Genomic DNA, 41,289 nt, shown 5'->3' with positions numbered 1-41,289 from the left:
ATCTACTGAATATGCTTTCATTGGTATATTTTTTTAATCTATTCTTATTGTACCTCATAACACCCGGAAGTGCTGTAGACCAGTTCTAGCAAACTATCGGTATACTGGCGAACGTAAGTAACATTGCCGTAAATAAAGTTAATCGGATTGTTGATTTCATGAGCAACACCAGCGACCAGTTGCCCCAAAGACGACATTTTTTCGCTCTGAATTAGCTGGGATTGAGCCTGCTTCAAGTCAGACAAGGCTTGTTCGAGCTGTTGAGTTTGAGACTTTAACTCTGCGGTGCGTTCTTCAACTCGAATTTCTAATTCTTCTTTAGCTTGTTTTAGGGCAGCTTCTGCTAATTGGCGCTCGACAATTTCAGATCCTAGCAGTCTGTTGGCAAATTCTAAATGTTGAGTTTGAGACTTTAACTCTGCGGTGCGTTCCTCAACTCGAATTTCTAATTCTTCTTTAGCTTTTTGTAGTGCAGCTTCTGCTAATTGGCGCTCGACAACTTCAGCTTCTAGGAGTTGGTTGGCGGATTCTAACTGTGCGGGACTGGGAAGTGCTAGGGCTTGAGGTATTAAGTCTAGCAAAAGTATGGCTGTAGCAAATGAAAAAAGGGCAGTAATTGCTTTCATTGTTCCTGAAAGCCAATAGGTAGGATGCCAAAGCGTCCAGAGTTCAAATATGTGAGTGATCCCACAGGCGACGATAAAGGCTCCAAACAGGGCAAAGATCCAATTAAAGGGCAAATCTTCGCGTTTGGAAATAAAATAAACCAATGTAATCGGGATGGAAAAATACGCCAGTGCAATTATAGAATCTGAGGCAACGTGAAGCCAGACTAACGGGGTATGCCAGAGATAGCAGTGACCGTGAGGAATAAATGACCCGGAACTAAAAAAAGTTTTCCACATTTCCTGCATAATTTTTCCTTTGAGTTGTGAGAAAATGGACGGGGACTGGTGTCAATTAATTTCAACCAGGGGTTTCTTTCACCTGCGGCTTAATCACCTATGCGTTCATATTCTCTGTTAGCTTCAGCCAAAATCAATCTGTATTTGGAAATCATAGGCGATCGCCCCGACGGATATCACGAACTGGCGATGGTACTTCAAAGCATAGATTTAGCCGATCGAATTGACTTGCGCGCGATCGGTACGGACACGATTCGCGTGCGCTGCGATCACCCGCAAGTCCCTCCTGATAAGAATAACCTCGCCTACCGGGCAGCAGATTTGTTGGCGAAGCAATTCCCCGATGCTTTGGCGAAATACGGCGGAGTCGAGATTGCCATTCACAAGCAGATTCCAGTGGCGGCGGGGCTTGCCGGCGGTTCGGCAAATGCGGCTGCGGTTTTAGTCGGGATGGATTTGCTGTGGCAATTGGGACTTACTCAATCGGAGTTGCAAGAGTTGGGGGGAACTTTGGGTTCGGATGTGCCTTTTTGCATTGCGGGAGGTACGGCTTTGGCAACTGGTCGCGGGGATAAACTGTCGCCTCTGCCTGATTTGGCAGGCTTTTCTGTGGTTTTGGCGAAGTACCGCAATCTAAGTATTTCTACGGCATGGGCGTATCAAACTTATCGCCAGCAGTTCAGTAGTTCCTATTGTGCAGCGGAAGATTTGGGGTGCCGCCGGGAACGGCTGCATTCGGGCCCGATGGTGGGGGCGATCGCCCAAAAAGATCGATCGAAAATTGGTCAATTGCTGCACAACGATTTAGAAAAAGTTGCTTTGCCCGTGTACCCGCAGGTGTTGCACTTGCGGCAGGCTTTTGAGTCGGCGGGCGCTTTGGGAACGATGATGTCGGGTTCCGGGCCGACGGTGTTTGCGCTGGCCGAGTCTTCAGAGCAGGCTCAGCAAGTTATGGAACGGGTTAAAAGTGCGATCGCTTCTCCAGATTTGGATTTTTGGGTAGCACAGTTTAGCAATACTGGAATTCAGATTTTTTCGGAGGGAAACGAGACGAAACCGCCGATTTCTAGGGTGTAACTCGAAGAGGGTGCGATCGCCATCGCCCGTTAAACCTGTCTAACAGGCGAGGGTCAAGATGAATCTAACTTTTCGCAGAGTCTATTGAGATCGAAGAACTGATAATATGTCATGCAAGACCGATTTTAGTTTTGGTGAATTAACCAGAAATCTAAAATCTAAAATCTAAAATCTAAAATCGCCATGACTGATTTAACTAATCCAAATTCTACTTCTAAACCTCTGAGTTCGGCTGGAGATGCAACCTCTGCATCTTCCACGCCGCCGACGATTTTGCGGTGCGTGATGGGTTCGCTGATCGCGGGTGGCTTTGCGGCTGCTTTGTACGCGCTAACTTTGTCGATCGTCCAAACTTTTGCAAATTCGCCCATTCATTCTGACAATGTGACTGCGATTAATATTGGCGCGGCTGTGCGAACTTTAGTCATGGGGATTGTGGCTTTGGGTGCGGGTGTTTTTGCTTTTGCATCTTTGGGTTTGATGCTGCTGGCTGTGCAACTTTTAATTCAAAAGTTGCTAAAGAAACCTACAGCTTGAAGTCTACCAATTGCAAGAACTAGGCGACACAAACTTTCATCTGCAAGGCAAAGACTGCATAGTAAGATCGAAGCAATGGAATTATTTACGATCGGACACTCCAATCTAAGTATTGAAGCGTTTGTTTTGCTGCTGCAACAACACGGAATTACGGCGGTGGCGGACGTGCGATCGCATCCTTTTAGCCGCTATTTACCTCATTTTAATAAATCCGAAATTAAAGCTTCTCTGTCAAGTGTCGGCATTCAATATGTTTTTTTAGGCAAAGAGTTGGGCGCCAGACCGGAGGATTTAAGCTGTTACGATACTAGCGGTAAAGCGTTATACGATCGCATAGCAGCAACTCCTCTATTTTCCCAAGGAATTCAGCGCTTGCTCAAAAACGCAGCCAATTATAAAATCAGTTTAATGTGTGCGGAAAAAGACCCGATTACTTGTCATCGGACTATTTTAGTCTGCCACAAAGTTAAAAAATTTAATTTACAAATTAATCACATTCTGTCAGATGGCAATTTAGAATCGCACCCGCATTTAGAAGAAAGACTTTTGAGCAAGTTTAACAAAGGCAAAAAAGATAATGAGCCAATTCAGCTAAGCTTGTTTGAAGTAGAGCCTCAACTTAAACAGGAAATAGTTGATTTAGAAACAGCTTATTATCGTCACGGATTGGAAATCGCTTATGTCACAAAAGAAAGCAATTAATTTATTTACAATTGGTTTTACTCAAAAAAGCGCCGAGCAGTTTTTTGATACTTTGATGAAAGCGGGAGTCCGCAGGGTGATAGATACGCGGCTGAATAATGTGTCGCAGTTGGCGGGTTTTGCTAAGCGGAAAGATTTAGAGTATTTTTTGCGAACAATTGGCAATATTGAGTACGTTCACATTCTGGATTTAGCGCCGACTCCAGATATTTTGGATGATTATAAAAAGAAAAAGGGAGATTGGGATGTTTATGAACAGAAGTTTTTGGAGTTGATGGGCGAGCGACAAATTGAACACCAGGTTTCATCGGATATTTTAGACTGGGGGTGTCTGCTTTGTAGCGAACCAAAACCTCATAATTGTCACCGCCGCTTAGTTGCTGAATATCTCAGCGAGAAGTGGAAGAATGTCACAATTAATCATCTTTGATTTATTGAAAATACTATATCATTGTGGGACGAATCTAAAATCTAAAATCTAAAATCGAATGGCTCAAATAATTTGTCTCGCTAATTCCTGGAAAAACCACGACAGGTGCATCGCCGGAATTAATGAACTTCAAGGTAAGTGGGTGCGTCCTGTTTCCGACTTACCAGATGGTCGAATTCCTAAAGCAATGTGCCTGATAAATAGACTTGGACCCGCGTTGTTAGATGTTCTAGAAATCCCTCTGGCCAAGACGGGACCGGACTTTGGCTTTGCGTGTGAAAATCTTTCTGTTTTACCGGGAGAATGGCGGCAAGTAGGGAAAGTTGCGCCAGCATATTTGCTGAAATATTGCAATAGTCAAGAATATATTTTGCACAACGATTTGCGATATGTTACGGTGGAATATATGCAGTCTTTGCCAATGTGCGAGCGCCTAACTTTGCAATTAGTCAAAGCAGTAAGATTTACGGTAAACGAGCCAATTAAAAGAAAGCAAGGTGGTAATAAATGGAAAGGATCTATTGTCACGCAGCATGGTCAAAGATTGACTGCAACAATTACCGATCCGGTGTTTATTCTAAAGTTAGAATTGGGGTATCGACCGCAAAAAGCTTGTTTGGTAACAGTGAGTTTGAGTATGCCTTGGCGGCCCGATGATTGGAAGGGAGATGACCCTTGTTGGAAGTTGATTGCGGGTGTGGTAGAGTTGCCGGAAGATGTTGTTGATGATGAAATTTAGTTTTGACCAAAATGGGCTATCGATTATTTATTTCTTTTTATTTCCCGCAAAAACTCTGTTCATGCTATAATTCTGCGGGACTGTAGCAGAAAGGGGTGCTTTTTGATGAAAGCAGAATTTTATTTTGACTGTCACAAATATATTTGCAGTTTAGTTCAAGTAGATTTTGTCAAAGAATTAAAAATAAAAAATCATCAAGGTTTTGTTTTGGCTGTTAAGCAGGGAGAAAAGATTGGACTTTTGGGGAAAAGCCGCCATAATGCTAAACAAGTTGATGTATCTAAGCCGCATTTTTATAATGTAATTAAAGCGGCTATGAGCGCTTTGGAATTAGAAACTAAAAATGAGGTGATATTAGAGAGAAATCGAACTATTGCTGATGCCGAAGAAATGATTCAGCAGCAAAACCGAGAAATTCGCATTCTCAACGAACAGATTAGAATCCTTGTGACTAAGGTTGAGGAATTGTCAAGGGAAAAGCAGCAGTTGTCAATGCAGCTAGTAGACAAGGAAATCAGAGAAACTGAAATTAGTCAAGAACTTGATTATTTTTACTCTCAAGATAAATATATAGTAACCCCGGAAATTGAGCATCGGAGTGGAGAAGTTGAAATTAATGAAAAAATCGAAGAATTGTCTGTTCAAGCTTCTGGGTTAGCGGGGCAGTTAATCGCAAATCAACAGAATTCGGAGGAGATTGAGGAAGAGGAAGAAATCAGCGGTGGCGATGTTGAAATTGTTGATTTTGAAATTATAGAACAAGTAGAAGAAAATATTAAAAAAGTAGAAGTTCAAGGAGGCGGAAGTGAAATTAAGCGGCTGCCTAAAAGAGCTTCCAACAAAAGCATGAGAAAGAAATCTTAATGCTTGAGTTATATAGCAATCCTCGCATCATTTGTGAATTTCTTACTGGCGAACGAGCGGGTGCGGGGAGGGTTGGAGTAGGGTAAAAATTTACGACTCCTGCAAGGATTGCTATATGACTCGTTTAATTGTGGCGATCGCATTTTCGCCAAATTCCTCAACATTTAAGCGAAAAAATCCCTCACAACTCGCCCGTTTTTCCCCCCGCAGCCTCACCCACAACAGAATTTTGACAATTATCCAGGGCGATCGGTAAAATTACAGGTACGATCGAACTATTGTCAGCAGCATTAAATCCTTCAGTCATTAGTCGTTTGCCAACAGTCACATAATTGTTGACAATATTGCACAATAGATAAAATTGTAAATATATAGCACCTGCGTTTTTTTTGATCGCTTATGAATAGCAGATTCCTCGATCGACTCCACCACCCCTCGCGCCCCGTCATCGTCTTCGACGGCGCAATGGGAACCAACCTGCAAGTCCAAAACCTCACCGCAGAAGACTTTGGCGGCAAAGAATACGAAGGTTGCAACGAATATCTCGTCCACACGAAACCGGAAGCCGTCGCCAACGTGCACCGGGGATTCCTCGAAGCAGGGGCCGATGTCATCGAAACAGACACCTTTGGCGGCGCTTCCATCGTACTCGCCGAATACGATTTGGCAGACAAAGCATATTATCTCAACAAAACTGCGGCCGAACTTGCCAAGGGTATCGCCGCCGAATTTTCCACACCCGAAAAACCTCGATTTGTCGCAGGATCGATCGGGCCAGGTACCAAATTGCCAACATTAGGACACATTGATTTTGACACTCTCACCGCCGCTTTTGCCGAACAAGCAGAAGGACTTTATGACGGTGGCGTTGACTTATTTATTGTCGAAACTTGTCAAGATGTGCTGCAAATTAAATCAGCATTAAATGCCATTGAAGAAGTATTTAAGAAAAAAGGCGCGCGAATTCCGTTAATGGTATCAGTCACAATGGAAGCCACCGGCACAATGTTAGTCGGTTCCGACATCAGCGCCGCCCTAGCCATTTTGCAGCCGTACCCGATCGACATTTTAGGCCTCAACTGCGCCACCGGGCCCGATCGCATGGCCGAACACGTCAAATACCTTTCCGAACATTCGCCCTTCGTCGTTTCCTGCGTTCCCAACGCCGGTTTACCCGAAAACATCGGCGGCCACGCGCACTACAAACTCACGCCAATAGAATTAAAAATGGCCTTGATGCGCTTTGTCGAAGACTTAGGCGTGCAAGTCATCGGCGGCTGCTGCGGAACCCGCTACGATCACATCCGCGAACTAGCAGAAATTGGCAAAACTCTTAAACCCAAAATCCGCGAAATTACTTGGGAACCTTCCGCCGCTTCAATTTATAGCGCCCAACCCTACGAACAAGAGAATTCCTTCTTAATTGTCGGCGAAAGACTCAACGCCAGCGGTTCCAAAAAATGCCGCGATTTGCTAAACGCCGAAGACTGGGACGGTTTAGTAGCAATGGCCAGGGAACAAGTGCGAGAAGGCGCGCACATTCTCGATGTCAACGTGGATTATGTCGGCCGCGACGGCGTGCGAGACATGAAAGAATTAGTTTCCCGCGTTGTGACTAATGCAACTCTCCCTTTAATGCTGGATTCCACCGAATGGGAAAAGATGGAAGCAGGCTTAAAAGTTGCGGGCGGCAAATGCTTGCTGAATTCCACTAACTATGAAGACGGAGAACCGCGTTTTTATCAAGTTTTAGAGTTGGCGAAAAAATACGGCGCGGGCATAGTTATCGGGACAATTGACGAAGACGGAATGGCCAGAACTGCTGACCAAAAATTTGCGATCGCCCAGCGCGCCTATAACGCCGCAGTCGCCTACGGAATTCCCGCCGAGGAAATCTTTTTTGACACCCTAGCTTTGCCCATTTCCACCGGGATTGAAGAAGACAGAAAAAATGGCAAAGCTACCATCGAATCGATCCGCCGCATTCGCCAAGAATTGCCCGGTTGTCACGTAATCTTAGGAGTTTCTAACATTTCCTTCGGCTTGAATCCGGCGGCGCGGCAAGTCTTGAATTCGATGTTTTTGCACGAAGCAATGCAAGCCGGGATGGACTCGGCAATTGTCAGCGCCAATAAGATTTTGCCCCTCGCCAAAATCGACCCCAAACACCAAGAAATCTGCCGTAAACTGATTTACGACGAACGGGAGTTTGACGGCGATATTTGCGTTTATGACCCCTTGGGCGACCTGACAACGGTGTTTGCGGGCAAAACCACAAAGCGCGATCGTACAGAAGACGCAAGCCGTCCGGTAGAAGAACGCCTGAAGCAGCACATCATCGACGGCGAACGCATTGGACTAGATATCCAACTCGCCAAAGCATTAGAAACCTATCCGCCTCTCCACATTATCAATACCTTCTTGCTAGACGGCATGAAAGTAGTCGGAGAATTGTTCGGTTCGGGACAAATGCAACTGCCATTTGTATTGCAGTCAGCAGAAACCATGAAAGCGGCAGTTGCCTATTTAGAACCGCACATGGAAAAGTCCGAATCTGGGGACAATGCCAAAGGCACATTCATCATCGCTACTGTCAAAGGCGACGTTCACGATATCGGCAAAAACTTAGTTGATATTATCCTATCAAACAACGGCTACCGAGTGATCAACTTGGGGATTAAACAGTCGGTTGACAATATCATCGAAGCTTACGAAAAGCACAAAGCCGACTGTATTGCCATGAGTGGCTTGCTGGTAAAATCCACCGCGTTCATGAAAGAAAATCTGGAAGTATTCAACCAGAAAGGAATCACCGTTCCGGTAATTTTGGGTGGCGCGGCTTTGACTCCCAAATTTGTGCATGAAGACTGCCAAAATACCTACAAAGGTAAAGTAGTTTACGGCAAAGATGCGTTTTCTGATTTGCACTTTATGGACAAACTCATGCCAGCAAAATCTGCTGGTAAATGGGAAGATTTGCAAGGATTTTTAGATGAAATAGAGGATGATAATGGCGCGGTTAAAGAAGCTAAAGCGGCGCCAGAAACTTCTGTAGAAGATGCCAAGAAAGCAGACACTCCTGTGGTGATAGATACCAGGCGATCCGAAGCAGTTGCAGCAGATATCGATCGCCCGACTCCTCCTTTCTGGGGAACGAAACTGTTGCAGGGAGAAGACATCCCCTTTGAGGAGATTTTCTGGCACTTAGATTTGCAAGCCTTAGTTGCCGGTCAGTGGCAGTTCCGCAAGCCAAAAGACCAATCGCGGGAAGAATACGACGCTTTCTTAGCTGAGACAGTTTATCCGAAATTGGAGGAATGGAAACACAAAATTATCACCGAAAATTTACTGCAGCCGCAAGCAATTTACGGGTATTTTCCCTGTCAAGCTGAAGGCAATTCTTTGCATTTGTACGATCCAGAAATCATGGCTGGCGGGCAAGATTTATCGACACCCGCTGCAACATTCACATTTCCCCGGCAAAAATCGGCGCGCCGGCTGTGCATTGCCGACTTTTTCGCGCCCAAAGAATCCGGTAAAATCGATGTATTTCCGATGCAAGTAGCGACAGTGGGAGAAATTGCTACAGAGTACGCGCAAAAGCTATTTGCTAACCATCAATATACCGACTATCTCTACTTTCACGGATTAGCGGTGCAGACAGCGGAAGCAATAGCAGAATGGACTCACGCGCGAATTCGCCGGGAATTGGGCTTTGCTAGCGAGGAACCGGACAACATTCGCGATATGCTAGCACAAAGATATCGCGGTTCGCGGTACAGTTTCGGCTATCCTGCTTGTCCGAACATGGCGGATCAGTACAAGCAACTGGAATTGTTAAAGTGCGATCGCATCAACCTCTACATGGATGAAAGCGAACAACTTTATCCCGAACAATCAACAACCGCAATTATCACCTATCACCCAGCAGCCAAATACTTTACCGCTTAATTTCTAGGGTGCGCCGCGCGCACATTCCTCGGTGAATTATACTCGTTACCAGGCTCTTCCTGGTAACGCAGCTCCGGAGGCTTGGCTCCACTTACAGCAGTAAAGCTTGTAGTATCGTTCCCAAAACTGTCCGGAGTATTGGCCCAGAAGGTAATGTCATTGCTGACAATGCGTAACGCCTAAATCTGACACTTGCGTTTAACCAAAGCGTCCACTAATGTACTCTTCGGCTTCTTTGGTTTGGGGAGAACCGAAAATTTGTTCAGTGGGACCAAACTCCACCAATTTGCCGCGTCGTTTGCCTTGATCGTCCGTTTCTGTATTGAAAAATGCCGTCGCATCCGCGATTCTTGACGCTTGTTGCATATTGTGAGTCACTGTAATAATTGTGTATCGTTCCTTCAGTTCTAAGCACAGTTCTTCGACCTGTCGCGTAGAAATGGGGTCGAGAGCAGAGCAAGGTTCATCCATCAATAAAACATCGGGCTTCATAGCGATCGCGCGGGCAATACAAAGCCGTTGTTGTTGTCCCCCGGATAATGCTGTTCCTTTATCTTTCAGCTTATCCTTGACCTCATTCCAGATAGCTGCTTGTCTGAGGGAAGATTCTACTAATTCATCCAGATTTCCTTGATAACCGTTGGTTCTGGGGGCATAGGCAATATTTTCATAAATGCTCTTGGGAAAAGGATTCGGTCTTTGAAACACCATTCCCACCTGTCGCCGCAATTTAACAGAATTCACTTGCGGATCGTAAATATCGCGGTTGCGGTAAATGAGTTTCCCTTCCACCTTGGCACCGGGGATTAAATCATTCATGCGATTGAAGCAACGCAATAAGGTACTTTTGCCACAGCCTGAAGGGCCGATAAAAGCCACAATTTTTTGACGGGGAATTTTGATATAGACATCGACCAGGGCTAAAAAGCCATTGTAATAAACCTTTACGCCTTCTGCATTAAACACGCTATCGTCCGTTTTGAGTTTGGTATTACTGTCAGTCATCTGAAATAGTCTCCTTAATCTTGACAACTCAAGTTAATTAATGGCTGGAATAGCGTTGGCGCAGATAGATAGCGACGCCATTAAGCCCCAAAATCAAGATAATCAGCACAATAATCGTCGCTGCGGCTGCACTGGCAAACCCCGGTTCAGGACGAGTGATATAGCTGAAAATTTGAATGGGTAACGCCATAAATCGTTGGAATAAACCCGGATTAAACGTGAGGAAACTGACAGCACCCACGACCACCAAAGAAGCAGCATCCCCCATGGCGCGGGAGACAGAAATAATCACCCCCGTAAGAATTCCCGGAATGGCATAGGGTAAGACATGGTGTTGAATGGTTTGCCATTTGGTAGTTCCCAGTCCATAGGAAGCATTTCTCAGGGAATCGGGAACGGCGCGGATGGCCTCCCTCGCCGTGACGATAATGACAGGTAAAGACAATAGGGCAAGGGTTAATGCCCCCGAAATCAAGGTAGGTCCAAACCCTAGTAAATAGTTAAAGACCCCTAAACCCAGTAAGCCATAGACAATAGAAGGAATCCCCGCTAAATTCCCGATATTTATCTCAATCACGGCAGTCCACCACTTTTTAGGGGCATATTCCTCTAGGTACAAAGCAGCCCCTACCCCAATGGGAACCGCAACCAGAAGGACGATTAGTCCCAGAAAGAAACTCCCAATAATGGCTGGACGGATACCTCCGCGTTCGGCAAAACGGGAAGGCGTTTCCGTGAGAAACCCCGGTGTTAGCAATCTGCCAAGTCCATCATGAAGGATATTAAGAACCAGTAAGGCGAGGACAAATAAACCGATGAGTAGCCCAATTAAGAATAGATACTCAAAGACTTTACCGATCGCTTCTCGGCGTTCTAGGTTATCGGTAAATTCGGCAGTGTTGACGGAATTGTTTGTTGAAGTTGATTTAACCATAGCAATCAGTCGTATTTTTCCTTAAAGCGACTAGAAATCCAGAAGCTGGCCATATTGAGAGACAATGTAATCAGGAACAGAACTGCTCCCACCGCATACAAAGTCTTAAAACTGAGGCTACCCCTGGGACTATCTCCCCCCGAAATCTCCGCCATAAAAGCGGTCAGGGTGGCGACGGATTCCATGAAATTGAAAGTGAGGCGAGGCTGCGATCCAGCCGCAATCAGAACGGTCATGGTTTCTCCCACTGCGCGGGAAACGCCTAAAATAATCGAAGCCATAATCCCAGACAAGGCTGCCGGAAGAACCACATTAAAAATGGTTTCTAGTTTGGTAATGCCCAAGGCAGAGGAACCTTCCCGCAGAGAACGGGGAACCGATTGAATAGCATCTAAGCTGATGGAACCGACGGTGGGGGTGATCATAATGCCCATCATTAACCCAGCGCTGAGGGCATTAAAAATCTCTAAGGGGAAAAGATGCCGCAGAACCGGAGTGACAAAGAGCAAAGCAAAGTAACCATAAACTACTGTGGGAATTCCCCCCAATAACTCCACAGCAGGGCGCAACACGGCTGCCACTTTCGGTTGGGCATATTCACTCAGGTAAATGGCTGAAGACAAACCCAAAGGAACCGCCACAGCCATAGCGATCGCAGAGGTTAAAAACGTTCCGTTCAGCAGCGGCCAGATGCCAAAATGGGCATCGGCAAACAGCGGAGTCCATCGGGTATCCAGAAAAAACTGGGCTAAAGAAACTTCTTGGAAAAAACCCAAAGTCTCTTGGAAAATGATCCAGACAATACCAAAGGTTGTGGCAACGGACACGAAGGCACAGGCAAATAAAACCGCACTAATAATCTTTTCTGGGACATCTTCCGAAGACTTCTTAAGCAAGGAGTCATCCGCAGCGAAAAGGGAGTGATCAAAGGAACTAGGAGTTAGGGTCATGGGCTTGAGATTTCCTCCTTAAATAAAGTTAGTAATGGGTTCACCGGGTTTGGCTTTTTTGAATTTCGTTCCGGTTTCACGCCGCTCAAATTTTTGCTTAGTTTTCACATAAGCTTCATCGGGTAACGCCACATAGCCCACACCATCTACCCATTTCCAAGAATTTTCTAAATAGAATTTCACGAATCTTTCAAGGGAAGGATTGGTGTCAAGGGCTTTTTTATTGACGTAGATAAAGAGGGGGCGAGAGAGGGGGCTATAGATATTTCTCAGAACGTTATCAAGGGGAACTGGTTTAACACATTTTCCATCCGCATTTTCAATCGCCACCCCGTTCAATTTGTCTTGGTTTTGGAGCAAGAAGGCAATTCCCAGATAGGCCACTCCCGATTTATTGCCAATCACCCCTTGAACGAGGGTATTTTGGTTGCGACTGGGGGTAAAGTCGGTACGGCTATTTTTCCTTTTACCCGTTACGGCTTGGGTGAAATAATCAAAGGTTCCTGTATCGGAAGGAGGGGCAAACAGCAACAGTTTTTCGTCGGGAAAGTCGGGATTGATTTGCTTCCAACTGGTAATCTTGCCTTCGGATTTGGCATTCCACATTATGTCTAATTCTTTAATCGTTAGACATTTGGCAAAGTTATTTTCCTTATTAACCACTACCGCAAGACCATCAAGAGCCATCGGCAGTTCAATAAATTCGATTCCTTTGTCGGCACATTTTTTGATTTCTTCCTCTCTGATGGTGCGAGAAGCCCCCGCAATCTCAAGGTTTCCAGCACAAAACTTGCTAAACCCTCCCCCTGTGCCACTGGCCGCGACGCTGACTTGGGCATTGGGATAAAGTTTTTGGTATTCTTCGGCGACGGCGAGGGAAACGCTAAAGCCCACAGCACCACCATCAATACTGATTTGCTGTTCCTTATCTCCTGAATTGCCACAACTCGTCATCAGGTTGCCGATGACGATGAGAGGGATTAGGTAAAACCAACGAGAAAATTTCATAGAATTTGAGTGTAAGTTTGGAAAAATGAAAGTGAATTAGGCGTTTAGGTTCAGAACTTTCCCTTAATTTGGTCAAAGATGGCACCGTTTGCAAAAAACTTCTCTTTTATCGAAGGCCACCCTCCTAAATCTTGAGCATTGAACAAAGTTTTAATTGGGGGAAATTGCACCTGTCCGCCTTGAGCGATAAAGGGATTGACCGAACGGTAGCCTAATTTGGCGAATTCTTGCTGAGCTTCGTCTGAATAGAGAAAATCGACAAAGGCTGCTGCCACTTCTCTCGTTCCATGCTTATCAACGTTTTTATCAACTATTGCCACGGGATTATCGATAGAGATATTGAGGGGAGGAACAAAGTAACTGGTTTTTGGTCCGTTCGTTCCAGCTAAAATCACTTCATTTTCATAGGTGATTAAGGCATCTCCCTGACCTTGTTGGAAGAATAGGTCGCTGGCTTCGCGGGCATCTTTGGTTAGGGTGGGAATCTTTTTATAGACTTTGCCCACAAAATCAAGGGCTTGTTCAGGTTCGCCTCCTTCTTGGGTTACTGACCCCCACAGACCTAAAAATTCCCAAACGCCAATACCCGATGTTTGAGGATTTGCTGCAATCACGTTTACATCTTCGTTGGCTAAATCTGCCCAAGTTTGAATATTTTTGGGGTTGCCTTCTCGGGTGACAATTGCCGCCACAGAATGACTAACTACTGCCCGTCTAGGAACTCTGTCCTCCCAGCCAAAATTAATCAAACCAGCTTCTTCGATGCGAATCACATCCAATGGGAGGGCAAGATGCACCACATCGGCTTCTTGTTTGCCGGCAATGATCTCGTCGGTTTGCGCTAAAGACCCGCCATAACTGCGTTCAAAAATGACGTTTTGGTTGTGCTCTTTCTTCCACTTTTCAATAAATTTAGGGACGATTTGGTCATGGGCCGCTTTCGTCACTGAGAAGGAAACTAGGTTGAGCTTGACCTCGCTTTGATTGGCCCCACTCGCTGCAGAGCAAGCAGCAATTGACGCAGTTAGAATTACACCTAGTAAAAACAAGACGATGTACGCTTGGACTGAGCGTCCTAGATGCTGGGCTTTTTTGAGAAATTGCCCTGAGAATCGCACCAATTGGGAACTGGCTGCGATCGCAAATTTTAGAGACTGAACGATCGAAGTCACTGAATTTTGCCAAACTTGTTGTTGATTCACCGATACTTTTTCTGCAACTACGGTATTTCTATCAAGTTTGCGTAGTTACTCTTAGGAGTATAAAGTCATCAAATTAGAGTTTTCAGTTTTCTTAATATTTTTTTAATAAATCGTTTTAACCTAGCGCTACCATGACAAAGAGTCCAAACTCACACCCGCCCGCCGTGATCGCTAAACAGTTAGAACAGACTAACTTTAAAAACTTGGAGGCAGAGCCTCAAGAAAGGGGTTCCCCGGTAGAACTGGGGAACGAGAAACCAACAAAAAAGCACCTTAAAAAAAGTGCTTTCATGAATATAGAACTTTCCGTGTCTGACGAAACTTTTACGAGTAATTCCGAGGAGTGCGCGCACCGGCAGATGCTCCTACCATCGAAGCAACTAAACCCAATAGCGAGCCGAACAAGAACGACCAACCAGCTTTTGCAGCATTACCAGCAAGATTGCGAGCATCCTGAGCAGATACGTTAGGTGCTCGGTTCGGCAAATCGACCCCGCCCTGCTGCGCTTGATTAATTGCTTCTCCCGCATTCGCAGCTATTACGCCAAAAGTACCGGCCACGCCATTTGCTAACAGCCAAGAGCCAATTGTTAAGGTAGTTGCCCACAAAATTGCTCCGTTTAAAAGTGCTGTGTTGCGGTTCATCGGGCCGCAAGCGCGAGCAGTTACCCAACCGCCAACCGCCAAGCTAATTAACAAACTGATAATTGACCAAATTCCGACGCCGGTACCCACGTCGCCTGAAATACTGCGCGGAGCTCCTGAACTAGCAATGTTGCTCAACCCGATCGCAGCGCCCAATGCACTTAACACCAGTTGTGTGCCGATCGCAATTACCAAACCAGAAAAAATCGGGCCCCAACGTACTCGATCGTGGTATTCCATCATTGAATTCACAACTACGGGTTCGGTACCAACGTTATCTACAGGTCTATTTACGTATGACATAGGTTTTTCTTTCCTCTGAGAGTTGCTTTAATTTTTAACCATCTTTCAACTAAGCATGAATTATGGCTGAGATTGATAGAAAGTATATCTGCCTGGGGAAAGAACCAGTCTCTATGTCTGAAGAAATAAACGAAAAAGTCATCACCCACCAGCCCGCCGCTATTAGCGAATCCTTGATGATTTATGACTGATAAGTGATGAATATTTTATCCCGTTAGAAAAGTTTCCGGACGTATACAGGAAATGCGGACGTATACAGGAAAGACAGCTTAACGCAATTTTACAGCCGTTCCAACGGCAGTAATCAGCAGCAAAGCCCCGTTCGAGTCTACATTAATCGTGCCTGTGTCCACTTCCACCCCGATTACGGCATTGGCGCCCAGGCGCTGGGCCCGTTTTTCCAGTTCCGCGAGGGCATCTCGCTGTCCTTTGAGAAAAACTTCCTCGTAACTGCCGGTGCGCCCGCCGATGATGTCGCGAATGCCCGCGAAGAAATCTCGCAGGGCGTTGGTGCCGTAAACCACCTCAGCAGTTACAATTCCCAGGTAAGATTGAATTTCTGCTCCTTGGATGATATCAGTTGTTGTTACAATCATCAGTTGGCCTCAGTCGCGAAAATTTTGAGTTGGTCTTGTTCTGTAGATTTACTACATCTCGCCGCTCAAACATTCCTGGTAAACCATAAGTTGTCAGCTTGCTAAGCTGACAGCAACTCGCTCTTTCATTCCACACACTCTTTGAAACAAATGGCCGTGCACAAACAAAGTCTCTTGATATTCAGTACGCTGTTAGTAGCAGGATTCGCTGTCGCTGCGCCGCAGATAGCGCTCTCAGCAGAAACGTCAGTTGAAGTCAACCCTGAAAATAATTCAAATTTAGATGCTCTGCTGCGACAAGGGCGCGAGTTGGTAGATTTAGGAGACTACAGTAAGGCGATCGCCATTTATCAGGAAGCGGCACGTTTAGATACGGAAAACCCCCGCATTTTTTCTGGTATTGGCTATTTAGAAGCGCGTCAAGGCAACTATCAAGCCTCAGTGGAATTTTACCAACAAGCGATCGGTCTGGAACCGAACAATGCTGACTTCCAATACGCCTTAGGATATGCTATGGCGAATTTGCAAAACTATCCCGCAGCAGCCACAGCTTACCGCCGCGCCGCTGCGCTCGATCGCAAAAATGTCAATGCCCGGATCGGTCTCGGAGTGGTACTCTTTCAGCAAAAAGATTACAGCGGTTCTTTTAAAGCATACCAAGAGGCGATCGCCCTCGATCCGAAAAATTGGCAAGCTTATTCTTCAATGGGTTTAGTATTGATCCAGCAGGGAAATTTTGCCAGTGCTGTTACCGTGCTCCAACAAGCAGCCGAACTCGCTCCCAAACAAGCAGGTGTCCAGTTAAAATTAGGCACTGCTTTGCTGCGTGCCGGCTATACTTCCGAAGGGCTAGCAGCTTTTGAAGAAGCTGCCAAATTGGAGCCCCGCAATCCAGAAGTGCAGCTAGAAATTGGCGAAATTCTCCAGGCTCAAAACGACTTCGACGGAGCGCTGGTAGCTTATCAGCGGGCTATTGAGGTGCGACCGAATTTAGTGGAAGCACACGCAGGAATCGGGAAAATTCAACTGGAAAAACAAGATTTTTTAGCAGCGATTGCCACTTTTGGGCGAGTGATTAAGCTCGATCCAAACAGAGCCGAAGCTTATTACAATATGGGTACGGCACTCAAAGCGCGCGATCGCAAATCCGAAGCAATTGAAGCTTTTCAACAAGCCCTCGACACTTACCGCCAGCAAGGCAACAATGATGGTGTACAAAAAGCTGAGGCGGCGCTCCAGCAACTAAAGTAATATTTCTCAATGGACTAATTGGTAATGGGCTAGCAGTTTTGAGTGTGGAGCAAGTAATTTTCCTAGGGCTTAACTCCTTCCACTCGCCGCGTCGCGAGGAAAAAAGCCATCTCAAAACTGTTTCTATTCCCTATTCCCTATTCCCCCTTTCCTCTTCCTTCTTCCTTCTTCCTTCGTTTGCTTAAGTTTTTAATTGAATGCAGATAAATGTGGCTAAATAGTGTAGAATATTGGCGCGATTTGAGAAGGGCGGTCACTCTGTAAGTTTAAGAATAAATAAGGCCGATCGCACAGTAGCATTTGGTAAAAACTCCATCTTTTGTAAGATGTTAAAACGGGTTCCTGAAAATGAATCTATTTCTATTGGTAGAGACAGCAAACTTGTTAACATTTGTAAAATAAGCAAAATCTCCCATCCCCAGAGCTTTATCTATGCAAACGTATGATGTGATTATCATCGGAGCAGGTCACAACGGACTGGTCTGTGCCTCTTATCTCCTCAAAGCGGGATATACCGTCCTGTTGTTAGAAAAACGTTCGGTTCCCGGCGGCGCGGCAACTACCGAAGCTGCGATTCCCGAATTGCCGGATTTTAAATTCAATATGTGCGCGATCGACCACGAATTTATCCATTTAGGGCCAGTTGTAGAAGAATTAGAACTGGAAAAACATGGTTTAGAATATCTTTTCTGCGATCCAGTTGCCTTTTGTCCGCATCCCGACGGCAAATATTTCTTAGCGCACAAATCTGTAGAAAAAACTTGTGCTGAAATTGCCCGCTACAACGAGCGCGATGCTAAAAAGTATGCCGAATATACAGACTTTTGGCAGCGGGCTTTAGGTGCAATGGTTCCGATGTTTAATGCGCCACCAAAATCCATCATAGATATTCTGGGCAACTACGATATTTCAAAGATCCAAGATTTATTGTCAGTCATCGGTTCCCCCAACAAAACGCTGGACTTTATTCGCACAATGCTGACCAGCGCTGAAGACATTGTAAACGAGTGGTTTGACGAGGAATTTATCAAAGCACCCCTCGCAAGATTCGCCTCAGAACTCGGCGCCCCTCCTTCGCAAAAAACCCTGGCTGTAGGCGCAATTATGCTGGCAATGAGGCACAATCCCGGCATGGCAAGACCGCGCGGAGGGACAGGTGCATTAGTGCAAGCGCTGCTTAATGTAGTGAAAAAATACTCGGGTGTCGTACTTACCGACCAGCACGTAGAGAAAATATTAGTTGATGATGGTCGCGCTGTGGGAGTTCGAGTTGCCGGCGGCACAGAATACCGCGCTACAAAAGGTGTCATTTCTAATATTGATGCTAAGCGCTTGTTTCTGCACTTAATGGACTCGGGCGATGTTGACAGTGCCGACCCGGATTTGCGGGAAAGATTGGAGCGCAAAATTGTTAACAACAACGAGACTATTCTCAAAATAGACTTAGCTCTCAATGAAGCGCCTAGATTCGAGCGCTGGAATCATCGGGACGAATATTTAATCGGGTCGGTTTTAATTGCAGACTCGGTGAGACACGTTGAACTTTCTCACAGCGACCCTTCCATCGGCAGAATCCCCGACTCTGACCCATCGATGTATGTGGTGTTTCCGACGGTACTAGACCCCTCAATGGCTCCCCCCGGACATCATACGGCTTGGATTGAATTTTTTGCTCCTTACATGATCGAAAATGCTGAAGGAACCGGCCAGCACGGTACGGGTTGGACGGATGAGCTGAAAAACAAAGTTGCCGATCGCTGCATTGATAAATTAGCAGAATATGCACCCAATATCAAAAATGCAATTATCGGCCGCCACGTGGAAAGTCCGGCGGAATTGGGAGAGCGTTTGGGGGCTTTGAAGGGAAATTATTATCACGTTGATATGACGCTAGATCAGATGATATTTTTCCGTCCTTTACCGGAGTTGGCGAATTACAAAACGCCGATCGACGGTTTGTTCCTCACGGGGGCGGGAACGCATCCGGGCGGCTCGATTTCGGGGATGCCGGGACGCAATACGGCTCGCGTTTTCCTACACTCGCAGCAGCCTTTCGCGCAGACTTTGGCAGATGCGGCTAATACTCTGAAAGCGAAGGGTAAGTCTGTCTTTCGGAGTAATGAAAAGTAAGATTTTTAGCAACCGCAGATGAACGCAGATAAACGCAGATGAATCACATCTGCGTTTGTTTCTATTGATTTATCAGCGTGCGAGTGCGAGAACTTTTTCTGGTTAGATTTCCTGTGAGGGGAAAACGATTGGCGATCGCCCTCAATACCTTTTCTAAATCTTGTGCATCTTTCGCGATCGGTGGCGACGCTTTGCGTTTCATCAAATCTGTTTAAATATTTTTGGATCGCAGAGTATATTCGATCTATAAAATTCTCAATATTAGAAGAACAAGTTAACGCTGAAGGCATTTTTGAACTTAGTGTCGCCGCCAAACCTCTAATGAAAGCAGAACAGGCAAGTCGCTGGTAGAAGTCCCTCCCCATCTCCGTATCAGGGCGATCGCCGCCGATTCCCCAGGATTTCGCATTCTCCTCAATTCATACTTTATGCGGATGAAAACGCCGCCCCCAAGTTGAGAAACTGAGAAATGGCGTTACCCTTTTTTTAGCGATGGCAAATCGAGTTTTGATTGTCGGCGGGCGGGGACGAATTGGCAGCAGCGTTGCCCAAGACCTTGTTACCTACACCGACGCGGAAATTACTGTTACCGGACGCAACTCTGAAGCCTCTATTGGGCCGGGATTGCCGGCCGATAGGGTGCAGTACCAAACTTTTGATTTAGCGGACAGTGCAGCCCTGCAAAAAGCAGTTTCAGAGTCTAATCTTGTCGTTCACTGTGCGGGGCCTTTTCACTACCGAGACGCCGGCGTGCTGAAAACTTGCATCGAAGCAGGTGTTAATTATACTGATGTCAGTGACAGCCGCAGTTTTACTCGCAAGGCTTTAGAATTGCGCGAAACCGCTAAAAATGCTGGGATTACTGCTATTATTAATACGGGCATTTTCCCCGGTGTGTCTAATAGCATGGTGCGCCGAGATGTGGAACAATTAGATGAAGCAGAACACATCCATTTGAGTTATGTAGTCGGAGGTTCTGGCGGCGCTGGCGTTACCGTCATGAGAACCACTTTTTTAGGTTTGCAAACTCCTTTTGAGGTTTGGGAAGATCGCAAGTGGCACCAAGTAAAACCCTACAGCAATCGCGAAACAATTGAATTTCCCGCGCCCTACGGCAAAACAGGGGTTTACTGGTTTGATATGCCGGAAGCAATCACTTTGCCCGAAACATTCGCCGTCAAATCAGTTGTGACTAAATTCGGTACGTCTCCCGACCTTTACAATCACCTTACCTGGTTTGTAGCCAAGTATTGGCCTGCTAGCTGGCTCAAAAATAACTCCGTGATTGAATTTCTCTCCTACGTCAGTTATGGGATGACAAGTGTTACTAATAGTTTTAGTGGGCTTGGTGTGGCAGTGCGATCGCAAGTAACCGGTCTCAAAAACGGTCAACCGGCTAAAGTTTGCTCGACAGCGGTACACCCCAATGCTGCCGTCGCTACTGGCATTGGTACTGGCAGCATCGCTCAATTAATGTTAGAAGGTAAACTGGAAAAACCTGGAGTTTGGTCGGTAGAACAAGCTCTTTCTACTGAGCTATTTGAAGGAGCTATGCAGAACAGAAACCTCGACATAGAGCAGGTTATTTTGTAGTTCCTTAGCTTATTTATAGCAATTTAAAATGTTGGTAAATGGGATTTTTTCCCGAACTGCGAAGACGCGAAAGACGCGCCGAAAGAAAAGACTCAGGGGCTTCGTAATTGATGGGAAAACCCCTAGATAGGGTTCCTCGCAGGAATGGCGATCGCCCCTCATAGGAGATGAGTTCCGCTTGTCTAACTAATCTATCTTTTGGTAGAAGGAATTGTAACAAGCAGGCGCTTAAGATATTGGACATCATGGGAAACATCCCTTTTAGCTCGCTCTAGATGCGGTAGCTGCGACAAAGATTGCGCTTGAACCAAGGTTGTCAAGGTGCGATCGCAGTGAAGGGGCGACAAACACCATAATTTTTGCGGAAAAATACGAGGAGAAGTTGATATGAAGCGGGTTTTAAAAGCTCTCGGACAAACATTGATTCAAAGCATTTTGCTAGTCTGTACGCTGGCTTTGATTAGTCTGGTAGGTCTAGCGGTAGTACCCACTCACGGTGCTTACGCAGGTCAAGACAAGACTCACGCGCCGCAAGAAGCTACAATTACTGAACCCGCAACAAGTTTCGAGGATCTCAATCCCCAAGCAGGCTCTTACGATGAAATAGTCAAAACTGCTCAAAATCCTGCAAACGTCGAGAAAATTTACGACGAAAGCTTAAAAGAGTACAAGGGAGAACACCCGCAAGAAGGCATAGTTCAAAAAGCTGAAGAGTTGATCGAAAAGGTCACGGGCAACTAATAAATCAACAGATTTCTATCTAACTCAAGTTGCTGGTAAATACAGAGCTTCGGTGAGTAGACAATTGAGTCGCTATCAGGACTCACTTGAAAATAATTCTATAGGGTGCGCCGGACAGCGCACCTTATCGCTTTAGAGTAGGGGGTTAAACCACTTGTTGCATCCAGAGCGATTTTCTCCTTCCCCTTTTATTTAAGCTAGCAGATTCATCCTTAGGGAAGATGAAGAGAGAGGAATTAAAAAAGTAAATTAAATAATAGTTACAGTCAGATAAAAGGAAAAAAATATCATGAGCGATGACAAAAAAACGGTACATGAACCTGATGCTAACCTCGACCCGCTTTCCGGGGAAACAGGGGCTCATCCAGTGGGAACTGGTATAGGTGCGGCGAGTGCGGGTGCTGCGGGTGCTGCGATCGGCGGTGCCATCGGCGGGCCTGTAGGAGCAGTTGTAGGCGCTGTTGTGGGTTCGTTTAGTGGCGGTTTGGTGGGCAAAGGTGTGGCCGAGGCGATCGACCCCACGGTAGAAGATGCTTACTGGCAAAGCAACTACAGTTCCCGTCCTTACGTGGACACTAGCGCGACTTACGAAGACTATCAGCCTGCATACCGCACCGGTTATGAGGGATACAGCCGCTATGGCGCTACTGGTAAGCAATTCCACGAGATCGAACCGGATTTGCAGCGCGACTACGAAACAAATCGCGGTAAGTCTAATGTGACTTGGGACAAAGCGAAGCACGCCACGCGCGACGCTTGGGATCGGGTGGAACGCGCTGTTCCTGGCGACATTGACAAAGACGGCCGCTAAGGCGATAGCAAGTATTTCTCTGTCTTGGACGCACACAAACTCAAGCCTTCCGGTTATTTTTAGCCGGGTACCGGAATGGAGGGAAGTGTTTGATAAAAAAAACCCGGCTGCTGCGTCTTGGACTGTTGTTGATAGGTGGCACAGTTTTTAAAGCGAGTTTAGCAAAGTTTTTGGGGATTTTTAGCCCCTCTCTACATCGGAGAGGGTATTTTTATGCTCCCTTGAAATCGCCTTTTTCAGCACGATTTTTATTTCACAGGACTGTTCGCTGTGAGAACTCGCTAGAGACGTATAGGCTTTGCTGTGCGGGACGATCGCACTCCTAATAAACGCTTTGTTACCAAATCGGGATGCTTCGGTTGGAAATGGGCATTTTTTTTTGACTATTAGCCTTAAAATTAAACTTATTCAGGACTGAGGCATCGATCGCATATTTTTGTCATTGTTCGCGATGCGCTGTCTGCAATCGCAGCCGGATCGTAAAGCGTCGGTGGCTTCAAGTCCGATAATTGTTAATCTAAATCCTCTCATTCAAAATCGGTATAAATTGTGGATGAAATGTTGGAAAGAGCTTGGACACTCAAGCAAAATTTAATTGACTTTGTGCTGGATGCTGAGGGAGAGTTGGCGGTAGCTTTGGAAGCTTATGCTGCTGCTCGATCGACCGGCGAGCGCTACGACATTGCTCAGCAAAATCAAGTGATTGACAGTTTTACAGTCGAAGGTAAAGTCGGAGACAAAACGCCGATCGACCTATTTGTCGAAAGTCAGCCGGATTTAACCGAGAGCGATCGCAGTTTGCTAGAAAGTTGGCGGCACAGAAGCTTCACGGGCTTATTTGAAATCACTCAACTTTCCCCCGACAAGTTTGAACTGATGAACTGGCTGACGGCTAAGCACTACGTTGTCAAGCCCAACAGTCCTACTTTTCTTGCAGAAATGTCTCGCTTTAAGTTAGGAGAAATCTTGCTGGCTCGCATCGCTCCCCTCACTGATGACTGGTGGATACTTTCGAGCTCTCCCATTCTGAGGGGGAAATTGGGTAAGCCGAAGTTGGCGGTGGCGATCGGCAATTTCAAGCAAAATAACAAAAAGAACCTGTACAGCGATGCGCCGGAATTGTTAGAGCAAGCTTGGCAGTCAGTAGAAAAGTACCATGAAGATTTTACCGAATTTTTTGGCAGTGATGAATTGACGCTCTCGGGATATCACCTGAATAAACAGTTGACTGAATTTCAGGAATTCATCACTAAAAAACGCCTAGCTGATATCGGCATTGATGAAAGTAAATCTCTGGCGGATATCGTTGAAGATGCTGGAGTCGATGCAGAAGAAATTAAAGCAGCAGCTATAGCAGCAGCCGGTGCAGATCCTTCTTCAGTTGAGGTAGCGATCGATAGCAATCCTCACTCAAAAATGGTAATGCCGAAAGTCGAATTGCCCGATCGCTTCAAGAAAGCCGAACAGGTGACAGCACTTTCTCATCCTCGCTGGGGACAAACTTTTTTGTCTACCTACGCTCAATTTACTGCACTGCTAGCAGCCGAAGACTTTTCAACCGTTCCCGGTTACGAAAAGCTGGTGCGTAACTATCTAGAAGATCCTGCAATTAATGTCTGGATTTGGCAGCGGTTAGCTAAAGTTAATCCAGCGAAATTAGAACAAATTTTGCAAACTGTATTGCAGCGGACTAATTTTCAGCTCGATCGCGATTTAGATGCCCTGCTGCAAGAGTTTAAAAAACCCTTAGAACCCGAACTCCCGGAAATTGCCAGCGTTCCCGTGCACCTGCACAACTTATTTCAGGAAGCTTTAGGCGAAGTTAATAAGTCAAAGTCCAAACCGCAGGAGAAAAAGAAAAGCTCTAAAGGCTTTAAATCCTAACTAGCTAAGTTCGTGGCATACTGCTATGCCCTAATGCGCCGGCTTCGCCAACGGATACTCGATGAGATGGCCGCAGCCCAGGGACAGCAGAAACAGAGTGGCAATTTCAAGTATGAGTGCGATCGACCCTAGCCATTTTGGGCGCGTTAGTCTGCATCCCTCAGATAATAAACCATTAAACAAGCTCACAGCTAGCTGTGAGCTTATTGCCTGGTAATATAACTCAAATAGCTTTGCAGTCAGGACTTTAGTTTTTCTTCACCGCGATTAAAAGAACTGAAGTCCTCACTACAAACACCTTTTGTTAATCTTCAACTCGTCGGACAGCCATGCGTTGCAGCGGCAGGCTGAGTATGCTAGAAGCAGTCAACAAGTAAGAAAGAACAGTAGTCAGCTTCAAACTGAGCAATAACCAGCTATCTTCTGGTAGGTGAAGTTTCAGCCCGAAAAAAGAGATGCAGTACACTATCCAGTAAGTAAAGCTCATCTTGATTAGGATTTCTTCGCTCAAAGTGCGATCGTCCGTTGGCGGTGAGTTGCGATTATCACCCAGCAGGACTAGACCCGCAATAGATGCCACAAAAGAAACCATAACGAGATAGTCATGCCAGTTAAGCTCAACCATTTCTAAACTCCGCTTGTATCCGAATTTTTGGAATCAGACATCAGTCTAAAGGATAAGTTTTCCCGCTCCAAGCAATAGTTACAAATTGAAACAGCCGGAGTTACAAATCGCAATGAAAATTCCCCGCAACCGCCAGCAACAGGCTCGTTTAGTCAGTCGCCAAGGACAATTCCCCTTAAATATTGTCAAGTTGGGAGTACCGCGCCTGCATTTTGCCGACCTCTACCACAGGCTGCTAACTCTTTCTTGGCCGCGATTTTTCATACTCATTTGTCTCTCCTATACAGTCACGAATTCTTTATTTGCCTTAGCTTACTTGGCGGGAGGAGATTGCATTGCTAACGCGCGGCCGGGTTCTTTCCCAGATGCCTTTTATTTCAGCGTGCAAACAATGGCGACGATCGGCTACGGCTCTATGTATCCGCGCACGGATTACGCTAATACTATAGTCGCGATTCAAGCACTTTTTGGTTTGTGGGGAGTGGCGATGATTACGGGACTAGCTTTTGCTAGATTTTCCCGACCAACAGCTAGAGTTATCTTCAGCCGCGTAGCTGTGATCGCTCCTTTCAACGGTGTTCCGACTCTGATGTACCGCACGGCAAATCAGCGTTTCAACCAAATTTTAGAAGCGCAGCAGCGAGCTACTTTGATCCGCAACGAGGTAACAGCGGAAGGAGAATTTATGCGGCGTTTTTACGATTTGCAATTAGTGCGGAGTCACTCTCCGATTTTTGCCTTAACTTGGACGGTTATGCACGCAATTGAGGAGAGCAGTCCTTTGTACCAACTTACTGCCCAAGACTTGATGGAACAGCAAGCGGAAATTGTAATTACGTTAACAGGAATTGACGAAACTGTTTCGCAAACTATTCACGCGCGACATTCTTTTGTGGCGGCTGAAATTATGTGGAATATGCGATTTGTAGATATTCTTTTGAAATCGGCGACGGGAGGGCGGGTGGTTGATTATACTCGGTTTCACGATGTGAAACCTGTGGAATGAATGTTTTAATTGAGCCAGTGCTAGAATACCTGTATGGCAAAACAAGTTAATATTTATGAACTCAATAACTGCGAACATGACACTGAAAGAATTGCAACCGCAGCTCTTGGCTTTAACTCCCGAAGAGAAGGCTCAAGCTATAGAATTACTAGCCCAAAGTTTAAGAAAATTTTGGTCGGGAATTCAAAAGACTCCCGGCGTGTGCGGCGGCGATGCTTGCATCAGAGAAACGCGAATTCCTGTTTGGGTGCTGGTGAATGCTCGCCGTTTAGGTATTTCTGAAGCTGAACTCCTAGAAGACTATCCGACTCTGCGTGCCGCTGATTTGGCGAATGCTTGGGCTTATGCTGAGGCATATCCTGATGAGATTGAAACAGCAATTCAAGAAAATGAGGAAGATTGAAAAGTGGCGCGTTTCTATGCAGATGAACAATTTCCGAGGCGGGTTGTGGAATTGCTGAGGACTTTAGGTCACGATGTCCTTACCGTACAGGAAGCAGGAAATGCTAATCAAAAAATTCCTGATGAAGAAGTGTTAGCTTTTGCAGTGAGTATTGACCGCGCTATTTTAACGCTCAATCGCCGTCATTTTATCAGGCTGCATACATTACAACCAGACCATGCTGGTATCATTGTTTGTAAAGATGATTCAAAGAGGGAGAGGCTGGCTTTACGCATTAATGAAGCTATTGCTAATCGAGAAACAGTGAGAAGTTTACTGATTCGAGTTAACCGTCCTTTGGAGTGAGTAGAAGTGATAAAATACCTCTGGTATGGAATTCAAAAGACTCCCGGTGTCATGGGCGGTGAAGCCTGTGTCCGAAAAACGCGGATTCCTGTTTGGCTGTTAATAAGTTATCGCCGTCAAGATGCCACCGATGCTCATATTTTAGAAGGTCATCCCGATCTCTGTGCAGGAGATTTGGTGAATGCTTTTAGTTATGCTGAGGCATATCCTGATGAGATTGAAACAGCAATTCAAGAAAATGAGCAAGATTGAAAAGTTACAGGTTTCTATTAAAATAAACAAAATACTCCTCGTACTATGCGAATAATTCATACTGCTGACTGGCATTTAGGGCGACGTTTTCGAGGGATCGATCGCACTTTTGAAATTGCGATCGCCCTCGAACAGATTTTGAAGCAAGCAAAAGCCTTGGATGTCGATGCTGTGCTCGTTGCCGGTGACATTTTCGACGTGCCCAACCCTCCCGCTTACGCCGAACGCATTGCTTATAACTTTTTCTGCGAACTCCAAGCGGCAGGAATTCCCGCAATTGCGATCGCCGGTAATCACGATTCGGCATCCCGCATCGACAGCATCGCGCAATTGCTTTCCCTCGCCGGTGTTCGCGCTTTAGGCAAACCCAGGCGTTCCGCAGACGGCGGCACAATTACTCTTAATACAAAAAGCGGTAAACTTTGCGTGGGAGCGATGCCTTTTGCTTCCGAACAAAGACTGTTAGATGCTAATTCTCTCTGGCAGTCGGGCGATGCCGAGCGCCGAAAAGATTACCGCGAAATCGTAGCATATTTACTCGAAGATTTAACCAGGGATTTTAGAGACAATACTGTCAATTTTCTCATGGGACACATGAGCATTGACGGCGCTCGATTGGCAAAATCCGAAGTCGCTTATTACACGCGAGAAAAATACCTGCTCTCATCGCAAACTCTGCCGCCGGAAGCTCAGTATGTCGCCCTCGGACACATCCACATTCACCAGCGGATTTCTGAGACTTCTCCCGCTTATTATTCCGGTTCTTTGATTCAGTTAGATTTTGGAGAAGCGGAACAGGAAAAAGGATTTTGCTTGATAGAAGTTGAGCCGGGAAGTCAGGCAAAGGTGGAATTTAAGCCGGTGGCTTGCCACAAGCCCTTAAAAGTGCTTAAATGTCATAACGACAATCTCGATGAAACTTTAGAAGCTCATCAGTATCATCCGGGTTTCTTGAAAGTAATTGTCGAACTGGACAGTCCGCAAATCGGACTTGCCGATCGAGTGCGCCAAATTTGTTCTCAAGCGCTGTTAATTGAACCGCGCTATCCAGATGCAGCGCTAGAAGCAACAGAAATAACTAATATCGATCCCAATAATTTCGATCCGGCAGCAGAGTTTTGCAACTATTATCAAAACCGCTTGGGAACGACACCGAAACCGACAGTATTGGAGGAATTTCAAAATTTGTACAAGAAGTTTAAGGAAACAGTTAACAATTAAATGGGTAAAAAGATACAATAACTGGTTCCCAGGCTCCGTCTGGAAATATCCAGAGGCTCTGCCTCGCGCTTAAATAGGAAAATTGGAGGCAGAGCCTCCGGATATGCGTTACCAGGCAAATAGGAAAATTGGAGGCAGAGCCTCCCGATCTGCATTACCAGGCGGAGCCTGGTAAAGAGTAATACAATCTAAAACCCCAAATCCTAAAACTAAAATCAGTATGCGTCCACTCGAACTTATTCTCGAAGGATTTACCAGCTTCCGCCAGGAACAGCGTTTAGATTTTTCTCAACTCGATTTGTTTGCAATTACTGGTGCTACAGGTGCGGGCAAATCTTCACTGTTAGATGCCATGACTTACGCTCTTTTTGGCACGACAACTCGCAGCGGCAAACAAGTAAGTGATTTGGCAAGTCAAGGCAGCGAAAATTTAAAAGTGCAGTTGCGTTTTGCTGTGGGTTCGGCACAGTATCGGGTGACGCGAAGGTGGCGTTTCCGTCCCAAATCTCCCGAAAATAAGGTGATTTTGGACAACTGGCAAAATGGTCAATGGGAAACTTTGGGGACGAGTATCGTTGCTGTTCAAAATACGATTGAACAGATTTTAGGAATGGATTTTGATACTTTTACGCGAGCAATTGTTCTGCCTCAAGGCAAGTTTGATGAGTTTATTAAAGGGGATACATCAAAACGCCGGGAAATTTTGCGGCAGCTAGCGGGATTTGAGATTTTTGAGCAGATGCGGAAGGAAACAAATGAACTCGCAAAGTTGCTGAAACAGGAACGGGAAATGGTGGAAAGGCAGCTAGCCGATTTGAGTGCGCCGACGGCTGATGAGGTGGCTCAAAGACGATCGCAACTTTTGATTTTAGAGCAGCAGTTGCCCCAGTTCGAGCGCGCTGTGATGAAAGCTCAGAAGGATCTCGATGAAGAGGAACAGCTATTTTCGCAACTTGCTCGCTGGCAAGAGCTACAACAAGAACTGACCCAATTAAATGCTAATTCTGCTGAGGTTGCAATTTTAGCACAGCGTTTAGACAGAGCGCAAGCTGCCAATCATTTACAGGGAGATTGGGCTTTAGTGCGATCGGCTCGCAGTCAGTATGAAACTGCCGCAAGTGCCTCGGTGGCAGCGCGAAAGCAGTTAATTAAAGCTCGCTCTGAGCTAGCAGTAGAGCAGCAGCAACTTGACGCGGCAAAAGCGAAAGAAGAGGTGCTAGCGCCACAAATTAAGGCTCGGGAAGATGCTCTAGCTGCTGCTAAAGTATATGAAGAACAGCGCGCTCAATTAGAAAAAGAAGTTGCGCTTGCCCAAAAAATTCAACAGGAAAAACTCCGCTTTTTTATGGCAGCAGATAAAGACTTGCAAGCTGCTAACACTAAAATTCAAAGTGCGGGTTTTCGAGTTACTCAAGCAGCGGCACAGCTCGCACAGTATGCGCCGGGAGGAAAGCGTTTAGAGCAATTGCAGCAAATTTCACCCTTATTGATGGAAATTCAGCTAATTACCAAGCAGCAAAAGACTCAGCAAGAACAGTTGGATAAATCTCTGGCCCAGAAGGAAAGCGCTCAACAAAATTATGTGGAGGTTACCGCTAATTTAGAAGCAGTTGAACTCAGGCTAAAAGAGTGCGCCCGCGAGTTAGAAGCGGCGGAAACCGCTAATGCGGAAGCGGCACGTTTAGAGAGTGTTGCTGCTATCAGAATGTCGCTGAATTCTGGCGATACTTGCCCGGTGTGCGGGGGGGTGCATCCTGAGAGCGAGAGCCTCCCTCCTTTGCCGAATTCTAATATTGTCGATGTCGCTGGTTTGCGGCAGAAATTGGCGACAGCAAATAAGGTTTTTCAAGATGCTCAAAGGTTGGCGGCTGAGGGAAAAAGTGCAGTTTCAGCCTGCCTGCAAAAAGAGTCGGAAATTGCTCAAATGTTGGAATTAACCGCGCATAAAGTTGCCGAATTGCAGCAGGAAATCACTCAAGTTTTGGATACTCCTCATTGGGAAAGCTTGGGGTTGCAGCAGGAGTTGGCAATCCTTAAGGAGAGCGATCGCCAATACCGCGAAACCGAACAGCAGTTCCAACTGGCATCATTGGAATATGATAATTTTCAGGAAAGATTCAATTTTGCGGTAGCGACTCAAGCAGCTAAACAGCAGGAATATCAAGATGCGATCGCCGAATCAGACCGCCGCCAGCAGCAGTTGCAAAGTTGTGTAAATGCGCTTTATCAAATTACCGAATATCAACCTTATGCTAATTTAGCAAAAGTCTTAGAACAAGACAAGCAAGACTTGGCAAATCTGCTGAAAGTTGCCGAAAAATCCTATCAAACTGCTCAAAATAAGGTTATTCAAGCAGCAGAGAGAGAGCAACAAGCGGGAGAAGCTTTTGGACAAGCCCAAGCCCAGAAACAGCAGTTAAACCTGGATTGGGCCACAAAATTAACAGCGGTTGATTTCACAGAAGAGACATTTTTAGCAGCGGTTGCGACAGTTAAGGAACAATCAGAATGGGAAAATGCTATTCGCTCTCACCGCGAATCAAAAATTCAGTTAGAGACCCGGGCGAAAGATTTGAGCGAGGCGATCGCAGGCAGAACTACTGATGAGAATACATTAGCACAAGTGCGAGCGGCAAAACATACCGCCCAAGAAAACCTCAAACAAGCCAACAACAACCGCGCCGAACTGTTAGCTTGGATTCAAGTAGCAGCTCAAAATCTCGAACAAGCCGAAAGACTGTCACAGCAAATCACAAATTTCACCGAACAAGAGCAAACTTATCACACCTTAGCGCAGAACCTCAAATCCAACGAATTTCAATCATACATTTTAGAACATTTAGAAGCAGAATTAGTCGGCAGCGCCACCTTAATTTTGCAAGAATTAAGCGAAAATCGCTACAAACTAATAAACCAAGACGGCGAATACTGGGTAGCAGATAATTGGAACGGCGGCGAAGCTAGACGAGTGCGTACTCTTTCCGGTGGCGAAACCTTTGCCACTTCCTTATCAATGGCTTTAGCTTTGTCAGAAAAGCTGTCTCAAGGAGCTCACTTGGGCAGCTTATTTCTAGATGAAGGATTTGGTACTTTAGATACCGAAACTCTCGAAAGCGTTACTCAAATTTTAGAATCTTTGCGGCAGCGAGAAAGGCTGATTGGAGTGATTACCCACGTTCGAGAATTGGGCGAAAGATTGCCCGCACAAGTTAAAGTTTCTAAATCCCCCCAAGGTTCTAAAATAGAAGTACATAGATCCTGAAGTGAGAGGCGCGTGCGTGAAATAGTAAACTTGCTGAAGCACGTAGATTATCACTAAACCTGCCCCTACAATTACCTATAATATATGATGAAAAATCACCCGAATCGAATGCAATCGGTACAGTCGCCAATAATTCCAGTAGTTGGCGAACTGATCCGCCAAAATCCGGGAACAATATCCTTAGGACAAGGCGTAGTTTACTACAATCCGCCACAAGAATCATTTGACCGAATTCCCGAATTCTTCGCAAATACCGACAATCACAAATACAAAGCCGTGGAAGGAATTCCACAATTACAAGATGCTATCGCAGCCAAACTAAAAACAGATAACGACATAGAAATTAACAGCAAAAACTGCATTGTCGTTACCGCAGGTAGCAATATGGGATTTACCAACGCCATTCTCGCTATCACCTCGGCGGGGGACGAAGTTATTATCCAAGCACCTTATTACTTCAACCACGAAATGGCGGCAATTATGGCAAGTTGCCGACCTGTGATAGTAGAAACTGACGCCAATTATCAACTTAATATCGATGGTATAAAAAAAGCAATTACCGACAAAACGCGAGCCATAGTTACCATTTCACCAAATAATCCCACTGGTGTTGTTTATCCTTCCGAAGCACTGCGGGAAGTTAACGAGATTTGTCGCCAGCACAACATCTATCACATCAGCGATGAAGCTTATGAATATTTTACTTATAACGGCGTCAAACACTGTTCGCCCGCCGCTTTTCCCCACAGCAGCGAACATACAATTTCTCTATTTAGCCTCTCCAAAGCCTACGGTTTTGCGAGTTGGCGGATCGGGTATATGGTAATCCCAGAACACTTGCTCGTTTCAGTGAGAAAAATTCAAGATACAATCTTAATTTGTCCGCCGGTAATTTCTCAATATGCAGCGCTGGGAGCCTTGCAAGTTGGTAGAGGTTACTGCGATAATTATGTAAGGGCGATCGCCTCTGTGCGACAACTCGTATTAGACGAACTCAATACCATCCAAAATTTGTGTACAATTTCCCCAGCCTGCGGAGCCTTCTACTTTTTCTTGAAAGTTGATACTGAAATCGATACAATGGAATTAGTAGAAAAATTAATTCGCGAATATCACGTAGCAGTGCTTCCCGGTACAACCTTCGGCATGGATAGCGGCTGCTATTTGCGCGTTGCTTACGGTGCTTTGGAAAAAGCAACCGCCACCGCAGGTATTAGGAGATTAGTTAAAGGTTTGAAGACAATTTTAAACAAGTAAAATAGGAAAATTCAAAATGGTTGCCACTAACTTAAAAGCAAATACAAATATCCAAGATACCTCCGCTGCAAAACTGGCAGACTTGCGCGATTTAATGGCAGATTATGAATTAGATTGCTATTACATCCCAGCGGTTGACGAACACTTAAATTTATCAGTTCCAGCAGCCAAGCAGCGGCGAGCTTGGATGTGCGGTTTTACGGGTTCCGCCGGCGATTTGTTGGTTGGTAAAGATGCCGCTTGGTTGTTTGTGGATTCCCGCTATTACGAACAAGCCGAATTGCAAGTCGATACTGGAATTATTCAAATATCGAAACTCGGCTTAGAAGGAAATTTAACCTTAATTGAAACTTTAGAAAAACTGGCGGTAGAATCGGCAGAAAAGTCAACTAAAATTCGCATGGGTTTTGACCCGTTTACTGTAGCGACAGAGCAATATCAAAATTGGGTGAAAAAATTCGCGAATGCGGAGATTGAGTTCATACCAATCCCGGATAATTTGACAGACAAAGTGCGATCGCAAACTCCTTGGCAAACAGCAGAGACTTTACCCGCGATTGATGCAGAGCCCATATTTAGCTTACCTGTATCCCTGACCGGAGAAACCGCCGCCGAAAAATTAGCCAGAGTCAGGGAAGCGATGCAAAAAGCCAACATCGATGTGCTTCCGATTACCAACCTCAATCAAATAGCGTGGCTGTTCAACCTCCGAGGCTCGGATATTCCCCACATTCCCATTTTCATATCCTATGCCATTGTCACCACAGATTCAGCATTTTTGTTTACAAATACCGAACGAATTTCACTAGAAATCAAGCAAGAATTGCGGGCGGATGTAACTTTGCTTCCCTACGCAGACTATCCGCATACATTAGAAACTTGCGTAAATTTGCCACATAAAGTTCGGGTACTTTTAGACCCGAAACACAGCACAGCAGGCACGTACCAGTTAATATTAAATCATCAACAAGCGCAGTTATACAACATCGAAATAGTTTTTGAGACACATCCGGTAGAAGGGATGAAAGCTCGCAAAAATCCGGTTGAAATCGAGCAGATGAAATCAGCCAATTTCAAAGCAAGTCGAGCGAAAACTTTGACTTTAAAATGGTTGACAGAACAACTAGAAAATGGTAATGTCTTGACCGAGTTTGATGTCAAAGAAAGCATCGAAAGTTTTTACCAGGAAGAAACTGATTTTCAGACTTTAACTTTTAGAACGATCGCGGGTGCGGGAGCCAATAGCTCGATCGTACATTACGGAACCCCCAGCCCAGAAGTCACCTTAAAACCCGGAGAATTGCTGCTGCTGGATTCAGGCGCGCAATATTTAGCAGGTACAACCGACGATACGAGAACAATAAGTATCGGAGAACCGACGGCGCTACAAATAGAACACTACACCACAGTTTTAATCGCGCACATCAACTGTGCAATGCAGCAATTCCCCAAAGGAACAACGGGAGCGCAATTAGATGCGATCGCCCGTGCGGTATTATGGCAAGAACAGCTAGACTACGGACATGGCACCGGGCACGGAGTCGGCGCGTTTTTAGCCGGTCACGAAGGGCCAAACGGCATCAGCAAATCTGTGCAGTATCCCCTAGAAGCCGGAATGGTAACTAGCATCGAACCGGGATATTACGAACCGGGATGGGGCGGAATTCGCATCGAAAATCTCTATGTTGTCAGGGAAATGCCATCAAAAAACGGTTCGGTTTGGTACGGATTTGAATCGCTGACGTATATTCCGTTTGAGCGCAAATTGATAAATGTCGATCGGCTGTCAAAGACTCAACTAGCATGGTTGAATAATTATCACGCTTCGGTAGTCGAGAAACTGGAACCCGTACTTGATGCAGCAACAATTGAATGGTTGAAAACAGCCTGCGCTGCGTTAGGTTAAGCCTTGTAATTTGTCGCACATTTAACTTGTGCACCTATTTTTATTAAAACTCTTGTGGGGTGGGCAGGCGAGCCCGCCCCAAAGGTACAAAATAGCCTATATCAGATAGGGACACGGCACGGCCGTGTCCCTACTTTATTTAATCCGATTATTTAATCCGATTGAAAACTGCTATAAAGCTGGTGACAGGATTTGAACCTGCGACAGGCTGATTACAAATCAGCTACTCTACCAACTGAGTTACACCAGCAGTGAAAATTAATATAGCAAACTTATACTCATTAGCGCAACCCCCCCAGCCATTTTTTTTTTCAAATTCCGTCAAAACCCCTCCCCGTAAGGGCAAAACCGGAATTGTCTGCCCACTTCCCACTGCCCACTGCCAATTAACTAATCGCACCGCCAAATCTTAATCGTCTGATCCGCACTGCCGCTGGCGAGCAAATTGCCCGAAGGTGCGATCGCCACCGAGTACACAGTACCCGAATGTCCCTTAAGAGCGCTCAACAACTCCCCCGTCTGCAAATTCCAAATATTAATCGTATTCTCATCGCACCCACTCACCAAAGTCAAACCGTCCCGACTGATAGCAACCGACTCGCCCCGACTCACATAATTCTGCAAAATATGCACCGCCTCATTCGTTCCTAAATTCGTTTCACCCTTTCCCCTTCCAGAATTAGTATTTAAAATCCGCAACAAACTGCCCGTGTGCAAATTCCGCAGCTTAATCGTATAATCATTGCTCACGCTAGCAAGAATCTGACCGTCCGGCGCGATCGCCACCGAATTCACCCCAACATTCAACCCCGAAAGAGTCCGCAGCAAATTGCCGCTTTCCACATCCCAAACCTTGCTCGTTGCATCCGAACTGCCACTCGCCAATATTTTACCGTCTGGGCTAAAAACCACCGCATTCACATTGTCAGAATGACCCCTCAAAGTCCGCAGCAACTCACCACTCCGCAAATTCCACAGCTTAATCGTATTATCAGCCCCCCCGCAGCTAGCAATTACCTGGCGCTTCGGGTTAATCGCCACCGAATTCACCTCCATAGAATGTCCCGGAAAAGTACACAGTAAATCACCGGTGTGCAAATTCCAAAACTTAATCGTTTCGTCCGAACTGCCGCTGACCAACATTTTTCCGTCATAGCTAATAGCAACGGAATTTACGCGATCGGAATGTCCCGTCAGAGTGCCAATTAATTCCGCTGTTTCTAAATTCCAAATCTTAATAGTTTTATCCCAACTACCGCTAGCCAGAATTTTACCGTCAGGGCTAATCGCCAGAGAATTCACAAACGATAAATGTCCTGGCAGCGTATATACACACCGCCATTTCTGATGTTTTAATTTGTGAGCTAATTCCTTCACCCGCTTAGATGCCGCCTCAGCTTCCTCTCTGCGTTTGAGTTCAGCTTCCTCCAAACGCTGGCGTTCCGCCTTAGCTTTCGCCTCTCGAAGCGCCAGCCGCCGCATCTCTCCCTTATAGACTATTCGCTGCTGCTCCTGAATTTCTTTAAGAGTTTCAATATACGGTTGTGCCCAATCTTTAGAAAACCATTCCTGAGCAAATTCCGCCTCTAATTTAAATAACTGAGGTTCGTGAGTAAAATCGATATTTAAATAATACAAATCAGCTAAAAAAGCCGCCAATAACTTGTGAATAGTCACAATTATTTGCCGAATAATCCGCAGGCTCAGTTTTTCATCTTTCCCCTGCGCTTCCAACTGGTGATAAACCTCTTCCCAATTCCAAGGCTGCATCGCCACTAGAGAAACGCTCTGATTTATGATTCCCCAAAAACCGACATGAAAATTAACTTCATAATCGCTGATATCGCTGTACAGTATAGCTGTAGGTACGGGAGACAAAACACTCTGCAACCGCTCCACATCAATATCAGAAATCGATTTTTTGAAATAGTCTCCGTAAAATTGAACCGGACACACCTCTCCGTGCTGGGGGTAGTGCTGATTCAAAAAAGCTCTTAACTTAGCCGGCAGCTCGATATTTAGATTGTGGCGAAACGAATCCGGGCAATCTTCGCTAATTTTTGCGGGAGCAACTAACAGCAGCAATCGGTGCTGCTGCTGCTGCAAAATCTGTTCAGTTTCCTGCCTGCTCAAATTAGAAAACCAGTTGTCCCTGTCCCAAATAGTTTGAATTTCGCTCAGCTTAACTCGAATTGCTTCTGATTGAAACTCTCGCATTAAGTCGCGGCAAAGCCGGCTAATTGCCCGCTTATCTCTCAATTCTTGTGCCTTAATTCGATTAACACGTTCTTCCTTTGCCCATTCTTCTGCGCCGGCGAGCGCGATTAATTGTTGTTCTCTGGCCTGCTGCCGCTGCAAATATCTCATTTGTGCTTTAATCCAGCGGGGGTCTTTTTTGATTTGCTGGTTCAAAGCTGAAGAACCCGAGGGTTCAATTTCTGCATAGCGTTCGTTGACAGCGCTTGCTCCCAATCTTTCTCCCAATTCAGAGGCTACAGGCTTCAACAGTTCAATTAGGGTGTCTGAGACAGGGCGGGGTAAGGACATACCAGTTAAAACTTTTTCTTACTTAAGGGCGATCGCGCGAGTCAGACATATCCCCCTGGGGCGGGGACTCTTGGCAGGGCTATTACATTTGAGCGAGCGGCCGATGGTAATCGTAGGGCGTATCGTGCAGCCGCGCAAGTTGAGCACCTTAACTCAATAATAGTATTTATACACTTTACATTTTACCCCAAATCTGAATCGAAAGCACCGAGGGAAAAGACATCAGAATATGCGATCGACCCTGAGTTCCCCCAATTCATTTTTTTTGTTGCCATTTGACTCGCTCTTGTCTATAATCGTACTTCACAACCATAATTACGGTATTCCGACCCAATAACCGTACTTTTTCTAGAGGAACAAATATAATGAGTCCGTGGCAACGCCTAAATCAACACCTTCACTGGCCACAACAGCCATCAGCCAGCACAAATCAATCATTTACTGCCCTCAAAAGATTTGTGTCGCTATTTTTAGTCGGAATAACTTTAAGTCTGGCCGTTGCATCCTGCGGCCAGGGAAGCACCAACAACCCCGCAGCCACTCCAGGCGGTGCTAGCCCAGCAGCCAACAAAGGCAACGTAGAATTAACCCTAGTATCCTTCGCCGTCACGAAAGCCGCCCACGAAGCGATAATTCCCAAATTCGTAGAACAGTGGCAAAAAGAAAAGGGTCAAACCGTCACTTTTAACCAAAGCTACGGCGGTTCCGGTTCCCAAACTCGGGCCGTAATTGACGGTTTAGAAGCAGACATCGTACACCTAGCCCTCGCCCTCGACACTGCAAAAATCGAAAAAGCCGGACTAATTCAACCTGGGTGGGAAAAAGAAGTTCCCAACGAAGGCATAGTCAGTAAATCCGTAGGAGCAATAGTTACCCGCGAAGGCAATCCCAAAAACATCAAAACCTGGGAAGATTTAAGCCAAGACGGAGTAAAAGTGATTACTGCCGATCCCAAAACATCAGGCGTTGCCCGTTGGAATTTCCTCGCACTTTGGGGATCGGTTGTTAAAACCGGAGGAGACGAAACCAAAGCATTAGACTTTACTAGCAAAGTCTACAAAAACGTCCCGATTCTGACTAAAGATGCCCGCGAAGCCACTGATGTATTTTTCAAACAAGGGCAAGGCGACGCCTTAATTAACTACGAAAACGAGATTCTTCTGGCAGGTGAGAAAGGCGAAAAACCGACTTATACTATTCCCGAAGTCAATGTTTCGATCGACAATCCGATTGCCATCGTCGATAAAAACGTGGATAAACACGGTACTCGCGAAGTCGCCGAAGCATTTGTCAAGTTTCTCTACACCCCAGAAGCTCAGCGAGAATTTGCCAAAGTAGGCTTCCGCCCAGTAGATGCGACAGTAGCCGCGGAACCAGAATTTGTCAAAAAATATGCCCCCATCAAAACCCTATTTACAGCTCAAGACTTAGGAGGTTGGGGAGATATTCAGCAGAAATTCTTCGATGACGGAGCTGTTTTTGACAAAATCCAAGGTTCAATTAAACAGTAAAAAAACACAAGGCTCAGCTCCCCGACTTCCTCGAAGTTGTCGGGGATCTAAAAGATTCACTATTCTTGGCAACTCAAAACTATTCACTTATGGCTGTATCATCTCCAACCAGCAACCCTGAATCTCCGATCGAAAATATCAAAAAGGCGATCGGCAAAATCACATTACCTTGGGGAATCACCCTAGGCTACCTCAGCTTAATGCTATTGCTCCCAGTTGCAGCAATGCTCCTGAAAGCCAGCACAGCAAACCCCGCCGAATTTTGGGCAATTGCCACCAGTCCGATCGCCCTTTCCGCCTACGATGTCACCTTCGTTACGGCATTAATTGCGGCATTAATTAACGGAGTATTTGGCACATTAATTGCCTGGGTATTAGTCCGCTACGACTTTCCCTTAAAACGGGTTGTCGATGCAGCAGTTGATTTACCTTTTGCACTGCCAACCTCCGTCGCGGGTTTAACTCTCGCCACAGTTTACAGCGATAACGGCTGGATCGGCGGGCTATTTGCACCCTTGGGAATCAAGATCTCATTTACTCGCTTGGGCGTAGGAATAGCGATGATCTTTATTTCCTTGCCCTTTATCGTGCGGACTGTACAGCCAGTTTTAAACGAGATGGAAAAAGACATCGAAGAAGCAGCTTGGTGCTTGGGTGCTTCTCAATTTCAAACTTTCTGGCGAGTAGTTTTACCGCCGTTATTTCCGTCTATTTTAACCGGAGTTGCCCTCGGGTTTTCGCGAGCGGTTGGCGAGTACGGCTCTACTGTAATTGTAGCCTCTAACATACCCTTCAAAGATTTAATCGCGCCAGTATTAATTTTTCAAAGATTGGAACAGTACGACTATGCAGGAGCAACAGTTATCGGCACTATCCTGTTAGGTATTTCCCTGGCAATGCTGTTCGCAATTAATCTATTACAAGCATGGAGAAGACGCTATGACGGCTAATATCAATTCACCCGCTGATTACAAATTTCCGCCTGCGGGTTCTAGTCGGAGTCAGGAGAAAGCCTGGGTAAAACCCACTTTAATCGGAATTGCGAGCGGCTATCTTGCTCTCGTCTTATTTATCCCCATGGTCAACGTTTTTTACCAAGCTTTCCGAAAAGGATTTGAGCCATTTTTTTCTAACTTAACCTCGCCCGATTTTCTGCACGCAGCGCAACTTACCCTGGTGATTTCTCTGATTGTCGTGCCTGTAAATACAGTCTTCGGTTTATGTGCAGCCTGGGTAATTGGTCGCAATAAATTTCGGGGGCGCACGCTATTAATCAGCATTTTAGACGTGCCGTTTGCCATATCTCCCGTAGTTGCAGGTTTAATGATTGTACTGCTTTACGGTCGGGTAGGATGGTTCGGGCCCTGGCTGGAGGCCGCCAATATCAAGGTTATTTTTGCCTTCCCTGGAATGGTGCTGGCTACTGCTTTTGTTACCTTGCCTTTTGTAGCCCGCGAAGTAATTCCTGTTTTGGAAGAAGTGGGTACAGATCAAGAAGAGGCGGCGAAAACTTTGGGAGCAAATGACTGGCAAATTTTCTGGAATGTCACGCTTCCCAGTATTCGCTGGGGATTGCTTTACGGAGTAATTTTGACCAATGCTAGAGCAATGGGAGAATTTGGAGCCGTCTCTGTGGTGTCGGGAAATATTGCTAAAAAAACCCAAACTTTGCCTTTGTTTGTAGAGGATGCTTACAAGCAGTACGCGACGCAAGCCGCATTTTCAGCGGCGGTAATTCTAGGTTTTTTAGGAGTTGTTACCCTCGTGCTTAAGGAGATTTTGGAACGAAAAACTAGCATTAAGGAGGTTGAAGAATAATCATCAGTCATTAGGCTGTAGGGTACGAAGTTGTTAGTCATTAGTAGGGTGCGGATCTATCGACAATCTGCTTGGAAGCTGGAAAATATCGCAGCTTTGCACCCTACAAGATATTGGTGCAAAATGTAAACTGAAACAAACATTAGGAGGCCCAAATGTTAGCTCACAACACTAGCGAATCTGAATTTGAGGCGATCGGCAATTTTCACAAAACCCAAGAATCAGATATTCCAAAATCTGATAGTGCTGACAGCAGACCAACTCAAACCCGCATTCGCATTCGAGTTCCTAAAGAGTACCATCAGGAACCTGTGATCTCTAACCTGATTTCTGAATACGGCTTGACGGTGAATTTTAATGCCGCTTTGTTGGGTGTCAAAACTTTAGATGACGGTTGGTTTGACTTGGAACTTAACGGTACCAGTAAACAGATTGAAACGGCTCTAATTTATCTCAATGATTTAGATGTGGAAATCTGGAGCAATTCCAATAATCCCGATGAAGAAAGTTGGTAATTAGTGAGTCTTGCACGCACCAACCTGGAAGAGTTAATATTCTAGACTGACAGGCAGAATTTTCTTTATTCTAGCCGGTTGATTGAGTCTAATAGCCTCCAGGAATGTTAGTCATGAGTCCGCATATCTATTCCGGTAAAATTACCGTTATCACGCTTCTAGTGAGGAATGCAAGTCCTCATAAAACTCAGAGGACTTGTATTCCTTACTACCAAGCAATTTGATTGCGGTTGTTAGATCGCACATACATATCATTTAGCAGCCAACAACTACCAAATAATATCAGCTTATACCAATTTTACATGAAGTTGCATAGAATAAAGATACTGTTTAGAGGTGATAAGTTATGGCACGTCAACTGAT

37 protein-coding genes and 1 tRNA gene are annotated in these 41,289 nt (G+C 45.7%); 25 read left to right on the top strand and 13 right to left on the bottom strand.

Going from position 1 to position 41,289, the window contains the following annotated elements; all coding sequences use genetic code 11:
* Positions 1-44 precede the first annotated feature (44 nt).
* Positions 45-914, bottom strand: a complete 870-nt coding sequence (locus QUA62_RS24575) for a hypothetical protein (RefSeq protein WP_333407362.1) — start codon at positions 912-914, stop codon at positions 45-47.
* A 90-nt stretch (positions 915-1,004) separates the two neighbouring features.
* Between QUA62_RS24575 and ispE the strand changes: the two genes are divergently transcribed.
* From ispE to QUA62_RS24545, 6 genes are all read left to right on the top strand, one after another.
* Complete coding sequence (gene ispE / locus QUA62_RS24570) at positions 1,005-1,982, top strand: 4-(cytidine 5'-diphospho)-2-C-methyl-D-erythritol kinase (RefSeq protein ID WP_333407360.1); 978 nt, start codon at positions 1,005-1,007, stop codon at positions 1,980-1,982.
* A gap of 183 nt (positions 1,983-2,165) precedes the next feature.
* Entirely contained in the window at positions 2,166-2,519 is a 354-nt protein-coding gene (locus QUA62_RS24565; protein WP_333188503.1) for a DUF3082 domain-containing protein, read from the top strand.
* A gap of 75 nt (positions 2,520-2,594) precedes the next feature.
* Positions 2,595-3,221 (top strand): DUF488 domain-containing protein, encoded by a 627-nt coding sequence (locus tag QUA62_RS24560; RefSeq protein ID WP_333407359.1) that lies wholly within the window; start codon positions 2,595-2,597, stop codon positions 3,219-3,221.
* The gene (locus QUA62_RS24555; RefSeq protein ID WP_333407357.1) at positions 3,199-3,651 is read left to right on the top strand and encodes a DUF488 domain-containing protein; all 453 of its coding nucleotides are present in this window, start codon (positions 3,199-3,201) and stop codon (positions 3,649-3,651) included. The genes QUA62_RS24560 and QUA62_RS24555 overlap by 23 nt, the downstream gene beginning before the upstream one ends.
* A gap of 58 nt (positions 3,652-3,709) precedes the next feature.
* Positions 3,710-4,390 (top strand): dual OB domain-containing protein, encoded by a 681-nt coding sequence (locus tag QUA62_RS24550; protein WP_333283150.1) that lies wholly within the window; start codon positions 3,710-3,712, stop codon positions 4,388-4,390.
* 105 nt (positions 4,391-4,495) lie between these two features.
* The gene (locus QUA62_RS24545) at positions 4,496-5,254 is read left to right on the top strand and encodes a hypothetical protein (RefSeq protein WP_333407355.1); all 759 of its coding nucleotides are present in this window, start codon (positions 4,496-4,498) and stop codon (positions 5,252-5,254) included.
* Between the two features lie 181 nt (positions 5,255-5,435).
* Here QUA62_RS24545 and QUA62_RS24540 read toward each other — a convergent pair whose 3' ends face one another.
* Positions 5,436-5,561, bottom strand: coding sequence for a hypothetical protein (locus QUA62_RS24540; protein ID WP_333407353.1), 126 nt, complete (start codon positions 5,559-5,561; stop codon positions 5,436-5,438).
* Positions 5,562-5,653: 92 nt separating this feature from the next.
* Between QUA62_RS24540 and metH the strand changes: the two genes are divergently transcribed.
* Positions 5,654-9,205: a methionine synthase gene (metH, locus tag QUA62_RS24535; RefSeq protein WP_333407351.1), complete on the top strand. Its 3,552-nt coding sequence runs from the start codon at positions 5,654-5,656 to the stop codon at positions 9,203-9,205.
* A gap of 198 nt (positions 9,206-9,403) precedes the next feature.
* Here the strand turns inward: metH and pstB are convergent, their stop codons facing one another.
* From pstB to QUA62_RS24500, 7 genes are all read right to left on the bottom strand, one after another.
* Positions 9,404-10,210 carry a phosphate ABC transporter ATP-binding protein PstB gene (pstB, locus tag QUA62_RS24530; protein WP_333407349.1) on the bottom strand — a complete coding sequence of 269 codons (807 nt, stop codon included), beginning with the start codon at positions 10,208-10,210 and terminating at the stop codon, positions 9,404-9,406.
* A 37-nt stretch (positions 10,211-10,247) separates the two neighbouring features.
* A complete protein-coding gene (gene pstA / locus QUA62_RS24525) occupies positions 10,248-11,144 on the bottom strand; it encodes a phosphate ABC transporter permease PstA (RefSeq protein ID WP_333407347.1) in 897 nt (298 codons plus the stop codon).
* 5 nt (positions 11,145-11,149) lie between these two features.
* On the bottom strand, positions 11,150-12,094 hold the full coding sequence (pstC, locus tag QUA62_RS24520; RefSeq protein ID WP_333407346.1) for a phosphate ABC transporter permease subunit PstC: 945 nt from the start codon (positions 12,092-12,094) through the stop codon (positions 11,150-11,152).
* A gap of 18 nt (positions 12,095-12,112) precedes the next feature.
* Positions 12,113-13,102 carry a PstS family phosphate ABC transporter substrate-binding protein gene (locus QUA62_RS24515; protein WP_333407344.1) on the bottom strand — a complete coding sequence of 330 codons (990 nt, stop codon included), beginning with the start codon at positions 13,100-13,102 and terminating at the stop codon, positions 12,113-12,115.
* Between the two features lie 50 nt (positions 13,103-13,152).
* Positions 13,153-14,304: a sulfate ABC transporter substrate-binding protein gene (locus tag QUA62_RS24510; protein ID WP_333407342.1), complete on the bottom strand. Its 1,152-nt coding sequence runs from the start codon at positions 14,302-14,304 to the stop codon at positions 13,153-13,155.
* Positions 14,305-14,628: 324 nt separating this feature from the next.
* Positions 14,629-15,252: a hypothetical protein gene (locus QUA62_RS24505; RefSeq protein ID WP_333283122.1), complete on the bottom strand. Its 624-nt coding sequence runs from the start codon at positions 15,250-15,252 to the stop codon at positions 14,629-14,631.
* A gap of 269 nt (positions 15,253-15,521) precedes the next feature.
* Positions 15,522-15,848 carry a YbjQ family protein gene (locus QUA62_RS24500; RefSeq protein WP_190656844.1) on the bottom strand — a complete coding sequence of 109 codons (327 nt, stop codon included), beginning with the start codon at positions 15,846-15,848 and terminating at the stop codon, positions 15,522-15,524.
* 150 nt (positions 15,849-15,998) lie between these two features.
* Here QUA62_RS24500 and QUA62_RS24495 point away from each other — a divergent pair, with 150 nt between their 5' ends.
* Together QUA62_RS24495 and crtO are read left to right on the top strand one after the other, a co-directional pair.
* Positions 15,999-17,099 (top strand): tetratricopeptide repeat protein, encoded by a 1,101-nt coding sequence (locus QUA62_RS24495; RefSeq protein WP_333407341.1) that lies wholly within the window; start codon positions 15,999-16,001, stop codon positions 17,097-17,099.
* Positions 17,100-17,531: 432 nt separating this feature from the next.
* Positions 17,532-19,229 carry a beta-carotene ketolase CrtO gene (gene crtO, locus QUA62_RS24490; protein WP_333283112.1) on the top strand — a complete coding sequence of 566 codons (1,698 nt, stop codon included), beginning with the start codon at positions 17,532-17,534 and terminating at the stop codon, positions 19,227-19,229.
* 61 nt (positions 19,230-19,290) lie between these two features.
* Here crtO and QUA62_RS24485 read toward each other — a convergent pair whose 3' ends face one another.
* Positions 19,291-19,431: a hypothetical protein gene (locus QUA62_RS24485; protein WP_333407340.1), complete on the bottom strand. Its 141-nt coding sequence runs from the start codon at positions 19,429-19,431 to the stop codon at positions 19,291-19,293.
* 290 nt (positions 19,432-19,721) lie between these two features.
* Here QUA62_RS24485 and QUA62_RS24480 point away from each other — a divergent pair, with 290 nt between their 5' ends.
* The 4 genes from QUA62_RS24480 to QUA62_RS24465 all read left to right on the top strand — a co-directional run bounded on the left by QUA62_RS24480 (position 19,722) and on the right by QUA62_RS24465 (position 24,258).
* Positions 19,722-20,822 carry a saccharopine dehydrogenase NADP-binding domain-containing protein gene (locus tag QUA62_RS24480; protein ID WP_333407339.1) on the top strand — a complete coding sequence of 367 codons (1,101 nt, stop codon included), beginning with the start codon at positions 19,722-19,724 and terminating at the stop codon, positions 20,820-20,822.
* Between the two features lie 387 nt (positions 20,823-21,209).
* The gene (locus tag QUA62_RS24475) at positions 21,210-21,563 is read left to right on the top strand and encodes a hypothetical protein (RefSeq protein WP_333407338.1); all 354 of its coding nucleotides are present in this window, start codon (positions 21,210-21,212) and stop codon (positions 21,561-21,563) included.
* Positions 21,564-21,852: 289 nt separating this feature from the next.
* Positions 21,853-22,374, top strand: a complete 522-nt coding sequence (locus QUA62_RS24470) for a hypothetical protein (RefSeq protein WP_333407337.1) — start codon at positions 21,853-21,855, stop codon at positions 22,372-22,374.
* Between the two features lie 558 nt (positions 22,375-22,932).
* Positions 22,933-24,258, top strand: coding sequence for a hypothetical protein (locus tag QUA62_RS24465; RefSeq protein ID WP_445301715.1), 1,326 nt, complete (start codon positions 22,933-22,935; stop codon positions 24,256-24,258).
* Positions 24,259-24,562: 304 nt separating this feature from the next.
* On the opposite strand, the gene QUA62_RS24460 is transcribed toward QUA62_RS24465, so the two are convergent.
* On the bottom strand, positions 24,563-24,883 hold the full coding sequence (locus QUA62_RS24460; RefSeq protein WP_006634523.1) for a hypothetical protein: 321 nt from the start codon (positions 24,881-24,883) through the stop codon (positions 24,563-24,565).
* A 112-nt stretch (positions 24,884-24,995) separates the two neighbouring features.
* On the opposite strand from QUA62_RS24460, the gene QUA62_RS24455 reads away from it, so the two are divergent.
* The 8 genes from QUA62_RS24455 to QUA62_RS24420 all read left to right on the top strand — a co-directional run bounded on the left by QUA62_RS24455 (position 24,996) and on the right by QUA62_RS24420 (position 34,535).
* Positions 24,996-25,889 carry an ion channel gene (locus QUA62_RS24455; RefSeq protein WP_333407335.1) on the top strand — a complete coding sequence of 298 codons (894 nt, stop codon included), beginning with the start codon at positions 24,996-24,998 and terminating at the stop codon, positions 25,887-25,889.
* A gap of 76 nt (positions 25,890-25,965) precedes the next feature.
* Complete coding sequence (locus tag QUA62_RS24450) at positions 25,966-26,292, top strand: DUF433 domain-containing protein (RefSeq protein WP_333407366.1); 327 nt, start codon at positions 25,966-25,968, stop codon at positions 26,290-26,292.
* A gap of 3 nt (positions 26,293-26,295) precedes the next feature.
* Positions 26,296-26,637: a DUF5615 family PIN-like protein gene (locus QUA62_RS24445; protein ID WP_333407334.1), complete on the top strand. Its 342-nt coding sequence runs from the start codon at positions 26,296-26,298 to the stop codon at positions 26,635-26,637.
* A gap of 6 nt (positions 26,638-26,643) precedes the next feature.
* On the top strand, positions 26,644-26,889 hold the full coding sequence (locus tag QUA62_RS24440; protein WP_445301714.1) for a DUF433 domain-containing protein: 246 nt from the start codon (positions 26,644-26,646) through the stop codon (positions 26,887-26,889).
* A gap of 45 nt (positions 26,890-26,934) precedes the next feature.
* On the top strand, positions 26,935-28,110 hold the full coding sequence (locus QUA62_RS24435) for an exonuclease SbcCD subunit D (protein ID WP_333407333.1): 1,176 nt from the start codon (positions 26,935-26,937) through the stop codon (positions 28,108-28,110).
* Positions 28,111-28,330: 220 nt separating this feature from the next.
* Positions 28,331-31,372 (top strand): SMC family ATPase, encoded by a 3,042-nt coding sequence (locus tag QUA62_RS24430; RefSeq protein WP_333407332.1) that lies wholly within the window; start codon positions 28,331-28,333, stop codon positions 31,370-31,372.
* Between the two features lie 84 nt (positions 31,373-31,456).
* On the top strand, positions 31,457-32,629 hold the full coding sequence (locus QUA62_RS24425; protein ID WP_445301713.1) for a pyridoxal phosphate-dependent aminotransferase: 1,173 nt from the start codon (positions 31,457-31,459) through the stop codon (positions 32,627-32,629).
* Between the two features lie 16 nt (positions 32,630-32,645).
* Positions 32,646-34,535, top strand: coding sequence for an aminopeptidase P family protein (locus QUA62_RS24420; protein ID WP_333407331.1), 1,890 nt, complete (start codon positions 32,646-32,648; stop codon positions 34,533-34,535).
* 177 nt (positions 34,536-34,712) lie between these two features.
* Here the strand turns inward: QUA62_RS24420 and QUA62_RS24415 are convergent.
* Together QUA62_RS24415 and QUA62_RS24410 are read right to left on the bottom strand one after the other, a co-directional pair.
* Positions 34,713-34,785 (bottom strand) — tRNA-Thr (locus tag QUA62_RS24415).
* Positions 34,786-34,925: 140 nt separating this feature from the next.
* On the bottom strand, positions 34,926-37,082 hold the full coding sequence (locus QUA62_RS24410; protein WP_333407330.1) for a WD40 domain-containing protein: 2,157 nt from the start codon (positions 37,080-37,082) through the stop codon (positions 34,926-34,928).
* Between the two features lie 365 nt (positions 37,083-37,447).
* Between QUA62_RS24410 and QUA62_RS24405 the strand changes: the two genes are divergently transcribed.
* From QUA62_RS24405 to QUA62_RS24390, 4 genes are all read left to right on the top strand, one after another.
* Positions 37,448-38,593: a sulfate ABC transporter substrate-binding protein gene (locus QUA62_RS24405; RefSeq protein ID WP_333407329.1), complete on the top strand. Its 1,146-nt coding sequence runs from the start codon at positions 37,448-37,450 to the stop codon at positions 38,591-38,593.
* An 89-nt stretch (positions 38,594-38,682) separates the two neighbouring features.
* A complete protein-coding gene (gene cysT / locus QUA62_RS24400) occupies positions 38,683-39,543 on the top strand; it encodes a sulfate ABC transporter permease subunit CysT (protein ID WP_333407328.1) in 861 nt (286 codons plus the stop codon).
* Positions 39,533-40,411, top strand: coding sequence for a sulfate ABC transporter permease subunit CysW (gene cysW / locus QUA62_RS24395; protein ID WP_333407327.1), 879 nt, complete (start codon positions 39,533-39,535; stop codon positions 40,409-40,411). Before cysT ends, cysW begins: the two co-directional genes overlap by 11 nt.
* A 155-nt stretch (positions 40,412-40,566) precedes the next feature.
* Positions 40,567-40,926 (top strand): NIL domain-containing protein, encoded by a 360-nt coding sequence (locus QUA62_RS24390; protein WP_333407326.1) that lies wholly within the window; start codon positions 40,567-40,569, stop codon positions 40,924-40,926.
* The last annotated feature ends 363 nt before the right edge of the window (positions 40,927-41,289 follow it).

This window comes from Microcoleus sp. MON1_C1 (assembly GCF_036701945.1).
Lineage (GTDB): Bacteria > Cyanobacteriota > Cyanobacteriia > Cyanobacteriales > Microcoleaceae > Microcoleus.
The sequence above is the reverse complement of the archived record's forward strand: the minus strand, read 5'-3'. Positions and strand labels throughout refer to the sequence as shown.

Bases quoted from the DNA above. Each gene is read 5' to 3' on its own strand.
- QUA62_RS24575 (WP_333407362.1), bottom strand. From the start codon at position 914: ATGCAGGAAATGTGGAAAACTTTTTTTAGTTCCGGGTCATTTATTCCT.
- ispE (WP_333407360.1), top strand. From the start codon at position 1,005: ATGCGTTCATATTCTCTGTTAGCTTCAGCCAAAATCAATCTGTATTTG.
- QUA62_RS24565 (WP_333188503.1), top strand. From the start codon at position 2,166: ATGACTGATTTAACTAATCCAAATTCTACTTCTAAACCTCTGAGTTCG.
- QUA62_RS24560 (WP_333407359.1), top strand. From the start codon at position 2,595: ATGGAATTATTTACGATCGGACACTCCAATCTAAGTATTGAAGCGTTT.
- QUA62_RS24555 (WP_333407357.1), top strand. From the start codon at position 3,199: ATGTCACAAAAGAAAGCAATTAATTTATTTACAATTGGTTTTACTCAA.
- QUA62_RS24550 (WP_333283150.1), top strand. From the start codon at position 3,710: ATGGCTCAAATAATTTGTCTCGCTAATTCCTGGAAAAACCACGACAGG.
- QUA62_RS24545 (WP_333407355.1), top strand. From the start codon at position 4,496: ATGAAAGCAGAATTTTATTTTGACTGTCACAAATATATTTGCAGTTTA.
- QUA62_RS24540 (WP_333407353.1), bottom strand. From the start codon at position 5,561: ATGACTGAAGGATTTAATGCTGCTGACAATAGTTCGATCGTACCTGTA.
- metH (WP_333407351.1), top strand. From the start codon at position 5,654: ATGAATAGCAGATTCCTCGATCGACTCCACCACCCCTCGCGCCCCGTC.
- pstB (WP_333407349.1), bottom strand. From the start codon at position 10,210: ATGACTGACAGTAATACCAAACTCAAAACGGACGATAGCGTGTTTAAT.
- pstA (WP_333407347.1), bottom strand. From the start codon at position 11,144: ATGGTTAAATCAACTTCAACAAACAATTCCGTCAACACTGCCGAATTT.
- pstC (WP_333407346.1), bottom strand. From the start codon at position 12,094: ATGACCCTAACTCCTAGTTCCTTTGATCACTCCCTTTTCGCTGCGGAT.
- QUA62_RS24515 (WP_333407344.1), bottom strand. From the start codon at position 13,102: ATGAAATTTTCTCGTTGGTTTTACCTAATCCCTCTCATCGTCATCGGC.
- QUA62_RS24505 (WP_333283122.1), bottom strand. From the start codon at position 15,252: ATGTCATACGTAAATAGACCTGTAGATAACGTTGGTACCGAACCCGTA.
- QUA62_RS24500 (WP_190656844.1), bottom strand. From the start codon at position 15,848: ATGATTGTAACAACAACTGATATCATCCAAGGAGCAGAAATTCAATCT.
- QUA62_RS24495 (WP_333407341.1), top strand. From the start codon at position 15,999: ATGGCCGTGCACAAACAAAGTCTCTTGATATTCAGTACGCTGTTAGTA.
- crtO (WP_333283112.1), top strand. From the start codon at position 17,532: ATGCAAACGTATGATGTGATTATCATCGGAGCAGGTCACAACGGACTG.
- QUA62_RS24485 (WP_333407340.1), bottom strand. From the start codon at position 19,431: ATGAAACGCAAAGCGTCGCCACCGATCGCGAAAGATGCACAAGATTTA.
- QUA62_RS24480 (WP_333407339.1), top strand. From the start codon at position 19,722: ATGGCAAATCGAGTTTTGATTGTCGGCGGGCGGGGACGAATTGGCAGC.
- QUA62_RS24475 (WP_333407338.1), top strand. From the start codon at position 21,210: ATGAAGCGGGTTTTAAAAGCTCTCGGACAAACATTGATTCAAAGCATT.
- QUA62_RS24470 (WP_333407337.1), top strand. From the start codon at position 21,853: ATGAGCGATGACAAAAAAACGGTACATGAACCTGATGCTAACCTCGAC.
- QUA62_RS24465 (WP_445301715.1), top strand. From the start codon at position 22,933: ATGTTGGAAAGAGCTTGGACACTCAAGCAAAATTTAATTGACTTTGTG.
- QUA62_RS24460 (WP_006634523.1), bottom strand. From the start codon at position 24,883: ATGGTTGAGCTTAACTGGCATGACTATCTCGTTATGGTTTCTTTTGTG.
- QUA62_RS24455 (WP_333407335.1), top strand. From the start codon at position 24,996: ATGAAAATTCCCCGCAACCGCCAGCAACAGGCTCGTTTAGTCAGTCGC.
- QUA62_RS24450 (WP_333407366.1), top strand. From the start codon at position 25,966: ATGACACTGAAAGAATTGCAACCGCAGCTCTTGGCTTTAACTCCCGAA.
- QUA62_RS24435 (WP_333407333.1), top strand. From the start codon at position 26,935: ATGCGAATAATTCATACTGCTGACTGGCATTTAGGGCGACGTTTTCGA.
- QUA62_RS24430 (WP_333407332.1), top strand. From the start codon at position 28,331: ATGCGTCCACTCGAACTTATTCTCGAAGGATTTACCAGCTTCCGCCAG.
- QUA62_RS24425 (WP_445301713.1), top strand. From the start codon at position 31,457: ATGATGAAAAATCACCCGAATCGAATGCAATCGGTACAGTCGCCAATA.
- QUA62_RS24420 (WP_333407331.1), top strand. From the start codon at position 32,646: ATGGTTGCCACTAACTTAAAAGCAAATACAAATATCCAAGATACCTCC.
- QUA62_RS24410 (WP_333407330.1), bottom strand. From the start codon at position 37,082: ATGTCCTTACCCCGCCCTGTCTCAGACACCCTAATTGAACTGTTGAAG.
- QUA62_RS24405 (WP_333407329.1), top strand. From the start codon at position 37,448: ATGAGTCCGTGGCAACGCCTAAATCAACACCTTCACTGGCCACAACAG.
- cysT (WP_333407328.1), top strand. From the start codon at position 38,683: ATGGCTGTATCATCTCCAACCAGCAACCCTGAATCTCCGATCGAAAAT.
- cysW (WP_333407327.1), top strand. From the start codon at position 39,533: ATGACGGCTAATATCAATTCACCCGCTGATTACAAATTTCCGCCTGCG.
- QUA62_RS24390 (WP_333407326.1), top strand. From the start codon at position 40,567: ATGTTAGCTCACAACACTAGCGAATCTGAATTTGAGGCGATCGGCAAT.